This is a genomic window from Elusimicrobiota bacterium (genome assembly GCA_041660925.1).
Classification (GTDB): Bacteria; Elusimicrobiota; Elusimicrobia; order UBA1565; family UBA1565; genus JBAZUV01.
In genome coordinates this window covers 115,344-171,508 of the sequence record JBAZVI010000004.1, presented here as the reverse complement: position 1 = coordinate 171,508, position 56,165 = coordinate 115,344, and the positions used below count along the sequence as shown (strand labels likewise).

Here is a 56,165-nt window from a genome sequence, read left to right as displayed (position 1 = left end):
CCGGTGACGAAGCTGAGCCTCTACGCGAGCAAGCCCGCCCCCTTCGGGCACGCTTACGAGATTTTGTGCGAGGCGCCATTAGGACTTCTTAGTCCTTAGCTCCCCTTCCTGCGGGAAGGGGGTAGGGGGAGCCTCCGTACAGAATCGCGAGGTCCTTTCCGCGGGGAGGCAGGATCTCCGCGCCGGTCAGTTCCCTTTTCTGCGTACGATGGGACGCGCGCTCCCCTCAACGGCCGCGCGGACCTGGGACAAGCTCCAGCCCTGGAAGCGTCCCTTCCCCTCGAGGCGCTGCGCCGCGAACCACTCACGCCACTCCGGCGAAAGCGTCTCGGGCACCACGAACACCGGAGCGCCCTGCGCGCCCAGTTCGTTCAGACGCGTCCGGAGCAGTTCCTTGCGGGCCGTGTAGTAGCGCAGATTCAAGGGATTGCGGTGCGCGAAATAGGGGACATACACCTGGTCGTTGTTGTCGACGACGATCCAGGCGCCTTCCGGCGTCGTCCGTCCGAGCCAGAGGGCCCGTTGGAGGGACGCGTTGCGGAGCGGGTCGCCGTTCGGGAGGGCATCCGTGAAGAGATTGTTGAGACCCAGCGCCGCCACGATCGCCGCCAATCCGATGTTCTTCCAGGACGGCCTCCAGGGGAGGGCTTCGAAGGCCGCAAGGATGAGCAGCCAGACGGGAAGCAGGTCGGTGATGCGGTAGACGAAGGTCCCCGGCTCCCAGGACAAGTACAGGACCGCGTAGCCCGCCAGCCACAGCAGGCAGGCGCGCGTCGGCCGCGGACGGCTCCTCCAGGACGCCGCGGCACCCGCCGCCGCGAGGGCCGCGAGGAGCGTCCCGGCGATCGGTCCTCCCCCGAGGATCGTCCGGGAGAGGTTCAGCCAGAGCTTGAGCCCCGGCAGGGAGTAGCCCCCATGCCAGCTGAAGCTCCGATCGAGGGTCAGGACCGAACTGCCCAGCAGCCAGACCCTCAGCTCCTCGAAGGAGCGGGGCCGCATCCACACGATCCCGCAGAAGGCATAGGCCGCGGCGGTCGTCGCGCCGAGTACCGCGACGTAGCGCAGGCACCTCCTCCGGTCCCGTACCAGATAGAGTCCGGCCGGCAGGAACATGAGATGCCCGACGTGGCCGAGGATCGCGAAGGCGTGGAACAACCCGACGCGTTCCGGCGAGGGCTCCTCCCGAACGGCTTCGGCCGCGGCCAGGAACAGGAAGACGGCGCCCAGAGGATAGACCTGCGCCTCGAGCGACCATGCCCAGTAGATCTGCGAGACCATGAGGCCCGCCGCTCCCAGCGCCGCCGAGACGGGATTGAACCCGCAGCGCAGCAGCAGAAGCGAGAACGCCGCGACCCCGGCCGCGCCCAACCCCGAATTCATGACCTGAAGGGCCTGGAGCGCGGGACCGGCGTAGCCGAGCAAGCGCCAGAGCGTGAACCACAGGTAGCTCAAGAAGCCGTAGAGCAGATGGTTGCCGTGGAAAAGGTGGCGCATGTCCCCCAGCTCCACGGCGATGGAGCAGGCGACTCCGTCGAAGTTGTACCTCGCCGACGGGATGGACAGATACAGGAGAGCGGCGGCGAAGAAAACGGCGATCGGAAGCCTTTGGGCCCGGTTCAAGGCCTCTTTCTGCGTTCCCATGGGCAAGAGGGTAGCACAAAATCCGCGTTCTCTCTTTCGTCCCGCAAGGATACAATAGGCAGGTGAGGAGCGCTCCCCTCCGGAACCGCGTCCTGGGACTCGCCCTGCTCGGCGTCGCCCTCTGGACGGCGACCTCGACCGCCGAGACCCTCCCGTCGAAGACCCTTCCGGGCGTCTCGATCGACGACCGCGGGCGTTCCTCGGAGCGCTCCCGGCTGGAGGCCGCGCTGGGGCGGCTGCAGCGCTCGGCGACCGTCCGGCGCATGGAGGCACGGCGTCGGAAGCAGGGGGCGATCGTCGTGGCTTTCGCGAAGCTCGACACCTCCACGAAGTCCTTCTCCGGCAGCCACGGCCACACCGACGTCGACCACGAGCCGGCCCGCGTGGAGATCAACGAGGCGCTCATCGGCTCCCATCGCGCTTTCTTCGAGACCCTCGCCCACGAACTGTACGGGCACGGGGTCCTCCTGCGGGAAGCCGCCCGGCTCGGGTTGGACCTGGGACATACGATCGACAACGAGGCGTTCTCGCTCGCGGTCGGCGCCGCCGCGGCGCTCGAAATCGGAGAGCCGATCGAGGACGAGGCGCGCCTCGACGCGCTCGCGGTGAGTCCGTCCGCTTACGCCGCCGAGGTGCTGTTCACGGATTCCCCGGCCCGCATCGAGTTCACCCTGGAGGAGGCCCGCGACCCGCGTGCCGCGATCGCCGCCCGACAGAAGGAGCTGGCGCGCCGCCGCCTGTCCGTGAGCGGGCGACGCCGGGAAGCGCTGGTCTGGCGCTGGAAGATCGAACATTTCGAGAAAGTCCACCGCGCGGCCCCGGAGACCTTCGGGGACCTGCGGGCGTCGCTCGACGAGTTGACCCGCGAGACCCTGCCCGGCCGCAGCGCTCTGCTCGACGCGGCCGAGCCGCACCTGAAGGAGGTCGCCGCCTTCTTGAACGGGAAGGACGGCCGTGCGTTCATCGCGGGGATGGTCGCGACGGCCGCAAGCCCTTACATGAAGACGCTCGACGCCGACCTCGCCGCCCTCGGACGCCGGATCGCCGAGCTGCGCGCGAGACGGCCGAAGACCACCCCTGCTCCGGTCGTCCCGGCCGCATCGATCGCTCCGACGGTCAAGCAGACGGACTGGAACGGTCTGTCCGTTCTGGAGGCCCGCGATCGAAGGGAGAACCCCGGGCATTGGACCGGCGCGCCGGAGGTCCAAGCGCCTGCGCCGGCGTGGAGATGAGTGCCTCTCGGTCCCTTCGGTTGATTTTCAGCGTCTTAAGCCCTAATATCCCGGTTGGTTCTCAACGGAGCCTCGGCGCTCCAGGAAACGCCATGACCACGAAGACCCTGCTGGCCGGCCTCGCCTCCTGCGTCCTCGTCGCGGGCTGCTCCCATGCCCCGAAAGCCGGCTCAGGGTTCTGGTCCGAGGTCCCGCAGTACGTCGATTTCGCGGCCTTCACCTCCGCCGACTTCGCCGCCCCGCCGGAAGACGGTTCGGCGGCCGACATCGCCGACCTGGCCGCGGTGCGTGAGGCGCAGGCCAAGCGCACCCCCTCCGACTGCGCGCGGGCGGCTCACGAGGTCCCGCCCGACTACGAGCACCTCATCGGCGCCGCGGGCCCCTTCGCCCTTCCGCTGAAGCCGGAGGTACGCTCGTTCTTCTGGCGCGTGCGCTCGGACGCCGCGCGCTCTTCGAGCGTGCTCAAGAAGCGCTTCCATCACAAGCGCCCCTACAAGCGCGCCGGCGACCTGGAGCCCTGCGTCAAGCGGGAGCCCGAGGATTCGTATCCGAGCGGGCATGCGATGATCGCGCGCGTGTTCGCCCATATCCTGGCGGACCTCGTTCCCGCTCGGCGCGAGCGCTACTTCGAGCGCGCCGATGCCGCGGCCCTCGACCGCGTCGTGGGGGGCGTCCACTACCCGTCCGACATCGCCGGGGGGAAGACCCTCGCCGATGAGTTCTACCGGCGGCTGACGGCCAGTCCCGCCTACCAGACCGACCTGGCGAAGGTCCGGCGCAGCGTCGCGACCGGCGACGTCCGGGAGCCCGCACAGCGCCTGATCTTCGACACCGACTCGGCGTTCTTCGCCGACGACGGGGTGGCGCTGGCGATGCTGCTCAAAGACCCCCGCTACGCCGTCGACGGCGTGACCCTCGTCGCGGGCAACTACGCGCCGCTGCAGGGCGCGGTGTACATGACCCACGTGGCCGGACTCCTCGGCCGTCCGGACCTTCCCTTCTATCTGGGCGCCGACCATCCTCTGCGCAACACCGTCGAGATGGCCAGGGAGATGAAGGAGAAGTGGAAGCTCGGCTTCATGGGCGCCTTCGGCCGGCCCGCGCCCGTCCCCGGGAAGCTGAACCCCCCTTCGGGGGGGAAGTTCTCCGGCATCGAGCCCAGGCGCGCGAAGGCCGTGGACTACATCGTCCGCACGCTCGCGAGCTCCCCCGAGCCGGTGACCTTTTTCGCCATCGGGCCGATGACGAACCTGGCGCTGGCGCTGCAGCGCGAGCCCGGACTGGCGAAGAAGATCGAGCGCCTCGTGTTCATGGGCGGGAACGTGCGCGTCCCCGGGAACACGACCCCCGACGCGGAGTTCAACATCTGGTTCGACCCGGAGGCCGCGAAGCTCGTGCTCGCCGCTCCCATCCGCGAGAAGGTGATGATCGGCCTCGACCTGACCAACCAGGCCCTCATCGACCGCGCCCGCTTCGACGAGCTCGTCTCCGCGGGGACGCCGCTCTCCGAGCTGCTCAAGGACGACCTGGGCAACCACTACCCGAAGTTCCTGACGAACCCGAAGGCGACGCGCTACATCTGGGACGCGCTCGCTTCGGCCTACCTGGTGGACCCCGCCGTCGTCACGCGCTCCGAGCCGCTGTACCTGGACGTGGTCACCGAGTTCGGGCCGCGCTACGGCGCGATGACGGTCAAGGACAAGGCCGCGGTCGGCGAGGGCGAGGCCCCGGTGACCGTCCTCACCGGGCTCGACTTCGAGCGGTTCCTGGCGCTGCTCAAGACGACGCTGCGCTGAGCTTCCTGGGGAGGAAAAGGAGGGGCCCGCTTTCGCGGGCCCCTCGCTTTTGGGTTTCGCCCCCCTCCTGCCTCCCCCGTGGGGGGAGGCAATGAGGGACTGTCACTGGCGTTATCCTAATGTAGCCACCATCACGGCTTTGATGGTGTGCATGCGGTTCTCGGCCTGGTCGAAGGCGATGCAGGCCTTCGACTCGAAGACGGGCTCGGTCACCTCGATGCCGTCGCTCAGGCCGAACTGCTCGGAGACCTGCTTGCCGACCTTCGTGTCCGCGTTGTGGAACGCCGGCAGGCAGTGCATGAACTTCACGTCCTTGTTCCCCGAGAGCTTCAGGACCTTCGGGTTGACCTGGTAGGCCTTGAGGAGCTTGATGCGCTGCTCCCAGACCTCCTTCGGCTCGCCCATGGAGACCCAGACGTCGGTGTGGATGAAGTCCGCGCCCTTCACCGCCTTCTCGACCTTGTCGGTCACGGTGATGCGGGCTCCCGAGAGCTTTGCGAGCTCCCGGCACTTCTCGACGAGCTCCGGCTCGGGCTGGAGGCTCTTCGGCGCGCCGATGCGCACGTCCATGCCCAGGATCGAGCCGATCACGAGCAGGGAGCGGCCCATGTTGAAGCGCGCGTCGCCCAGGTAGGCGTAGGCGATCTTCTCCAAGGGCTTGGGGGAATGCTCGGTCATCGTCAGGACGTCGGCGAGCATCTGGGTCGGGTGCCACTGGTTCGTCAGGCCGTTCCAGACCGGGACGCCGGCGTGCGCCGCCAGCTCCTCCACGATCTCCTGCCCGAAGCCGCGGTACTCGATGCCGTCGTACATGCGTCCCAGGACCCGGGCGGTGTCCTTCACCGTCTCCTTGTGCCCCATCTGGCTGCCGGAGGGCTCCAGGTAGGTCACGTGGGCGCCCTGGTCGTGGGCGGCCACCTCGAAGGCGCAGCGCGTGCGCGTCGAGGTCTTCTCGAAGATGAGCGCGATGTTCTTGCCTTTGAGCTTCTGCCCCTCGGTCCCCGCGTACTTCGCGGCCTTGAGGTCCTTCGAGAGCGCGAGCAGGTGGAGGAGCTCCTCCTTCGTGAAGTCCAGCTCCTTGAGGAAATGCCTGTTCCTGAGATTGAATGCCATATGTTTTCTCCTGATGGAATCACGCCGAGGAGCCCATACTACCACAGAGAGGATTCCGCCCGCTACAGTCCCATCATGCGGGAAGGGGGGGATGATGTATCGCGTGCTGAAGACAGCCGCCGCGAACCGTCCCGGTGGGCGGGTGGGTGGAGACGCTACTGGGAGGTGTGCGCCTGTAAAGCGCACACCTCCCAGTTCCATACCCCACACATGAATGCGTCGAACCTGCCGCCGCAAGACCTACGCTTGGATTCGTTCGATAGATTGGGGGTTAGGTGTAAGTGAGATTGCTTAACGCCTCGATGAGCCGCCGCGCACTATAAGTTCCGCCTGCGTGCGCGGGCGGCTCCATCGGATGTTCGGCGGGGACAGTTCACTACCGAATACCCCATGTAAAAGTAAGAGGCTTCTTTCCCAACTTGACCCAGAGCTTTTTGCCGTTACGCAATTGAAAATCGTAGTTCCAAGGAGTCGCGTTTTTGGGCCGTGGATTGATGGTGGCCGGGAGGTGCCGCTGAATTCGTTCCTCTGCGACCCAGGTGGCTTCTCGCGATTGAAACCGTGTCCAGCCCAAGCCCGCATCACAAAACTGCCAACACTCGCCGTCATCAGTCTCCAGGATCAACGTGCTCTCGCCGTCTCCAACCTGGACTTCCCACGCTCCCACAAGCACTTCGATTTTTTTGAGTTTCCGCTTCTTCATCAGGTCCGGCCCGGGATTGCCGGCCTGCAATTCCGCGAGTGCTTGGCCGAGTGCTTCTTGTGTTACGCCGAAAATGCGCATTTGAGCGTGCAGGATTTCGCTCGCCTCGGCATCACGCTGAGCAAACAGTGCCGAGTCGGAATCCAGCTCTCGAATCAACGTGGCCACATTCTCGTCCGAGAACATGAGATGGGATCTCTCAAACCAGAAATGATGTGCGAGAAACTTGCGCCGCTCATTTGCAGCCATCAAGAGCATATGGAAATCATCCTCAATAAGGCCCTTCAACTTGGCGATTACATCTCCCAGAGTGAGGGCATATGCTTCATTAAAGCGTTCCTCGATCCGAGGGCGGGTTACTTCAGCGCGATTCTTAAATGGTGCCTGCACGTAAATATGGCAAAGAGTTCGATGAAGACATTCGCTGTTGTAGTATGCGAGACCAAACCGGCAGTAAAGCTCCCGGATTGCCTCCTCACTTGCAGTTCTTTCGTTCATTGATTCGAAGCTCGCCGCCGCCTAACGCAGGAGGTGAGCGGCGTCCGCTCTACCCAATGGTTAGGCGATGCTTCAATTTTGAATCCTAGACGCGTGCTTACCTTCCACGAGCATTTGTCCCGTCAATGAAAAGGCCAGGTCTGAACTTTCTTTGAGACGAGGCGGGACATCACTGCAAACGCACAGAACTCCGGTCCGGCAACCGAAGTCCTCTACTCGCCGAATCGCTTGAACAAAATCCGTGTCGCTACTTACGACGAGTGCAAAATCATAATTGCGAGTGGCAGCGTGATAGACCATATCGGCGACAAGGAGCGCGTCAACACCTTTTTCCTTGATGTTTCCATCTTTAGTGGGGATGCCATCACCCAGGACGACCCGAACGTCCCTTCTAATGTGCTCCCCGTGAATCAAGACAGCTTTCTCTAGATTTTCCTTTACGGTATAAAGATAAGTGCGAACGAGCGTTCTCCTGCTTATGTGTTCGCTAAAAATGGCACGGATACTTCTTTCAAGGCGGAGTTTCTCCGATGCGAGACGATAAAACAGGTTCGTCCCGTCGACAAATATCATTGCTTTCTCGAACTGAACCGGGGGAATTACCCCGCTACCGAATGCCATTAGTGTCTCTCCCTAAATCAACGCCTGGCTGAGCCGCGGGCGCTACCTGCGGCTCCCCTCGCCTGCGCCCGGCGGCTCAAGCCGATGTTCGGCACTGACGAAAATCCTCTCGGTACAAAGGTGCAAGCGTTCATGTCTTGGCACGCTCATGCAACACTTTCCGCAGAATCGGACGCAACGAACTGCGAAGCGTTGATACGTGCAAACTGTCTATTGCTTCTCGCCAGTCCATCCGCGAGTGCCCAGTTATCAAGCTGTTTTCACCAAGGGGACCGCCTGCGAAGAAAGCGAATCCAAGCCACATCCACTGGCTTTGAGTCCACGAGGAGCGAATAATCGTCAGCCTTCGGCTTCCACTTTGTTCCGGATCAACGATGTGCACCTCAATCGGGTAAACCTCGCGTAGGTGGGCAGGAAGAATGAAGCATGTCATGCTAGCGATCATGCCCAAGGGGAAGCCAATAAATCGTGAGCCCCAAGTCATGTCACTTTCGAGTTCATAAATCGAAATGTTGAGTCGGTCTGGCTCGTATTTGTCCGACTGAACGACGTCTTGAATCCCATACTCATGGAGGACATCAAGTAAAGCTGTTGATACGGTCTTGCTGCTGTTCTCTGAGAGCCACTCCTGGCGAAGGTCCCAGCTGTTGTAAGACACCTTGACTTCGCTTAGCTGAGGAGGTTTCTGTGTTTGAGGAGCGCTTTCAATATGGGTGATGACGCGAGTGTAACTACAACCAGTCAGCGAAAGGCTAAGGAGCAGTAGGGAGAAGTGTCCGGCCATCAGCACATTCATTGCGATAGGAGGCCTTCTCATGGGTGGCCTTTGTGCGTGAGTAAGAATGGAGTCGCATCGTTTATCATGCGGGATGCAATCTGCTCCATAAGGAGAAGCCGTTGCTCCTGATATTGGTCTCCACCGTCAACAAGCACGAAGATCACCCGCGGGCCGAAAAGCGCAAAAGGTAGCCAGGAATAAGTCCGCGTTGAATAGGAATAGGAAAGGCGTTTTTCGTCGCCGTTCGGCGCGACGAGTTGGAAATCATAGACATCGTCGTCGCGCCAAGTGCCCGGCACTACCGCAAAAGAAAACGTTGAGACCACCCTACTGCCTATATTGGATTCCTTGTGAGTGCATGCGACATGGAGTTGAAACGCGGTCTGTCTTGTTGGCGCGACAGAGTTTTCTGTCGGCAAAATATCGACAATGCCATAGCGCCGAAGAGTTCTCTCGAGTGGCAGTTTCAGCTCCCGCATACAATAACCTGGCTCACTCGTATACGAGACAGCTATATCCTCAAGCTGTTGAGAGGACGCTACAGCCGATGTCCCTTTCATTGAGAAAGAGCTGAATCCAGCAACGCAGGCGCAGAGGGAGCACGCCGCCGCGAGCATTACGCAAAGTGACACGAATCTTAATAGCTTGATCATGGGAAACATGCGCCTAACGCCTCGGTGAGCCGCCGCGCACTATGGATTCCGCCCGCGTGCGCGGGCGGCTCCATCGAATGTTAGGCGACGCTAAGTTCTGATACTCAATCACTTTCTCCCGCCTTTCGGAGAATCCGCTGAATCTCTGGAAATTTCTTTGAAAGCACCAGTGCGGTCTCGCCGCGTTGGTTGCGAAGTCTAAAGTCCGCCTTCTTTGACAGGAGATACGAAACCATTGCCTTATCACCACGCTGAGCGGCTGCCAAAAGCGCTGTGTTGCCGGTTCCATCCGCAGCGTTAACATTCGCCTTGTGTTTTATCAATAGGTTCAGCATCTCCCTATCGCTGCTTTGAGCAGCACACATAACGATTGGATAATTGCCAAGATTTGGATCTGCTCCCCGTGGTAAGAGCTTCTTAACGGTTGCACGATCACGATCGCATGCCGCCCGAAGCAAAGCTGTCATCCCATCCGGAGCAGGACGGTTAACGTCGGCACCTTTCGAGAGCAGAAGGTCAACCATCTTGGAAGAACTCTCTTGGTCACCTTCCGAGACATCATGACAGGCCTTCATTAACGGCGTGAATCCTCTCCCATCATTCGGGTCCTGAGCGTTAATGTCAGCGCCACCATTGAGCGCCTTTAGGACGCCCTTTTCATCGAAATGCTTTATCGCCTCAAATAGCGCGCGGTCTGGAGACATCTGTTTCGGATCATTCGGACCCTGACCAAATGCGCTCGAAAAACCGCAGACACAAATAAAGAGAATGAGCCCTCTTGCCCTCACGTATTCACTCCGAGGTCTTTCACCATTATGAACTCGTTCGCCTAACTATGGAGTAGACTGACCTGTATATCAGGTGCCAAAATCAATCATAGCACTCAAAATGCCAAATTAACATTACGCTATTTCCGGTCGGCATCGCTGATATTTTGGACTGAAAAGGCCGACCGGGATGGGCGGCCTTTTCAGAGTGGTCCCAAGGGGGCCCCCTCCCCTGCCCCTCCCCGCGGGGGAGGGTAGTAGGGAAACGGAACTCCAAATAGGTAAAATGGACACATGACACTCATAGAATGCGTCCCGAATTTCAGCGAAGGTCGCGACAAGAAGGTCATCGAGGCGATCGCCGACGCGGTCCGCGCGGTCCCGGGGGTCGCGCTCCTGGACGTGGATCCGGGTGCCGCGACCAACCGCACCGTCTACACCTTCGCCGGTCAGCCCGAGGACGTGCTCGAGGCGGCCTTCCAGGCGATCAAGAAGGGCGTCGAGCTCATCGACATGCGCCGGCACAAGGGCGAGCACGCCCGCCAGGGAGCCTGCGACGTCTGCCCCTTCGTCCCCATCTCCGAGGCGAGCATGGCCGAGTGCGTGGAGCTCGCCCGCCGCCTCGCCGAACGCGTCGGCCGCGAGCTCCAGTTCCCCGTCTACCTCTACGCCGAGGCCGCGACGCGGCCCGAGCGCCGCCGCCTGCCGGACCTGCGCGCCGGCGAGTACGAGGCCCTCGAGGAGAAGCTCAAGAAACCCGAGTGGAAGCCGGACTTCGGCCCCGCCCGCTTCGACCCCAAGGCCGGGGCGACCGCGATCGGCGCCCGGGGCTTCCTCATCGCGTACAACGTGAACCTCAACACGACCAGCGTCCCGCTCGCCAAGGACATCGCCTTCGCCATCCGGGAGTCGGGCCGGCTCAAGAAGGACGCGAAGGGGAGCAAGGTCCTCAACGCCGACGGCACCGAGCAGCGCGTCCCCGGACTCTTCAAGGCCGTGCAGGCGACGGGCTGGCTCATCCCGGAGTACGGCCGCGCGCAGGTCACCATCAACATCCTCGACATCGACGCCTCGCCGGTGCACAAGGTCTACGACGCCTGCTGCGACCTGGCCGCGAAGGCCGGCCTGCGGGTCACGGGCAGCGAGGTCGTGGGGATGCTGCCCCGCCGCGTCCTGCTCGAGGCCGGCCGCTACTTCCTCAAGAAGCAGAACCAGAGCGTCGGGGTCAGCGACGACGAGCTCGTGCGCACGGGCGCGCTCTCGCTGGGCCTCTCCGACGTGGCGCCCTTCGACCCGAAAGCGAAGGTCATCGAGGAGCGCTTCAAGGAGGACGGACCCATGGCCGCCATGTCCCTCAAGGAGTTCCTGAAGGAGCTCGCCTCCCGCTCCCCGGCCCCCGGCGGCGGCTCCGTCGCCGCGCTCGCGGGCGCCCTGGGCGCCGCGCTCTGCTCCATGGTCTCGGCTCTCACCTACGACAAGAAGGGCTTCGAGGGCGTCCGGGACCGGATGGAGGACATGGCGGTGAAGGCGCAGGGCCACATGAAGGACCTGCTCAAGGCCGTCGACGACGACGCGGCCTCCTTCAACGCGGTCATGGCCGCCTTCGGCCTCCCCAAGGGCGACGACGCCCAGAAGGCCGCCCGCAAGAAGGCCATCGAGGAGGCCACGAAGGCCGCGACGGTCGAACCCCTGGCCGTGCTCGAGAAGCAGCTCCCGGTGCTCGACTGCGCGCTCTTCGCGGCCGAGAACGGGAACCCCAACTCGGTCTCCGACGCCGGCGTCGCGGCGCTCATGGCGCGCGCCGCGGCCCAGAGCGCGTACTACAACGTGCTCATCAACCTCGCGGGACTCGAGGACAAGGCCTGGCGCTCGTCGATGCACAAGAAGGCCGAGGACGCCCTCGCCGGGGTGAAGACGAAGGCCGACCAGGTCGACGCCCTCATGCTGGAGAAGTTGAGAGCTCCTCTTAAGTAACGTCTCACCCCTTCTTCATATAGGGCCATACCTTCCTTAACTCCCTTCCCTGCGGGAGTCCGCACGATTCGTTTTCTCCGGTCCCTCCGTCGCATAACGCTCCCTTCTTCCTTCAAATTACGTCCCAGGGCTTCGCGAAGTTCCGTGGGGATGGAACTTTTTGTCGGCTCACTCGTAATCCGGGGGACGGGCACCGGAGGGGCGCGATGAGACTGTATTGGAACGACGTCGTCGTCAGCCGCCACGCGAGCGCTGAACAGATCGAAGCGGCGATCGCGCGTCTGCGCGCGGAACGCGAGGGAACGCTGGAACTGCGCCGCAGGACGACGTCCTCGATCCCGATTGTCCGCTTTGCGCCATGCTGGCCAGCCAGCGACAAGTGAAGGACGGTGGGGAGGCTCCGCGCCGGTCCTGAGGCGGCCGAACGTGGACCGTTACCCTTGACGGAATGTAACGTATAAGTTACACTATGCTCGACGCCCCGATGGAGTTGCGGCGCTACCGGACGGTCGGCGGCCGCGTCCCGTTCTCCGACTGGCTCATGGGATTGGAGGCCTCGACGTTCGGTCGCGTCCTGATATCCGGCAGGCGCGCGAATTCGCCGCGGATTATCGGAGACGAAGATGAAAGCGCAACCGCCGTATGTTTCCCATGAAGACCAGCAGGTCCGTGAGTTCCGCAAGCACCCCAAGCGGGCGATCGCCTATCTAAACTCCTGCGTCCAGGTCGCGTTCGAGGAAAACGACCCGGAGCTGGTGCTGATCGCCCTGGCGACCGTGGCCAAGGCGTACGGTATGACCCACGTCGCGAAGTCCGCCTCCCTCAAGCGCGAGAGCCTCCATCGCATGCTTTCAAAGCGCGGCAATCCCGAATGGAACAGTCTGTTCCGCGTCTTCAAGGCGCTCCGCCTCCGCCCCAGGCTCGAGAGCACACAGCTCCGCCCTCATCTCCCATCATGAGTCCCAGAGGGGGAATCGAGGGGAAAGGACACTCCTAGCACCCTTCGACCCATGGCGGCATGGGCCTTATGCCGCGCCCGCGGGGCCCGAAGCTCCCGCATTCCTCCTCTCCATCTTCGTTAGACTCCGCGCATGCTGCGCAGCGCGCTCCTCCTTCTCCTCGTCTTCGCGCCGTCGGCGCGCGCGCAGACCCGCGCCGTACCGGTGCGCGCGAGCTTCGCGGCCGCCGGCGTTCCGAACGCGGCGGGCCTCTACTCCTGGGCGGCGGCCCTGCACGCTCAGGGCGGGCTGCTCGCTCCGGCTTTTCCGACGGCGACGCAGGGGCTCCTCGTCCCGCTCTTCGAACAGTCTCCGCGAAAGGTCCTCGCGGACCCTCCTCTGCGGGAGCTGGCCGTCTCCCTGAGCTCTCTCGGGCTCGACCCCTCGGCGTTCCAGGCGCTTTCCGCTGAGGGGCGGCTGGGCGTGACCGCCGGACTCGTGGCGCAGGAGCGGGCCCGGGCCCTCGCGCTGGCCGCGCAGGCCGCCGCGCCGGGCCTCCCGGAGCGGGCGCTCGCGGACCTGCGCGGCCGCCTGGGGCGCTACGTCGGACCCGGGAGGATCTACCTCGACGATGGAGAGTGGACGGCCGTCCACGCGGCCTTCGACGCGGCGGGCTCGCGCCTGCGCGCGCTGCGCGAGGTCCGCGTCGGCGACGCCGCCCGCGCGACGGCCTCCGCGCTGGGCCTCCCGGAGGAGGACGCGGCCGTGCCGGCGGTCTCCGCGGAGGATGAGAAGGCCCTCGCCGCGCTCGATCCCGCCGCCGCGGCCCGACTCCTCACCGATGCGGATCTGCTCCTTCTGCTGGAGAAGGATCCTTCCCGCGGGGCCGGCCTCCTGCTCCGCGCCAACCTTCTCGACGACCTGCGCGAGCTCCTGGAACTCCATCGCGACCCCGGGGAGCTGCGGGCCGCGCTGCTCCTGCGCATGGCGCCCGGCTCCGTCGCCCGCGAGCTCGGGGAGCTCTCGGAGGTCCCCGGTCTGCTGGCCTGGACGGCGCTCCGCCTCCCGGCCCGCCTGGACCTTGTCCGCCGCGCGGTCCTCGAGTGGGGAACGCTGCTGCCCGCGCAGAAGGCGTGGCTCGAGGCGAAGGGGCGCGGGGAGGGGGGCTGGTCCGCGCTCGCCCTCAAGGACCGCGCCGACGCCGTCTCCGGCTGGGCGTGGAGGGAGCGCGACGAGCTGGAGAAGCTCGTCCCCGCGATCGAGGAGGGGGAGGTCGCCGCCATGGCCGCCCGGTTCTCCGCCGTCCAGCCGTTCCTGTCGGGCGACGCGCAGAGCCGCCTCTACCGCCGCGTGGAGCAGGCGAGGACGCTTCTCTCGCTGCGCCGAGCCCTCGAGGCCCGGCTGCGCGAGGGGGAGGACGCCGCGCTGGAGGGCGCCCTGCGCGAGCTCGAGGGCACGGGGCCGCTGGGCGAGCGGCTCGAGCGGCTCGCCCGCCTGCTCAAGGGACGCGAGGAGCTGCTGGGGAAGGAGCTCTCGGGCGCGGTCGAACAGCACCGCGACGCGCGCACGGGGGAGTCTTTCTCGCCTGAGGAGCTGTCGCGGCTGTCGGAGCGGCTGCGCGAGGCGCTCCTGGCCGAGCTTGGAGGGACGCTCGCCGGAGAGGGCATCCTCGAGTTCTATCGGCACGCGGAGTTCCCCGCGCTGAGCGTGCGGTCCACCCCGGGGATGAAGGCCTTCTACCGCCCTCCGGGGGAGATGGCCTTGAGCGTGGAGGCGGTCCTGGAATGGCTGCGCGTCGAGGGCGTGGAGAAGCGGGCGCTCCTCTCCGAGCCCGCCCTCCAGCGGCGCCTCGCGCGGCGCCTGGCGCCCTCCTTCGTGCACGAGGCGACCCATCACGGGCAGTACGCCTGGAGGCGCGAACGCGGAGCCCTGATGGTGTTCACGCAGGACGACGAGATCGAGGCCTATACCGCCGAGGCCCTCTACACGGTCGAGAAGGCCCTGCGCGAGCCGGGCTACCCCGGCGAGCTCGATCAGGACGAGCGCGAGGCCGCGGACCGCCTGAGGGAGGACCCCCGGAACTTCCGGCGCATCATCCGGAGGATCTACACGGACCTGCCGTCCTGGCGCTTCTTCGCGGCCGAGACCCTGCGCCTCGTCTCGCGCATCGAGGCGGAGCTGCGGCGCCGGGACGCGCTGCCCGCGGCCGAACGCGATTTCCTGGAGCGCTCCCGCGGCGATTACGGTCTGCGCTGGCAGCTGGAGCATCGGGCCGACGTCTCCGGGGACCTGCCGTCCCTGAAGACGGTCTCCCTCGAGCGCCTGCGCGAGACCCTCGTGGACGGCTACCTCGACGCCGAGGCCCGCATCGAGGAGACCGTCGCCCGGGCCGAGAAGGCCCTGAAGTCCCTCCTGGCGTCCCGTCCGGCCCTATAAAGGAAACACGCCGCCGACCCCTGGAACGGGGCGGCGGCGTGTTTTACTGGCGCCTCAGCGGCTTAAATGACCTTGCAGTTGCGGATGACCGACTTCGACTCGCGGCCGTCCTGCAGGGTCGCCTTCGCGACGATGCGGAACGAGCCGGCCTCGGCCGGGTACCAGTCGAACCAGAAGTGGCCGCACGCTTCGCGGCAGCTCTGCCAGTCGCCGTTGTTGATGGAGATCTGGACGTTCTGGGACTCGTCGACGTCGACGCGGATGGCGTAGTGGCCCTTGTAGACCTTCTCGCCTTCCTGGGGGTACTGGACTTCGACCTGCGTCTTCGTCTTCGCGGCGACGGCCTTCTTGGGCTTCTCGACCGCGGACTTCGCGGCGGAGGTGAAGGTCGAGGCGATCGAGGACGCGAAGTCCGCGGTCACCTTCTTCGTGCGGTTCGGCAGTTTCATGGGCATGTCTCTCTCGTGTACGGACTTGGTGATCGTGCGACCGGCAGGGCCCGACGTCCGGTCAAAATCTGGGCTATACGACCCACGATCCTTCCTTTACTATTAGAGCATTTTAAGCGTTTGGTGGGTAGGGGGGCGGCCGGCGGAATCAGGCGAACTTCCTGCGCAGAAGGGCGGCGCGCAGCTCGTCGCGCTCGACGGGCTCCAGGACCCGTCCGGCCACCATCTGCATGTGGCCCGGGCGCACGAGGACGGCGAGCTCGTTGACCGTCTCGAGGTCGGCGGGGACCTTCCAGCCCAGGGAGAGCGCCAGACGGACGAAGGAGAGGTGGTGGACGGTCTCCTCGAAGCTCATGACCCGGGAGTTCTGGAGCGCCCCCAGCGAGCGGTAGACGAGGTCCTCGAGGCGGGGGCGCTCGCGTTCGGCGAGGCCTTTGCGGGCCTCGAGCTCGCTGTGGACGAGCGTCCCGACGACCTTCGTGACCGAGGCGGCGGTGGCCTCCTCGGAGGGGCCCAGCGTGGTCGAGTTGGAGACCTGGTAGAAGTCGCCCATGACCTTGGTGCCTTCCCCATAGAGGCCCCGGACGACCACGCCGAGCCGCGAGAGGCCGTCGAGGACGCGGTCGATGCGGCCGGCCAGGGCGAGGCCGGGGAGGTGGACGAGGCAGGAGGCCCGCATCCCGGTCCCCGTATTGGTCGGGCAGGCGGCCAGGTAGCCCCACTCGGGGTGCACCGCGAAGTCGAGGGCGCGGGAGAGCTCGTCGTCGAGGGCGCTCACGCGGGCGGCGAGCGGCCCGAGGCAGAGGCCGGAATCGACGCCCTGCAGGCGCAGGTGGTCCTCTTCGTTGATCATGGTGCTGAGCGTCTCGCGCTCGCCGACGAGCACCGCGCGGCCCGCGGGGACCGCGGCGAGGTTCCGGCTGATGAGATGTCGCTCGATGAGGAAGAGGCGGTCCACCGCGTCGACGTCCTCGAGGCGGATGAGGGCGGCCTTGGCGAGGGACTTCGCCTTGCGCGCGGCCGCCAGGACCTCGGCCAGGACCTCGCCGAGGACGGCGGGGGCGGCGCGGCCGGGGAAGGGCCTCCCGTTGAGGTTGCGGGCCAGGCGCACGCGCGAGGAGAGGACGACGTCGTGGTGCGTGCCCGTGGGGTCGGCCCAGCCCATCTTGAAGCGCAGCATGTTGTTGAGCTGCATCAGCGCTCCAGGCCCTTCAGGAGGTCGCGCAAGCGGGCGGCCTCCTCGAAGTCCTCGGCCGCGACGGCGGCCTTGAGCTTCTCGCGCAGCTTCGCGGCGTCCTCGCGTCCCTTTTTCGGCGCGGGAGCGCCCGGGCGCTTGCCGTGATGGCGCACGGAGCCCTGGATGTTGCGGAGCACCTCCGAGAGCTGAGGGGCGAAGCTCTCGTAGCAGCCGGGGCAGCCGAGCATCCCCGTCTTGCGGAACTCTTCGTAGCGCAGGCCGCAGGAGCGGCAGGCGGGTTCTTTCGCGCGCGCCGGGCGGCCCGAGGGCAGGCCGCCGAGCTTGGCGAGCAGCTCGAAGATGGGGGCGGCCCCGGAGCCGGGGAGCTCCGCGAGCTCGGCGCACTCGGCGCAGAGGTGGAGCTGGGTCAGCTGGTTGTTGACGATCTGCTGGACGTGGACGCCGGCGGGGTTCTTCTGGCAGCGGGAGCAGAGCATGGAGTCTTCAGGCGACGGGCGTCCCCTCTTTTTCCGTCAGCGCGCGGAAGGCCTCGGTGAGGCGGCGCGTCACCGGGCCGACCTTCCCGTCGCCGATGAGGCGTCCGTCGAGCATGCGGACGCCGACGATCTCGGCGCCGGTGCCGGTGAGGAAGACCTCCTCGGAGCGGTAGAGCTCGTCCGGGAGGAAGAGCTCCTCGCGGACCTCGAGCCCGAGGCCGCGCCCGAGCTCGAGCACGGCGTCGCGGGTCACGCCCACGAGGATGCAGGCGGCGGGCGGCGGGGTGAGAAGGCGCCCGGCGCGGACGCAGAAGACGTTGTCGGCGCTGCATTCCGCGACGAAGCCCTCGCGGTCGAGGAGCAGGGCCTCCTCGCAGCCGCCGTGGACGGCCTCGGCGCGGGCGAGGACGTTGTTCAGGTAGTTCAGGGACTTGATCGAGGGGCTCAGCTGGTCGTGGCCGAAGCGGCGCAGCGAGGCCGTGAGGACCTTGAGGCCCTTCGCGTAGGCCTCCGCGGGGTAGAGGCCGATCTTCCCGGCGATGCAGACCACGGTCGGCTTCGGGCACTTGCGCATGTCGAGTCCCAGGTCGCCGACGCCGCGGGTGACGAGCAGGCGGACGTAGGCGTCCGGGTGGCCGTTGACCCGGAGGGACTCGAGGACGACCTCCTTCATCCGCTCCGGCGGGAGCGGGATCTCGAGCTGGATGGCGCGGGCGGAGGCGTAGAGGCGGCGCAGGTGCTCCTCGAGGCGGAAGACGCGCCCGCCGTAGGCGCGGATGCCCTCGAAGACCCCGTCGCCGTACAGGAGCCCGTGGTCGAAGACGGAGACCTTGGCCTTCTCCCTGTCCACGAACTCCCCGTCGACGTAGATCTTCATGGCGCCTCGAGCCTTCCGTCTCTCAGCTCCACGACCCGCGTGGCGTAGCGGGAGACGTCCTCCCGGTTGTGGGTGGCGAGGACCACGGCGACTCCCAGGGTGTCGGCGAGCTCGCGGACCTTGGCGAAGACCGTCTCGCCGTTGCGGCGGTCGAGGTTCCCGGTCGGCTCGTCGGCGAGCAGGACCGCCGCGCCGCGCAGCAGGGCGCGCGCGATGGCCGCGCGCTGGCGCTCTCCGCCCGAGAGGGTGGCCGGGAGGCGTTCGGCGAGCGGGAGGATGTCGAGCAGCGCGAGGAGCCGCCGCGCGCGGACCTCGGCGGCGGCGGCCGCGTCGCCCGCGATGCGCGCGGGCATGGTCACGTTCTCGAGGACGGTGAACTCGGGCAGCAGGGAGTCGAACTGGAAGACGAAGCCGGCCCCGGAGAGCCGCAGGCGCGCGCGCGCCTCCGCGTCCGCGCCGACCGTCGGGCGGCCGCGCAGGAGCACCTCGCCCGCGCTCGGCGCGTCCATGAGCCCGAGGAGGTTCAGGAGCGTGGACTTCCCCGAGCCGCTGGGCCCCAGGAGCGCGACCATCTCCCCGGGTCGCACCGCGAGGTCGACGCCGCGCAGGACCTCGAGGGGGAAGTTCGCCTGCGGATAGGACTTGCGCAGTCCCCGCGCCTCGATGGCGGGTATCAGGGATTCTTGGGGGAGAGGAATCTTATCCATTAGAAGCGGCCTTTCCGCGTCCGCAAGTCCCCTTGGGAGATCCGGCGCACGGGGAGGCGGAGAGAGGCGAGGTCGGGCGCCGGATTTCCCAAGCTAGCCATAGTGGATGGCCTCCACGGGGTCCACGCGGGAGGCGCGCCAGGCCGGGTAGAGGGTCGCGAGCAGGGCGAGGGCGAGCGCGCAGCCCGAGACGACGACGACGTCGAGCGGCTGCACGTCGACCGGGACGCGCGAGAGGTAGTAGATGTCGGCGGGGAGCTCGACGATGGGGTAGCGCCAGATGACCCAGCAGAGCGCCATCCCCAGCAGCAGGCCCGTGCCGACGCCCACCGCGCCGATGAGGGCGCCGACCCGCAGGAAGATCCCGCGGGCCTGGCGCGGCGTCGCGCCCATCGCCATGAGCAGCCCCACGTCGCGCAGCTTCTCGGTGCCGAGGAGGATGAGGTTGGAGGCGATGTTGAGCGAGGCGACGAGGATGATGAGGGCGAGGATGAGGAACATGACGTACTTCTCGAGCTTGAGGGCGGCGAAGAGGGTGCGGTTGAGCTGGGAGTAGGAGCGCACGGAGTAGGAGAGGCCCAGCGCGCGCTGGAGCTCGGCGGCGGCCCGGTCCGCGCGGGTGATGTCCTTCAGGCGGGCCCCGACCCCGGAGACCCCTCCCGGGGTCTTCAGGAAGGCGGCGGCGTCCGCGATCGAGGCGTAGGCGGTCGCGCTGTCGTATTCGTAGTAGCCGGTGCGCAGGACGCCTTGGACCCGGAAGCGCTTGAGCGCGGGGATGAGCCCCATGGGGGTGTCGAGGCCCTGCGGGGAGACGAGCACGACCTCGTCGCCGATCCAGGCGCCCAGGCCGCGGGCGAGCTCCTCGCCGAGCACGACCCCGGGAGTCTTCCCGCCCGAGAGCCCTTCCCAGGAGCCGGCGGTGAGCGACTTGAGGAGGTCGTTGACCCCCGGCTCGCGGGCGGGGTCCACGCCCTTGAGCACGACCCCGGTCGAGCCGCCCGCGTAGGTGACGATGGCCTGCCCGACCACGAAGGGGGCGGTCGCGGCGACGTCGGCGCGCGCGGCGAGGGCCTTCTCGGCCTCGGCCAGGCGGCCGCCGTCCATGCGGCCGAGCACGAGGAGGTGGGCCTGGGCCCCGACGATCTTCTTGCGGATGTCGCTCTGGAAGCCGTTCATCACCGAGAGCGTCGTCAGGAGCGCGGCGACGCCCACGGCGACCCCGGCGACCCCGATGAGGGTGGTGACGAGCGCGAAGAGCCCCTTGCGGCGGGACTGGAGGTAGCGCAGGGCGACGAAGAGCTCGAAGCTCACGCCGTCTTCGCCGCCTCCGTCTGCTCCGGGGCGTCGTCGGCCTCGGGGGCCTCGTCCTTGAGCGCCGGGAAGAGCACGACCTCGCGGATGGAGGGGGTGCCGGTCAGGACCATGGTCAGGCGGTCGACGCCGAAGCCGATGCCGCCGGTCGGGGGCATGCCGACCTCCATCGCCTGCACGAAGTCCTCGTCGAGCATCTCGGCCTCGTCGTGGCCTCCGGCCTTCTGGCGGGCCTGCTCCTCGAAGCGCTCGCGCTGGTCGAGCGGGTCGTTGAGCTCGGTGTAGGCGTTGGCGACCTCCTCGGTGCCGATGAAGCACTCGAAGCGCTCGACGAGCGATTCATCGCCGGGCACGCACTTCGCCAGCGGGGTGATCGCCGTCGGATAGTTCATCACGAAGGTCGGCTGCATCAGGTCGGGGAGGATCTTCTCGTCGAAGATCCGCTCGAAGACCTTGGCGCTGGGCGTCTCGGGCCCGGCCGCGATGCCGAGCCGCTCCCCGAGCTTCAGCAGCGCGGGGCGGCGGAAGGACTTGCGCTCGAGGACCTCGTGGATGTCCGAGCCGCAGCGCTCCTTCCAGGCCGTCGGCAGGTCGAGGCGGCGGAAGGGGGGCTTCAGCGAGATCTGGGAGCCCCGGTACTCGACGCTCTCGATGCCGATGGCCTTCGCCGCGGCCGCGACGACGCGCTCGAAGAGCGCGGCCATGTCGTTGTAGTCGGCGTAGGACTGGTAGGCCTCGAGCATCGTGAACTCGGGGTTGTGCCGGGTGTCGATGCCTTCGTTGCGGAAGATGCGGCCGATCTCGTAGACCCGGTCGAACCCGCCGATGATGAGGCGCTTGAGGTAGAGCTCGGTGGCGATGCGGAGCACGAGCTTGCGGTCGAGCGCGCGGTGGAAGGTCTCGAAGGGGGTCGCGGTGGCTCCGCCGGCCTGCGGCAGGAGCACCGGCGTCTCGACCTCGAGGAAGCCCGTGGCGTCGAGCTCGCGCCGGATGGCCGAGATGAGCAGCGAGCGCTGGGTGAACTTGCGCCGCGCGTCGGGGTTCGCGATGAGGTCGAGGTGGCGGCGGCGGTAGCGCGCGTCGGTGTCCTTGAGTCCGTGCCATTTCTCGGGCAGGGGGCGCAGGGCCTTGGCGAGCATGGTCAGCGCGTCGACCTCGACGGTGACCTCGCCGGTCTTCGTGTGGAACACGGGGCCCTCGACGCCGACGAAGTCCCCGACGTGCATGTCCTTGGAGAAGAGGGAATAGGCCTCGGGCCCGAGCACGTCCTTCTTCAGGTAGACCTGGAGCTTCTCTCCGCCGTCGAGGATGTGGGCGAAGGAGGCCTTGCCCATCGCGCGGATCTGGACGAGGCGTCCCGCGATGCGGACCTTCTCGGCGCTCTTGTTCTGCTCCGTGAGCGGCGCGCAGAGGGCGCGGACCTCCGCGACGGAGTGGGTGCGCTTCCAGCGCGGCGGGTAGACGTCGACGCCGCGCGCGCGCAGCTCGCGGACCTTGTCCTGCTTGCCCTTGAGGATCTCGTCTTCCATGGATGTTCCTTTGCGGAGGGGGCCCGGGGTGCGGGCGTGTCTCTCAGTTCCGTTTGCCCGAGAGGATGCCGCCGATGAGCTCGCGCAGCATCTTCGGGTCGAACGGCTTCTGGACGTAGGCGGCGACGTTGGGGGCCATCTCGAAGAGGTCGCGCATCTTCTGGCCCTTGGCCGTGAGCACGAGGATCGGGATCGCGCGGGTCTTCTCCTCGCGCTGGAGGCGGCTGTTGAGCGTGTAGCCGTCCATGACCGGCATCATGATGTCGAGGATGATGAGGTCCGGGCGCGGCGCGGCCTGCGTCGGCGGCTCGACGCCGAGGCGCTCGAGCGCGACCAGTCCGTTGCCCGCCTCGAGGATGACGTGCCCGTCCTTCTCCAGGACGAAGCGCAGCAGGGTGACGATCTCGGGCTCGTCGTCGACGACGAGGATCGTGGCCATGCTCACGGCTTCTCGAGGATCTTCACGACGGTCTCGCGCAGGGCCTTGGGGTCGAAGGGCTTCTCGACGTAGGCGGCGACGTTCGTCAGCGTCGAGAAGGCGTCGCGCATGCGGCTCTTCGCGGTGAGGATGACGATGGGGACGCCGCGCACGCGCTCGTCGCCCATGAGGCGGTTGCTGAGGGTGTAGCCGTCCACCCCGGGCATCATGACGTCGAGGATGATGACGTCCGGGAGCTCGACGGAGGCGTCGACGGGGTCGAGGCCGAGGCGCGCCAGGGCGATGCGTCCGTCGGCGGCCTGGACCACCGCGTGGCCCTCGCGTTCGAAAGTGTAGGCGACCAGCGAGAGGATCTCGGGTTCGTCGTCGACGACGAGGATCGTGGCCATGGTCAGCTCCCCCGTCCCTTCGTGAGGATGGCGGCGACGGTGTCGCGGAGGTTCTTGGGGTCGAAGGGCTTCTCGACGTAGGCCGCGACGCTCGGGACCGCTCCGAAGAGGTCCTTCATCTGTCCTTTGGCGGTGAGCACGATGATGGGGACGCCCTTCGCGCGGGGGTCCTCCGACATCTTCTTGCTGACGGTATAGCCGTCGACGCTCGGCATCATGACGTCGAGGATGACGAGGTCCGGATGCGGCGCGGCGGCGTTCTTCGGCTCCACGCCGAGGCGCTCGAGGGCCTCGAGGCCGTTATAGGCCTCCCAGACGGAGTGGCCGTCCTTCTCGAGGATGAACTTCATGAGCGTGACGACGTCGCGTTCGTCGTCGACGACGAGGATGTTCGCCATGGACAGGCCCAGTATAGCCATTCGCATTATAAGGAGTCAATGTGAACGGGGCTTGAACCTTTGATAGAATGGGGGCGCGCAACGACAAGTCAAGGAGAACGCGAAATGGCCATCGAACAGACCCTCGTCCTCGTCAAGCCGGACGGCGCGAAGCGCCGCCTCACGGGACTCGTCATCGACCGCCTCGACGCCGCCGGCCTGCAGCTCGCCGGCGCGAAGATGGTCTCGGTGAGCGAAGCCCTCGCCCGCGAGCACTACCAGGAGCACGTCGGCAAGAACTTCTTCGAGAACCTCGTCCGCTACATCCGCGGCGAGTTCCACGCCATCCCCGACCAGCGCGTCCTCGCGCTCGTCTATGAGGGAGAGAACGCCGTCGCCGCCGTGCGCAAGGTCGCCGGCGCGACCAACCCCGAGAGCGCGGACCCCGCGACGGTGCGCGGCTCCTTCGGCCGCGTCACGACCCAGGGGCAGTTCGAGAACGTGCTCCACGCCTCCGGCAGCGTGCCGGAAGCCGAGCGCGAGATCAAGCTCTGGTTCCAGCCCCACGAGGTGATCAAGCCGCGCTACCCCGCGAAGACCTCCGCGTCGGACCCCAAAGCCCTGGTCTGGGCATGAGGGCCGCGGCCGCCGTCCTCGTCCTGCTGCTGGGCCTCTCCGGCGCGGGCCGCCTCCAGGCGGCCCCGCCGGCGGGGCCGGCGGAGCCCGCCGCGCGCCCTGCCGTCCAGGCCCCGGCGCCCGCCAAGCGCGTCGTCCGGCCCCTGCCCGGCGAGGACGTGACGCTCGCGACCCGCGACGGCTGGACGCTCGCCGGCACCTATCTCCCCGCCCAGCCGGGGAAGCTCACGGTCCTCCTCCTCCACGACGGCGCGGGCCGCCGGCAGGACTGGCGCCCGCTCGCGGTGCGCATGCAGAAGCGCGGCATCGGCTACCTCGCCTGGGACCTGCGCGGGCACGGCGGGAGCCAGAACCCTCCGCAGGGACAGCCGGCGCAGTGGAACAAGTTCGTCGTGAGCAAGAGCTACAACGAGTGGGACGCCATGCGCGAGGACGTCGGCGCGGCCGCCGCCTTCCTCAAGGAGAAGGGGGTCGCGCCGGAGAGCGTGCTCCTCGGCGGCGCGGACGTCGGCGCGAACATCGCGCTCAAGTACGCCGCGGTGCACCCCGAGGTGCCGCGGATCTTCCTCGTCTCCCCGAGCCTCAACTACCGCGAGGTGCTCACCGTCAACGCGATGCGCGCCTACAAGGAGCGGCCGATCCTCATCGTCGCCTCCGACGAGGACAAGCGCTTCACCACCGAGGCCAACCTCCTCTTCACCTTCGCGAAGGCCTCCGTGGGAGACGCGCGCGCGGGGATCCTGCGCGTGAAGAGCAAGCACGGCACGAAGATGCTCCCCTTCCATCGCGCTCTCGCCGACCGCATCCTCGACTGGGTCGAGGACCCCGTCCCGCCCGCGGCCGAGGTCGTCCCCTCGACGGGGACCGCCGCCGGCGAGCCGTCCGCCGGGCCCTCCGGCGACGGCCTGCCCGACGACGCCGAGCTCGAGCGCCGCGTGCGCGCCCCCGAGCCGACGCCCGCTCCCGCGAAGGACGTCGAAGTCTCCGAGTAGCCCGATGCCCTCGCGCTACGCGTTCTACGGCCGGCTTCCGACGGAGCAGTCGAACCCCGCCTCGCGCGGGCTCGACCTGAAGTCCACCCGGCAGATCGTCGCCCTCCTCAACCGCCAGGACCTGCTCGTCCCGCGCGCGGTGGCGAGGGTCCGCGGCGCGCTGGTCAAGGCCGCCGACGCCGCCGCCGAGGCGCTGCGCCGCGGCCGCGGCCTCGTCATGGTCGGCGCGGGCACGAGCGGGCGCATGGGCGTGCTCGAGGCCGCCGAGTGCCCGCCGACCTTCGGCACTCCGCGCGGGCTCATCCGCGCCGTCATGGCGGGGGGGCGCTCCTCGGTGTTCCGCGCCCGCGAAGGCGCCGAGGACGACCCGAAGGACGGCGCCCGGCAGCTGCGGCGCGTCGCCCGGCGGGGGGACCTCGTCATCGGCATCGCCGCCAGCGGCATCACCCCCTTCGTGCGCGGGGCGCTCGGGGCGGCCCGGGGGCTCGGCTGCCGCACGGTGCTCGTCACCTCCAATTTCCGGACCCCCGTCCCCGAGGCCGAGATCGTCGTCGCCCCCGACGTGGGACCCGAGTCCCTGAGCGGCTCGACGCGCATGAAGTCGGGGACGGCCGCGAAGCTCGTCCTCAACACGATCACGACGGCGGCCATGGTCCGCATCGGGAAGGCCTACGACAACTGGATGGTGGACCTGCGCCCGACCTCCTACAAGCTGCGCCTGCGCGGCATCCGCATCGTCGGCCACCTCGTCGGCGTCGGCCCGGCGCGCGCCGCCGCGCTCTTCGACGCCTCGGGCGGCCATGTGAAGACCGCGGTGGTGATGGGGCGCCTTCGCCTCGACCGCTCCGCCGCGCGCCGGCGCATCCGGGCCGCCGGCGGCCGCCTGCGCGACGCCCTTGAGGCGGGCCTTAGCCCCTCGGGGACCCCGCAGGACCCCGCGGGGCGGTCCGAGAGGAGCACGTCCGCGGCCCGCGCCTCAAGGACGGCGCGAGTGGAGAAGGGCCTGCGCGCCGCCCTCGAAGCGGGCCGGAAAGAGGGAGGGAGATGAACGGACGCCTCGTCGTCGAGACCGTCGGCAGCGTCGTCCTGAAGGGGAACCCGCTCGGCGACCCGCGCCGGCGCGAGGTCCAGGTCTACCTTCCGCCGAGCTACCTCAAGGACGAGAAGCGGCGCTTCCCCGTCCTCTACTATCTGCCCGGCTTCGGCAGCACGAGCCGCTCGGCCGTGGACCCTCATCCCTGGAAAGAGAACCTCTTCGACCGCTTCGACCGTCTCGTGGCGGAGAAGAAGTCCCCCGAGGCCGTGCTCGTCGTCCCCGACTGCTTCACGATCCTCGGCGGCGCGCAGTACATGGACTCTCCGGCGACCGGCGACTACGAGAAGCACCTGGTCTCGGAGCTCGTCCCCTACGTCGACGCCCGCTACCGCACCGCGGGCCGCGCGGTGCTGGGGAAGTCGAGCGGCGGCTACGGCGCCCTGCGCCTGGCGCTGCTCCACCCGGAGACCTTCCCCCACGCCGGCGCGCACAGCCCCGACCTCCTCTTCGAGGTCTGTTACGGCCGCGACATCCACAAGTGCGTGAGCGCGCTCGCGCGCTGGGACCACGATTTCGGGCGCTACTACCGCGACTTCCGCGCCGCGCGCGCCAAGGACGCCTTCCCGCATGAGCTCCTGAACATCGCCGCGATGGCCGCCTGCTACTCGCCCGACCCGAAGAGCCCGTGGGGTTTCGCCCTGCCCTTCGACCCGTACACCGGGGAGCTCGAGCCCTCCGTCTGGGCCCGCTGGAAGGCGAACGACCTCCTCGAGCTCGCGGGGCGGCGCCCCGAGGGGCTGCGCGCGCTCAAGACCCTCTACTTCGACTGCGGGAGCCGCGACGAGTTCTTCCTGCACCTGGGCGCGCGCGCCTTCGCGCGGCGCCTGAAGGCGCTCGGCGTCCGCCACCGCTTCGAGGAGCACGCCGGCGGGCACTTCGACACCGCGCCGCGCCTCGACGTCTCCCTCCCTCTCCTCGTTCGAGCGGCCGAAGGCCGCTCGAAGGCGAAGAAGTGACGCTCGCGCTCGGGCTCATGTCGGGCACCTCGGCCGACGGCGTGAGCCTGGCGCTCATCGAGCTGAAGGGCCGCCGGCTCGAGGTCCTGGGGCACGACACCTACCCTTACGCGTCCGGGCTCTCGCGGCGCATCCTCGCCGCCGCGCGGACCGACGCCGACGGCCTCTCCCGGCTAAACTTCGAGCTCGGCCGCGTCTTCGCGAAGGCCGCGGAGCGCTTCCTGCGCGCGCGGCGCGTGCACCCCCGCCGGCTCGCCGCGGTCGGCTCGCACGGGCAGACCGTCATCCATCTCCCCGGCGAGCGCAGCCCCTCGACGCTGCAGCTCGGAGAGCCCTCCTTCCTCTCCGAGACGCTGGGCGTCCCCGTCGTCTCGGACTTCCGTCCGCGGGACATGGCGGCGGGCGGGGAGGGCGCGCCGCTGGTGCCCTTCTTCGACGAGTTCGTCTTCGGGGGCGGACGGCCCCGGGCTCTGCAGAACATCGGCGGCATCGGCAACGTCGCCCTCGTCGGCCGCGGCGTGCGGACCTTCGGCTTCGACACCGGGCCCGGGAACTGCCTCATCGACCTCGCCGTGCGCCGGATGACGGGCGGGCGCCGCGCCTTCGACCGCGACGGGCTCATCGCGCGCCGCGGCCGCGTCGACGAGGCGCTGGCCGCGCGCCTCCTCGCCGCGCCCTTCTTCCGCCGCCGTCCGCCCAAGAGCCTCGAGCGCACGGAGTTCGGCGAGGCGTACCTGCGCCGGCACCTGCCGGCCGGGCGCCTGCGCCACGAGGACGCGGTGGCGACGCTCACCTACTTCACCGCCCTCACCATCGCCGACGCCTTGCGCCGCTTCCTGCCCCGGCCGCCGCGGCTTTCGGAGCTCATCGTCAGCGGGGGGGGCGCGCTCAACCCCGTCCTCATGGAAGGCCTGCGGCGCCTGCTCTATCCGCTGCCGGTCCTCACGAGCGCCGACTACGGCATCCCGGTGCTGGCCAAGGAGCCGGCGATGATGGCCCTGCTCGCGGCGCTCGCCGTCGAAGGGAAGCCCAACCACTGTCCGCGGGCCACCGGCGCGCGGGGTCCGCGCATCCTCGGGAAGATCAGTCCCGCCGCATGAGATTGCGGCGACTGGAGCCGTTCCAGGCGCGCCTGCGGGCGATGTGCTTCGCGCAGTTCCCCCGCCGCTGCGGCAACTGCCGGCGCGAGTACAAGGACCTCTCGGCCTACCTCGCCGGCACGACGCCGTTGGCGGCCGACGCGGAGTCCGGCGGCTCGGACACCCTGGGCATCTTCTCCTACGCGGACTGCCCCTGCGGGAGCACGCTCTCCCTGCGCTGGGAAGGCTTCACGCCGGAGGAGCGGATACTCTTCAGGTCCGAGCTCGCGCTCGAGGCGCGGGAGGCCGGGCGCGGCGCGGGAGAGATCCTCGTCGAGCTGGGGCGTCAGCTGCTGCGCGCGGGGGTGCGGTGAGCGTCCGCTGGTCGGTCGAGGAGGGCCCCGAAGGCGCGCGCTTCGTCGTGACGGGCCTGCGCCTGTGGCCCATCGCCGTCTTCATGTCGTTCTGGCTCTGCGGCTGGACCGCCGGCGAGGTCTCGGTCCTGCACCAGCTCTTCCGCGGGGAGACCCCCGGCTTCGCCTCCGTGTTCCTGCTCTTCTGGCTCGCCGGCTGGACGGTCGGCGGCGTCTTCGCGTGGGCGATCTGCCTCTACTCGCTCTTCGGCCGCGAAGTGATCCTGGTGGGCGCGGGCCGCTTCCGCCTGCGCTGGCAGGCCCTCGCCTTCTACTGGACGCGCGAGTTCTCGCCCGACGAGATCCGGGGGATGCGCGTCGTCGTCGCGGGCCCGAAAGAGGCGCAGGAGGGGCGTCCGACGCGCTTCATCTCGCTGGCCGCCGTCGCGTTCCGTCACGCGAAAGGACGCATGGCCTTCGGTCTCGGGCTCCCGCCCGACGACGCCCGGACGCTCTTCGAGGCCGTCCGCTCCCGCGCCGGCCTGCCGGCCACCGCGTTCGAGGACCCTTCGCCGGACCCGTTCGACGCGCCCGGGACCTAGGAGTCCGTCCGAGTAATAGCGTATTCCCCGGAGGCCCAAGCCTGAGCCGTGCGCAAGGCGCGACGAGCGAGCATAGCCCCGCTATGTGAGCGAGGAGCAACGCGGCGCACGGCCGGGATGGGGCCTCCCGCTCTTCCTCAGAAGTCATGGGAGGAGCGGGTCGCGCGCTATCGGGCTGCGACGGCGTCGCTCGTCGCTTACATAGCCGCAGCTATGCGCGCTCCTCGCTCCTTGTCTCGCTCCAATAGCGCGCGACCGGAGAACATGCTATTACTCGGACGGACTCCTAGAACAGGCCGGTGATGTTCCCGGCCTCGTCGATGTCGATGCGCTCCGAGGCCGGATGCTCGGGGAGCCCGGGCATGCGCATGATCTCGCCGGTGATGGGGATGAGGAATCCGGCGCCCGCGGCGATCTCGATCTCGCGGACGGTGACGACGAAGTCCTTCGGGCGTCCGATGAGGTCGGGGTTGTCCGAGAGGGACTTCTGCGTCTTCGCGATGCAGACGGGGAGGCCCTGCAGGCCGAGGGAGGCGATCTTCTCGAGGTCCTTCTTCGCCTTCGGCATGTAGTCGATGTGCTTGGCGCCGTACATCTTGGCCGCGATGGTCTCGATCTTCCTCTCGACCGGCCAGTCCCACTCGTAGATGGGCTCGAAGCGGGTCCGGCAGGCGTCGGCGGCCTTGCGGACGATCCGGGCGAGCTCGACGGCGCCCTCGCCGCCCTGTCCCCAGACGTCGGCCACGGCCATCGGCACGCCGAGCTTGCGGCACTCTTCCTGCACGACGGCGATCTCCTCTGCGGAGTCATGGGTGAACTTGTTGAGGGCCACGACCGGGGAGAGCTTGAACTGCAGCATGCTCTCGACGTGCTTCTCGAGGTTCTCGAGCCCCTTGCGGACGCTCTCCGGGTCGGGCTTGTCGAGCTCCTTGAGCGAGGTCCCTCCGTGGTACTTCAGCGCGCGGACCGTGGCCACCAGCACCGCGGCGCTCGGGGAGAGCCCCGCGTAGCGGCACTTGATGTCGAGGAACTTCTCGGCGCCCAGCTCGAAGCCGAAGCCGGCCTCGGTCACCACGTAGTCCGAGAAGCTCAGCCCCATCCGGGTGGCGACCACGGAGTTGGCGCCGTGCGCGATGTTGGCGAAGGGTCCGCCGTGGATGATCGCGGGGGTCCCTTCCGTGGTCTGGACCAGGTTCGGCATGAGCGCGTCCTTGAGCAGCGCGGCCATCGCTCCGTTGGCCTTGAGGTCGCGGGCGTAGACCGGCTTGCGGTCGAAGGTGTAGCCGACGAAGATGTTGCCGAGCTTCTCCTTGAGGTGGCGCAGGTCGTCGGAGAGGCAGAAGATCGCCATGATCTCCGAGGCGGCCACGATGTCGAAGCCCGTCTCGCGAGGCACCCCGGACATCGTCCCGCCGAGGCCGACGATGATCTTGCGCAGGGAGCGGTCGTTCATGTCCATGACCCGGCGCCAGGCGACGGTGCGCGGGTCGAGGCCGTGGGTGTTCTTCTTGTTCTGGATGTCGTTGTCGATGAGCGCCGAGAGCAGGTTGTGCGCCTTCTCGATGGCCGAGAAGTCGCCCGTGAAGTGGAGGTTGATGTCCTCCATCGGCAGGACCTGGGAGCGGTTGCCTCCGGTGGCGCCGCCCTTGATGCCGAAGACGGGGCCGAGCGAGGGCTCGCGCAGCACGACGGTCGTCTTCGCGCCGATGCGGTTGAGCCCCTGGGAAAGGCCGATGGAGACGGTCGTCTTGCCCTCTCCGGCGGGGGTCGGCGAGATGGCGGAGACCAGGATGAGCCGGCTCTTCGCGGCCTTCTCTTTCGAGATGAGGCGCAGGGGCAGCTTGGCCTTGTGCTTGCCGTAGAGGACGAGGTCGTCCTCCGGTATGCCGAGCTGCGCGGAGATCTCATGGATGTGCTTCATCGCTCACCTCTTGGGGCCGACGGCCGAATGATATCATAGCGTACGCGCGCCATGGGAAGCCCCTCATGATCTGCCGTCCCGGCTGCGGCGCCTGCTGCGTCGCGCCGTCCATCTCGAGCCCGCTCCCGGGTCATCCGGGCGGAAAGCCCGCGGGCGCGCGCTGTGCGAACCTGCGCGAGGACCTGTCGTGTTCGGTGTGGGGGACGGCGGACTACCCGCCCGTCTGCCGGGACTTCACTCCGCGTCCGAACGCCTGCGGAGCGGACCGGGCCGAGGCGCTCGCGCTGCTCGCCGCGCTCGAGGATCAGACGAAGCCTAGTCTCTGAGGAAGTGGCAGCTGTAGCCGCCGGGGTGCTTCTTCAGGTAGTCCTGGTGCCCTTCTTCGGCGGACCAGAACTTCGAGGCCGGGACGATCTGCGTCACGACGGGCGCCTTCCACTTCCCGGAGGCCGCCACCCTGTCCTTGACCGCCTCCGCCGTCGCGCGCTGTTCCTCGCTCATGTAGAAGACCGCTGAGCGGTACTGCGAGCCCCGGTCGTTGCCCTGCCGGTCGGCGGTCGTCGGGTCGTGCATGCGGAAGTAGAAGCCGAGCAGCTGCTCGTAGGTGAGCTTCTTCGGGTCGAAGGTCACGGCGATGGCTTCGGCGTGCCCGGTCTTCCCCGTCTTCACGTCCTCGTAGCGGGGATGCTCGGTCTTCCCGCCGGTGTAGCCCACCTCGGTCCTGAGCACGCCGGTGATCTCGCGCAGGATGCCCTGCATGCCCCAGAAGCAGCCGCCGGCCAGAAGGGCGGCTTCGGCCCCGTCGGGGACCGGGTAGGCGGAGGTGGACTTGGCCGACGACCGCGCGGCCTTCTTCGCGAAGAGCGGCAGGTACTTCCCGTAACCCTCGGCTTCGAGCTTCGAGACCGGGACGAAGCGCAGGGACGCGGAGTTGATGCAGAAGCGCCGCCCGCCGGCCTCCTTGGGGCCGTCCGTGAAGACGTGCCCGAGATGGGAGCCGCCGGACTTCGAGCGCACCTCGACGCGCCGCATGAGACGGCTCCGGTCCTCCTTCTCCACGACGCGCGCGGGCTCGAGCGGCCGGGTGAAGCTCGGCCAGCCGCAGCCGGAGTCGAACTTGTCGAGCGAGGAGAAGAGCGGCTCGCCGGTCGCGACGTCCACGTAGAGACCGGCCTCCTTGTGGTCGTGGTAGGGGTTCTCGAAGGCCGGCTCGGTGGCCGCCTTCTGCGTCACCTCGTACTGGAGGGGCGTGAGGCGGCGGCGCAGCTCCTCGTCGGACGGCTTGGCGTATTCGGGCATCGGGGTCTCCTTCCTGGGTGCGGCCGCGCCGAGCGCGGGGAGGGCGAGCAGGACGAGCGCGGCGAGCGCCCGCATCAGAACGGGAAGGCCCGGCGGATGCGGGCGTCGATGATGAACATGGCCGTGTCCTCTCCCGTTTCGTAGACCGAGGAGGCGGAGGCGCTCTCGAGGGTCTCGCGCAGGGCGACCTCGAGGCCCGCGACGTCGGCGGCGCTCGCGCGGATCGTCACCCCGGCGTCGAGGACGGCCTTGCAGCGCTCTCCGGGCGGGTCCGCGTTGAAGGCCTTGAGCTTCTTGAGGTCCGCCTCATAGCCGGCGTAGCCGCGCGGGAACACGCAGTAGCGGGTGGCCAGGGAGGAGAGGATCTTCCCGCTCGCCGTCCGGCGCACGAGTTTGGCCGCGAGCAGCCGCCCGAGGGCCGTCCCGAGCTCCCCGGCCCCGACGCCCAGCGCCTCGGAGAGCTCCTCGCGGCGCAGGGGCTTGTGGTTGTTGACGACGCAGTTGAAGGCCCAATAGGCCGCGCGCGAGGAGAGGAGGGTCCGGAACTGCTCGATGGAGACATGGTAGGCCTGTCCGCTGAGCAGACGCTTGATGACCTTCTTCTCGGGCCGCTCGGGCGCGTGGGGGCGCAGGAGGGGGCCGACGAGGGTCTCGAAGAGCTCGTCCTTGCCGATGAGGTCCTTGAGGTAGGAGAGCAGCAGCTTGCGCTGCGACTCGGCGTTGGGGGGGATGCGCAGGAGCGTGAGGAGCCTGGGCACCCACTCCGGGCGGGGCAGGCCGCCGCCGCGCTCGATCTTCGCGTAGTAGGCGTAGGTGAACGGGAAGGTCCGCCGACCCCCGTTGCGGTGGTAGAAGGCGTAGGCGGTGCGCCAGCCGGCGCCGGCGCGCAGCTCGGAAAGGGTTCTGGAGAAGTGTCCCATGGTAACCGGCAGGTTATCATGCCGGAGGCGCGCCGCGCAACCCCGCTATGGTATCATGCTTCGTCCGCGCTCCCGGAGCGGTCCGTCCGCTCCGCCTCCCGTCGACACGGGGGCCCGGACGCAGAGGAAGACCATGAGCGCGACCCGACAGCTGCCGCCCATCCTGCGCCTGCTGGCGCCCCTGGACGGACGCATCGTCCCCCTCGAGAAGGTCCCCGACCCCGTCTTCGCCCAGCGCATCGTGGGCGACGGCGTCTCCATCGACCCGACGAGCTCGACCCTCCTCGCCCCCTGCGGCGGCGAGGTCGTCCATGCGCACGCCTCCGGCCACGCGCTCACCCTGCGGGCCGACGGGGGCGTCGAGGTCATGCTCCACATCGGCGTGGACACCGTCCAGCTCAAGGGCGAGGGCTTCCGGCTCAAGGTCCGCGCCGGGGACCGGGTCTCCGCGGGGCAGGCGCTCATCGAGTTCGACGCGGACGCGGTCGCGCGCCGGGCGAAGAGCCTGCTGACCCAGCTCCTCGTCACCGACGTCGAGCGCATCGCCTCCCTCACGCACCCGTCCGGGAGCGTGAAGGCGGGGACGGACCTCGCGCTCGAGGTCACGCTGCGGGAGCCCGCCGCCGCCGAGGCGCCGGCGGCCGGCGGGAGCGCGAGCTCGGACGCGCTCGTCGTCCCCAACCCCACCGGCCTGCACGCGCGTCCGGCCTCGGTGCTCGCGCACGCGGCCAAGCGCTTCCACAGCGCGGTGCAGCTGCGCCGCGGCGAGGCGTCGGCGAACGCGAAGAGCCTCGTCGCCATCATGAGCCTCAACGTGAAGCAGGGCGACAAGGTCGTCGTCGTCGCCGAAGGCCCCGACGCGCACGAGGCGGTCGAAGAGCTCGCGCGCCTGATCCTCGCGGGTCTCGAGGAGAAGGAGGCCCCGGCGCCGGCGTCGCAGCCGGTCCATCCCCGCTCCGAGGATCCCCGCGCCCTCTCCGGCGTGACCGCCTCCCCCGGCCTCTCCATCGGCGCCTCCTTCCAGTTCCGCCGCGTCGAAGTCCATGTCGCCGAGGCCGGCGAGGGGGCGCCCGTCGAGCGCGCCCGGCTCGCGCACGCCCTGGAAAGGGCGAAGGCGGAGCTCGAGACCCTGCAGACGCGCCTGAGCGCCGAGCGCGACGCCAACAAGGCCGCCATCTTCGGCGCGCACCGCGAGCTCCTCGACGACCCCGAGCTCCTCGAGATCGCCGAGACGGCCCTCGCGAAGGGCGCGAGCGCCGGCGCCGCCTGGCAGTGCTCCTGCCGCGACTTCGCCGGACGCCTCAGCCGGCTCAACAACGACGTGCTCGCCGGACGCGCCGTCGACGTCAAGGACGTCGGCCTGCGCGTGCTGCGCATCCTCACCGGGGCCCCGGTCGAGCAGCGCGAGTTCCCGGCGGGCTGCATCCTGCTCGCCGAGGACCTCACGCCCTCCGACACGGCCGGGCTCGACCCGGCCCGCGTCCTCGGCGTCTGCACCGTGGGCGGCGGCGGCACCTCGCACGTCGCCATCCTCTGCCGCTCGCTCGGCATCCCCGCGCTCGCCGCCGTCGAGCTCAAGCTCCTCGCGGTGCCCGACGGCGCTCCGCTCATCCTCGACGCGGACAAGGGCACGCTGCTCACCGCCCCGACCCCGGCGGAGACCGAGGCCGCCCGGGTCCGGCAGGCGGGAGCCCGCCGGCGCCGGGAGGCCGAACTGTCCGCGTCCCGCGACGAGGCGCGCACGAAGGACGGCCGCCGCATCCGGGTCGAGGCCAACATCGGCAAGGCGGCCGAGGCCGCGGACGCCGCGCGCATCGGCGCCGAGGGCGTCGGGCTCTGCCGCTCGGAGTTCCTCTTCCTCGAGCGCGAGACGGCCCCGAGCGAGGACGAGCAGACGGCGGCCTACGCCGCGATGGCGAAGGCCTTCCCCGCGGCGTCGGTGGTCGTGCGGGTCCTCGACGTGGGCGGAGACAAGGTCCTTCCCTATCTCGCCATGGCGCAGGAGGAGAACCCCTTCCTCGGAGAGCGCGGCATCCGCCTCCTGCTGGAGCGGCCCGAGATCCTGCGCACGCAGCTGCGCGCGCTCCTGCGCGCCGCGCGCGAGGGCGGGCGGCTCAAGGTCCTCTTCCCGATGGTCGCCGACCTCGACGAGTTCCGCTCGGCCAAGGCCCTTCTCCTCGAGGAGGCGCGGCGCCTGGGCGTCGAGCCGCCGCCGGTCGGGGTCATGATCGAGGTCCCCTCCGCGGCGCTGCTCGGCGCGCACCTGGCGCGCGAGGCCGACTTCTTCTCGGTGGGCACCAACGACCTCACGCAGTACACGCTCGCGATGGACCGGGGAAACCCCAAGCTCGCCGCGCGGGTGGACGCGCTCCATCCTTCCGTCCTGCTCATGATCCGGCAGGCCGTCGAAGGCGCCCGGACGCACAAGCGTCCGGTGGGCGTCTGCGGCGGCGCGGCCGGAGACCTGCAGGCGGTGCCCCTGCTCGTCGGCCTCGACGTCGACGAGCTGAGCGTCAGCGCTCCGGCGGTCCCCGCGGTCAAGGCCGCGGTGCGGCGCGCCGACCATGCGGCCTGCCGCGAGCTCGCGCGCAGGGCCTGCGCGGCGGCTTCGGCCGCCGAGGTCCGGGCCCTCGTGGCCGAGCACGAGGCCCAGTCGCCCGTCGCGGCGGGCGGGGAGGCGGCATGAACATCCTCAAGGACGCGTTCGGCCTGCTGCAGAAGATCGGCAAGTCGCTCATGCTGCCGGTCGCCGTGCTCCCGGTCGCCGGCATCCTGCTCGGCGTCGGCAGCGCCGGCTTCACCTGGATGCCCGACCTCCTCTCCTCCATCATGCGCGACGCCGGCGGGGCGATCTTCGGGAACCTGCCCCTCTTCTTCGCCATCGGCGTGGCCCTCGGCCTGGCCGACAACGACGGGGTGGCCTCCCTCTCCGCGGTCGTGGGCTACGCGGTCCTGCTCGCGACGATGGGGCTGCTCGCCGCCCGGCACGGCGTCGAGGTCAAGCCCATCATGGGCATCAAGTCCATCGACACCGGCGTCTTCGGGGGCATCCTCATGGGCGGCGTGGCGGCGGCCATGTTCAAGCGCTACTACCGCATCGAGCTGCCGCCGTACCTGGGCTTCTTCGCCGGCAAGCGCTTCGTCCCCATCGTGACCGCCTTCGCCGCCGTCGTCATCGGCGTCGCCATGAGCTATCTCTGGCCGCCGGTCGGCCGGGGCATCCGCGTCTTCTCGCAGTACGCGGCCTACGGCAATCCGACGCTCGCCGCGGCCGTCTACGGCTTCGTCGAGCGCCTGCTCATCCCCTTCGGCCTGCACCACATCTGGAACGTGCCCTTCTTCTTCGAGATCGGCTCCTTCACGAAGGCGGGCGGAGAGGTCGTCCACGGCGACATCACGCGCTTCTTCGCCGGAGACCCCACGGCCGGCATCCTGGGCGGCGCCTACCTCTTCAAGATGTGGGGCCTGCCCGCGGCCGCGATGGCCATGTGGCACAGCGCCCGGCCCGAGCACCGCAAGCGCATCGGCGGCATCATGGTCTCCGCGGCGCTCACCTCGTTCTTGACCGGGATCACCGAGCCCATCGAGTTCTCCTTCATGTTCGTGGCGCCGGTGCTCTACGCGCTGCACGCCGTGCTCGCGGGCTTCTCGCAGATCCTCTTCTCGCTGCTGGGAGCGAAGCTGGGCTTCACCTTCTCGCAGGGCTTCATCGACTACGTCCTCTATTACGCCAAGGACACCAAGCCCTGGCTCGTGCTCCTCATCGGCCCCATCTACGCCTGCGTCTACTACGGGGTGTTCCGCTGGGCCATCGACATGTTCGACCTGCGCACCCCCGGCCGCGAGGCGGCCGAGGAAGAGGCCGCTCCCGCTCCCGCGGCCGCGGCGGGAGGGCACGCGCTGCAGCTCGTCCTCGCCTTCGGCGGGCGCTCGAACATCAAGAACCTGGACGCCTGCATCACCCGCCTGCGCGTCAGCGTCGAGGACGTGAGCCGGGTCCGCTCCGAGCGCCTCAAGTCGCTCGGCGCCGCCGGCGTCGTCATGGCCGGCAGCGGCGTGCAGGCCATCTTCGGCACGCGCTCGGAGAACATCAAGACCGAGATCGAGATCTACCTGCGCAGCGCCGGCCCGGAGGCCGACGCCGCGGAAGGCTCGGCGGAGGCGGCTCCCGCCGCGGCCGCCCAGCCCGGGCGGGCGCGCGACCCCGAGGCGGCCCGCGCGGCCGGGCTCATCCTCGCGGCCCTGGGCGGGGCGGGGAACGTCCGGAAGGTGGAGGACTGCGCCTTCACCCGGCTGCGCGTCGAGCTCGCCGATTCCTCGCGCATCGACGAGGCCGCGCTGGCCGCCGCCGGGGCCTACGGCGTGATGCGTCCCGCCGAGGGCGTGGCGCATCTCCTGGTGGGTTCCTCCGCGGACCAGTACGCCGCGGAATTGCGCGCCCTGCTCGCGGTCTGATCGGGATCCCTTCAGGAAGAGACTGCCGCAGGCCGAAGCCCACCTGATAGATCCGTTGCCTCGATTTCCAAATTAAACGGAATCGAGGCGACGGATTTATCAGGTCAGGGCGTTGGCGGCCGCGACCTCGCGGAACCAGCGCGCGCTGCGCTTCTCGCTGCGCTCGAGCGTGAGCGGATTCACCCGCAGGAAGCCGTAGCGCTTGCGGTACCCGTTGAGCCACGAGAAGTTGTCCATCAGCGACCACAGGTAGTAGCCGCGCACGTCCGCGCCCGCGGCGAGGGCGCGATGCACTTCCTCCAGATGCGCGCGGACGAAGTCGACGCGCTCCCCGTCTTCGAAGGCGCTCTCCGCGTCCTCCTCGCGCCGCCCGAGCCCGTTCTCCGTCACGTACAGCGGGGTCTCCGGGGCTTCGCGGCTCAGCCGCGTCAGCAGTTCGAAGAGGCCCGGGGGGTCGACGGCCCAGCCCCAGTCCGTGAAGCGGCCGCGCGGGTCCTTCACGAAGCGGAAGAAGCCTTCCAGGGAGAAGAGGCAGTCCTCCTCCGGCCGGCCCGAGACGTTGAGGTGGAAGCGCGAGGAGGGGGCGTCGGCGCTCGCGTGGTGGGAGGAGTAGTAGTTGACGCCCAGGAAGCCCGGGCGCGTCCGGCGCAGGAGCGCGGCCGTCTCCTCGAGCCCCGCGGGCAGGAGTCCCCGGCGCGCGTAGAGCTCCGCGACGTCGGCGGGGAAGCTCCCGCGCAGGACCGCGTCGGAGTACCAGCGGTTGAGCATCCCGTCGGCCAGGCGCGCGGCGGCCAGGTCCGCGGAGGAATCCGTGGCGGGACGGATCGGCGAGAGGTTCAGCACGACGCCGACGCGTCCGTCCCGCAGTTCCTGGCGCCCGGCCTCCGCGGCGAGGGCGTGGCCGCGCAGGAGTCCCTGCGCCGCGCGCAGCGCGGCGGCGAGGTCGCGGCGGCCGGGCGGGTGCAGGCCCGTGACGTAGCCGTTGAGCACGCACCAGGACGGCTCGTTGAGCGTGGCCCAGAGGCGGACGCGGTCGCCGTAGCGCCGGAAGCAGGCGTGGGCGTAGTCGGCGAAGCGGAGGGGGACGTCGGGGGACTCCCAGCCGCCGCGCTCCCCGAGCTCCAGGGGCAGGTCCCAATGGTAGAGCGTGACGTTGGGCTCGATCCCCGCCTTCAGGAGGGCGTCGAAGAGGCGGTCGTAGAAGGCCGCGCCGGGCTCGTTGAGGCGGCTCCCTCCACCCGGGAAGAGGCGCGGCCAGGCGATGGAGAGGCGGTAGCCGTTATGGCCGAGCTCGGCGATATGACGGACGTCCTCGGCCCAGCGAGCGTAGTGTCCGCAGGCGGGTTCGGGCGTCGCGCCCCCGAAGACGCGCTCGGGATGCTCCCGGCAGAAGGCGTCCCAGACGGAGGGGCCGCGGCCCTCCTCGGCCGTCGCGCCCTCGATCTGAAGGGCGGAGGTCGCCGCGCCCCAGACGAACCCTTTCGGGAAGCGCAGGGGCGCGGACACCCTAGAAGCGGACGTCGGAGCGGATCTGGGTCGTGCGCACCGGGAGCCCCGTCGTGTCGAAGGTCTCCTTGAAGACGGCGGTCAGACGCATCTTCTCGTTGACCATGTAGTTGAGCTCGGCGCTCATGAGGGTGTTCGGGTTGCGGGTCATCCCGAGGTCCCGGAACTTGTCGACGCCGCGCCGCTCGTAGAGGGCCGCGAGCGAGAACTTCCCGAGCAGCAGCGAGGGGTCGGTGCGCAGTTCGGCCTTCACGCGCGGGTAGATTCCCAGCGGGTCGTTGTTGAGACTCTCGTAGGAGCCGCCGATCCGGACCTTGTTGAGGATGTTCGCGTAGAGCTCGGCCAGCGGGCCCGCGCGGCGGGGCTGAGAGGTCCCGGGGATGCGCGCCGCCTTGTAAGTGCCCGAGGTCGAGCGGTCCACCTCGTAGTAGCCGTCGAAGTAGTTCGGCATGAAGTTGTTGTCCACCGAGCGCATCTCGCCGCGGTAGTCGAGGAAGAAGAGCTTGCCGCCGACGCCGGCCGCGAAGCCCTTCCCGTTGTCCTTGCTGCCGGCGGCGGTGTAGACCTTGCCCAGGCGCATGATCGCGGCGTCGCCGTAGGCCTTGGCCGAGAAGACCTCGTTCTGGAAGAGCGGGAGGTCCGCGTCCGCCCCGTAGACCGCGACCTGGTCGTCGCGGGTGCCCTTGTTCGCGTCGGGGTTGCGGTCGGTGACGCCGGTGAGGCCGAAGGCGAGGTCCTTGAAGAGCGGGAGCTCCGTGCCGTGCAGCGGGCGCACGTAGACGCGTCCGCCCATGAGAGTGGCGCGCTGGACGTCGGAGACCATGGACTCGGCGCCGGCCCAGCCGAGGTCGACGTCGAACTGGGCGCCGGTCTTGCGGACGTCCGGGTAGAGGAGGCGGTTGGAGTAGCCGCCCATGATGAGGCCGTGTCCCAGCGTGACGTTGGAGAGGCCTCCGACGCGCGCGTAGAGGGGGTCGCCCTTCTGGCCCCAGCGCGCGTACCAGATCTTCGAGACGAGGTCGCTGGCCTTGTTCCAGTCCTGCCGGCGCGCGTTCCCGTTGGAGTCGAAGTAGGCGTAGAGGTCGAGGCCGATCCCGAGCTTCCAGACGCCGACCTCGGGCTGCAGGGCGATCGTGTTGTAGAGCTTGGTCTTGCCGGTGTCCGGGTCGGTGATGCTCGCGGCGCCGATGTCTCCTCCGAGCTTGAAGGTCCAGGGAAGGTCCTTGGAATCGGAGGGGATCGAAGGGAGCGGCTCCCCGATGGGGGCGGCGGCGAGGCCCTCGGCGCGGGCGGCTCCGGCGAAGAGGACGGCGCCGAGCAGGATTCCGTAAAGGGAAGGGCGGCGGGCGATGTTCATGTGATCCTCCGGATGGAGGATGGAAACATAAAAGGAGGGGGCAATCCAGACGTCAGCGGTGGCCGATGATGCGGAAGGTCTTCAGGAAGCGGTGGAACTCGAGGCGCCAGTCGTTGTACTGCTCCTCGTCGACGGTGAGCTTCACGACGAAGTAGTCGTCGCCGGCGGGGAGGAAGGCGTAGAAGTGGTGGAGCATCACGGGCTCCGAGGGCAGGCCCTCCTGGGGCATGCGCCGGCGCTCGCGGATCTCGAAGACCTTCGCCGCGCGCTCGGAGATGCGCCAGGCCTGCATGGGCATGGACTCGCGCGTGCAGGGCGCCTCGCAGGCGCGCTCGCGCTTGAGCGCGTCCATGATGGGGATATAGCCGGGGGTGTCCTTCTGCACGAAGTGCACCTGGTAGGCCGGGCGCAATCGGGCGCCCGCGGGGCCTATGAGGCGCACGGAGATCCCGCGCACCGAGCGCTCCTCGAGCGCCGACCAGCCGGAGGCGGGCAGGTCGCAGGCGAAGCTCCCGCTGGGGGGCATGTAGGAGAGGAAGCCTTCCTCGACCGCGAAGGCGCGGGCGGCGGAGCAGAGCAGGAGGACGGCGAGCATGATTCTCATTACTTCAGCTCCTCACGCGCGAGCCGCTCGGTGTCCAGCCAGGCCTCGCGCGCGGCCGGGTCGTTGATGACGAGCTCGCGGATCCCGGGCTCCGTCTTCGCCGGGGCGGGGATCTTCGCGCGCGCCTGCTCGGCGCGCGCGGACTCGATGAGGCCCGAGGCCTCCAGGAGTTCGACGGCGGCTCGCTCGTCGGGGGCGCCGGAGAGGAAGAAGAGGTCCGCCGAGTCCTCGGGGCGGGCGATCCACTCGGCGAAAGCGAGGGCGCTCTCGCGGTCGAGGGCGGGCGTGCGCCCCTGCACGCGCGTCAGGGTCTGCCAGAAGCGCCAGCGGGCCGAAGCGGAGCGGAGCCGGACATGGGGCCCCTCGGGCCAGCCGCGCAGGAGCGCGTCGGCGTCCATCAGGGAGGCGAGGAGCTCTCCGGCGAGCTGCTCCTTCGAGAAGACGAGGCGCCAGGAGCCGTCGCGGTAGGCGCGCAGCCGGCCTTCCTCGTCCTCGACCTCGCGCTCCGCCCCGTTCTCGCGTCCGAAGGCCTCGAGGGGGGGGCGGCGCAGGCCGCGCTCCGCGTACCAGCCGACGGCGTCCGGGAGGAGGACGCTGCGCTTGTTGAAGAGCTTCTTCCAGCGCAGAAGGACGGGGCCGTCGCTGAGCGCGATGCGGCCGTGCCCGGGGCGGAGCAGGTCCTTGTCGCGCTCGAAGAGGATGGAGCGCTCCCGGGCGCCCGCCTGCACGGAGTCCAGCGCGATCGAGGGGATGAGGTCCTTGACGATGCCGAGCGCGATGCGGCGTTCCGGCTCCTTGGCGTTCTCGGCGAGGAGCTCGAGGAGGCCCTTCACCTCGCGCGAGTACGGCGCGCCGGCGAGGAAGCGCTTGAACTCCTCGGGGGAGAACGAGGACGCTTCGCGATAGACGGGGACGGCCTCGGCGGCCGCGGCGGCGACGGGGTGAGGGGCCGGGACGGGCGTCGCGGGGGGAGCCGCGGCGACGACGGGCTGAGGTGCGGGGACCGGGACCGGCGTCGGGATGGGCGCGGGGGGAGCCGCGGCGGCGACGGGCTGAGGCGCGGGGACCGGGACCGGCGTCGGGATGGGCGCGGGGGGAGCTGCGGCGACGACGGGGGCAGGCGCGGGAATCGGGAGCGTCGCCTGGACGGGCGCGGGCGCGGCGGCGACGGCGGCAGGGGTCGGGAGGGGGGCCGTGACCGGCGCCTTCGCCCAGGGAGCGGGCAGCGGCTTCTCTTCCGATGCCCAGGGAGCGGGGAGCGGCTTCTCTTCGACGGGTGCGGGCTTCGCGGCCGCGCTCGGAGCCGCCGGGGCGGGGACCTTCGCGACGGCCGGAGGCGCGAACGCGGCGGGGAAAGGGAGGGAGCTCATCGTCGCCGAGGGAGCGGGCTCCTCGGGAAGGAGGAGGGGCGGCCCCGACCTCTTCGTGACCCGGAGCGGAGCGGCCGCGGGGGCCTTCGCCGCGGCGGTGGAGTCCTCGGCCTCGTACGTCCTCGGCGCGCGCGGGACCGGCGCGGGGCCCACCGGCATCTCGATGTTCATCGCCTCGAGTTCCTGCACGGAGAAGTAGGGCTTGAGGTCCTTGCGCGTCGGATTGGGGAGGATCCCCCAGTACATCTTCGCGATGACGCGCAGGGCCTCGCGGTCCTCCTGCGGAAGGTCGTTCTGGAAGCCGTTGCGCGTGAAGATCATGTCGATCTGGAGCAGGGCCTGCAGGCGGCGCCGGCTGCGAAGGTCCTCGAGCACGAAGGAGAGGTCCTCTCGGCCGATCGGGACCGTGGAAGAGGCGGCGAACACGCGGTCCTTCTCGAAGCGGTAGCCGCTCTGCGTCAGGAGCAGGGCGTCCCGCGTCTCGAGGGGGTGCGTGGAAAGGTCGTAGGGCGGGTCTTCGGCCGGCTCGAAGGACCGCAGGGCCGCGATCGGAGTGGTCTGCGCCCGAAGGGGCGCGGCGAGAAGGAGGAGCGCGAAAGGGAGGGCGTGGAACATCGGCTCTATTATAGTGAATTAAAAATATTTCACCTTCATTACACTTTCCGGGATTGCTATCCTCAGACTCTCATGCGCGTCAACCGCGTCATCTTCCCGGGCTTCCAGGTCGGGGAACAGGACCCCGCCGAGGCCGAACGCCTCGTCGAGGCCGGGGTCGGCGGCTTCTGCCTCTACGGCGGGAAGGCCTCCGAGGTCGCCGCGCTCACGCGCCGCCTGCAGGCGCGCTCGGGCGGGGGCCTGCTCTTCTGCGCCGACTACGAGGACGGAGCGGCCTCCCACGTCCGGGGGGCGACCGCTCTGCCCCCGAACATGGCGCTCGGCGCCTCGGGCGACGCGGCGCTCTCGCGGCTCAAGGGCCGGGTCACGGCGCTCGAGGCCCGCGCGCTCGGCGTGGCCTGGGTGCTCGCTCCGGACGTGGACCTCTGCGTGGAGCCCGCCAACCCCATCGTCAACGTCCGCTCCTTCGGCGAGGACCCCGTCGAGGTCTCCCGGCTCGCCTCCGCCTATCTCGAGGGCCTGCGCGAGGGCGGCGCGCTCGGCTGCCTCAAGCACTTCCCCGGGCACGGACGCACCGTCGGCGACTCGCATCTCGAGCTCCCGCTCGTGCCCGCCGGACCGGCGGCCCTGCGGCGCGACCTCGCCCCGTACGCGCGGCTCGGCCCGCGCGCGGACGCCGTGATGCTCGCCCATCTGCGGGTCCGCGGGCTCGACGCGGGCCTGCCCGCCTCGCTCTCTCCTCGCGCCAACGGGGTCCTCCGCCGGCTCGGCTTCCGCGGGCTCGTCGTCACCGACGCCCTCGACATGCGGGCGATCTCGCGGCGCTTCGACGAGACCGAGGCGGCCCGGCTCGCGCTGCTCGCCGGCGCCCACGTCCTCCTCGTCCCGAAGGACCCGCGCGCGCTCGCCCGCTCCCTGCCGCGGCTCGTCGAGTCCGACCCGAGGCTGCGGGCCGCCGCGGACCGCGCGCTCGCGCGCCTGGAGTCCTTCGCCGCCCGCGTCCCGGCGCGCCGGCCCGCCGACTGGCGCCGCGTCGTCGGCTGCCCGGCGCACCGCCGCGCCGCCGAGCGCATCGCCCGCGCCGCGATGGTCCGTCTCGGCCCGAGGGCCCCGGCCCCGCGCGCGCTGCGCTACCTCGAGGCCGAGGAGGGTCCCGCCCGGGGCCGCTTCTTCCTCGACGAGCTCCGCCGCCTCGGCGTACGCGCGCGTCCCTTCCGCGGCCCCGGCCCCGAGCCGCTCGCCGCGGCGGTCTTCCTGCGGCCGCGCGCCTACAGCGGGCGCATCCGCCTCGAGGGACGCGCGCTCGCGCGCCTGCGCGGTGCGCTCGCGCGGGAGCGGGGCGCGGTCCTGCTGAGCTTCGGCAGCCCCTTCGTCTTCGACGAGCTCCCGCGCTGGAGCGTCGGCCTCTGCGCCTTCACCGGCATCGAGGCCGCGCAGCGCGCCGCCGCGCGCGTCCTCGCCGGCCGCGCTCCCGCCCCCGGGAGGATGCCGGTCCGCTTGAACCGTCTCGGGAGACGACCATGAACGAGAGTTATCTGCCGACGGGGACCGTCCTGACCTGGCCCGACTACGCGCTCGTCGCGCTCTGCGTCGGGGTGATGTGCTTCATCGGCTGGCGCACCGGCCGCGGCAGCCGCACCACCTCCGACTTCTTCCTCGGCGGGCGGCGCATCCCCTGGTGGGCGGCGATGCTCTCCTTCGTGGCCACCGAGATCAGCGCGATGACGATCATCGGCATCCCCGCGACCTCCTTCCGCGAGAACTGGAACTACGCGCAGTTCTTCTTCGGCTCGACCGCGGCGCGGCTGACGATCGCCTTCCTCTTCATCCCGGCCTTCTACCGCTACGAGTGCACGACGATCTACGAATACCTGCGCCACCGCTTCGGCGCGGGCACCCAGTACGCCGCCTCCGCGTTCTTCTTCGTCTCACGCCTCTTCGGCTCGGGGGTGCGGTTGATGGCCGCGTCGATGGCGGTCTCCGTCCTCCTCGGCTGGCACCTCGTCCCTTCGCTCGCCTGCTTCACCCTCGTCGGCATCGCCTACATCGGCTTCGGCGGCATGCTCTCGGTGGTCTGGACCGGGGTCTTCCAGGCGCTCGTCTTCGTCGTCTCGGGGGTCGCCACGCTGGTCTTCATCTGCCACTCCGTGCAGGGCGGCCTGCCGACGGTCCTCTCCGTCGCGGAGGCCGGCGGGCGCCTGAACTTCTTCCACTGGGGGCCCTCTCCGAGCGAGGCGGGCTTCCTCGTGAAGTTCTTCTCGGACCCCAACATCCTCTGGATCGCGATCCTCAACGGCTTCTTCGGCTCCATGGCGGCCTTCGGCACCGACCAGGAGATGACGCAGCGCCTGCTCGCCGTCGAGACCCGGCGCGACAGCCAGCGCACGATGATCTACACCATCCTCGCCTCCTTCGGCGTGCTCTCGCTCTACCTCGCCGTGGGCACGGCGCTCTACGCGTTCTACCAGGTCCACCCCGAGCAGGCCCTGCCCAAGGAGCTCGACAAGGTCTACCCGCACTTCGCGGTGCAGGCGATGCCCGCGTTCCTGCGGGGCGGCCTCCTCGCGGCGGTCGTCATGGCCTCCATCGACTCCCCGCTGGCCAGCCTGAGCACGTCCTTCGTCACCGACATCTACCGGCCGCTGCTCCGCAGGGACGCCGACGACCGCCACTACCTCTTCGTCTCGCGGGTCTGCGTGGGCGTCTTCGGGCTGCTCCTCGCCCTCATCGCCTACGCCTTCAGCTCCTACGACAAGATGCTCTGGCTGGCCTTCAAGATCGGGGGGGTGACCTACGGCTCGCTGCTCGGGGTGTTCCTCTTCGGCCTGCTCACGCGCAAGCGCTCGAACCGGGCCAACATCGTCGCGATGCTGACCATGTCGGGCATCAACCTGACCCTGCTCATCCTCTCCGAGAAGAAGATCCTGCCGCTCGGCTGGAGCTGGCTCATCATCATCGGGACGCTCGGGACGATGGGGCTCGCCCGGCTGCTCTCCCCCGTGCTCGACGGGGGCGGAGACCTGCCGCCTGAAGTGAAGGGCGCTTCCGACGCCTAGGTCGCTCCCCGAATCCCGTTCAATAAGTCTGTCGCCCCCCTCTCGAGGGGGGGAAAGGAAAGACCTTATCGCTGGCGTTATAATTCCTCTATCCAGTGCCGCGCGGCTTTCCCGTTCTCATACCAGACGGTGCCCATGAAGGGGCGCTCGCGCAGGACGAGCGGCAGGAACCAGCCCTTAGGTCCCAGAGCGGCATGGGACTAATATCTACCTCTATAGGTCTTCACGACCCATGCTTCCCGCTCCCCGCGGGGCTACAATCCGGGGGAGATGGAGAACGACCTGCGCGCGGAGATCCCTTCCGTCCGGCCTCGTCCGGCCCGGCGCTCTCTCTTCCCCTTCACGGCCCTGCTCCTGCAGGGCTTCTTCGTCTGCGGCGCGCGCGCCCAGACGGTCTCGCAGGCGCCGGTGACGGCGTCCCCTGCCGCGACGCCCGCGGGGGTCGCGGTCTCCGTCCAGCCGGCCGTCGGCCTGAACGCCCCGCTCTCTCCCGTCCTGCCGCTCGCGCTCGGAACGCTGCCGTCGCTCGCGCCGACCGTGCGGACGGCGCCGACTCCCGCCGCGCAGGCCGCGCTCGTCCTGCCGAACGCGCAGGTTCCGACCGCGCAGCCCGCGGGTGCCGCGGTACGGACGGTTCCGGCCGCCGTCGCGTTCGTCCAGGTTCCCGGAGTCCCGTCCTCTCCCTCGTCCGTCCCCCCCGCGTCCGCGGAGCGCTCCGGCGCTGAGGAGGGCGTCCTCCCGACCCTGCGTTCGTTCGGCCGGCGCCTCTCCGGCACGGAGAGCGTCGGGAAGGGCGGCGAGCTGCGCCGGTTCTTCGACGGCCGCCGTTCCGCCTCCGGGGAAGCGGACGCCGCCGTTGCGGTGGCCCCGTATTCCCCGCGCCGCTCTCTCCTCTCGCGCTTCGCCGACGCCCTCGGCTTCTCCGGCGACGGCCAGGACAGTCGCCCCGCCGACGAGTACGCGAAGCTCAAGGAGCTCAAGGCGGTCCTCGGCGACGGCACCGCGCCGAAGGGCCGGACGATCGAGCCCTTCGGCTTCCGCAAGCCCGACGGCGCCGTGGCGAAGGCGCGCGGCGCGGGGCTCGAAGGGTTCTTCTACAGCAAGCTCGAGAACGAGCGCTCCTTCGGCGCGGGCTTCTCGGCCGGCCAGGTCGAGAACTATTTCAACTACCTCGACGCCCTGCTCTCCCCGGCGGCCTGGACCGCGCCGCTGCGCCGCGAGCTCGCCGACCTGCGCGGCGCCGGGCTCACCCCCGCCGAGACCAACCGACGCTTGAACGAGGTCCTCACCCGCGCGCTCAAGGAGCTGCGCGCCGACCTGCACCTCCTCGACCGCGCCGCCTGGGGCCGCTCGGCGGGCATCTACATGATCCTCGCCCGGGCTTACAACCGCCTGAAGCCCGGGAAGAACTTCTTCGAGTCCATCGACGACGCGGAGTTCGCCCGCATCCGCGCCGAGACGCACGGCGACGTCGTCTGGCTGCTCGACATCTTCGAGATCGGGAAGATCCGGCGCTGGGGCACGGGCGGCGGCTCGCCTTACGCGCTCACGGGCTACCGGGTCAAGCCCGAGCTCGGCGGCGACGCGGCCCTGCGCGACTTCGTGCGGCGCGCGCACGCCGCGGGCCTCAAGGTGATGACGGACTTCATCCCCAACCACACCTCCATCGACAGCGAGCTCGTCGCCCAGCGCCCCGAGGCGACGCTGCACATCGTCCCTCCCCAGGACCTGAGCGACCAGGAGATCCAGGCCGCCATCCCGAGCAAGCCCTACGGCGACCGCTCCCCGCTCTTCTACCTCGTCGAGACCGACAACTATCCCGAGAACGGCAGGCGCGTCCACAAGAAGATCCTCGTCCACCATCCCCGCACCGACTACGCCGACGGCATGTGGGTGGACATGGTGCAGATCGACTACTCGCGGCCCGAGGCGCGGGCGTGGGAGATCGAGCAGGCGCACCGGCTCTTCGAGGACTTCGGCATCGACGCCGTCCGGCGCGACATGGCGTACTATCAGGCCAACGCGCGCTTCTTCCCCCAGTGGACGGAATACCTCGAGGCGGAGCGCAACTGGCCGCTCGCCCCGTGGGCGAAGGCCGAGATGGACCGGCTCTTCACCGAGTTCGGAGCGCGCGCGAAGGCGATCGGGGCGACCGAGTTCTGGCAGGACTTCACCGACGACGTGAAGAGCCGCACGCCCGCCGCCTTCGCCATCGACGAGGTCTATTCCTTCGCGACCGACATCAGCCGCTCCGGCTCCGACGGCATCTACAACAAGGCCGATCAGGACCTCTCGCTCGGCCAGAACGGGCTTTACGACGCCATGGTCAGCCGCGACGCCGAGCGCATCCGCGCCGCGCTGCGCAACGCCGTCTTCCGCGCCTGGCAGAAGGGCGGCGCCGCGATGGTGAACTTCCTCGGCACCCACGACGGCGGGGAGGGGAACCCCTTCGACAAGTTCGGCCGGGTCGTGCGCGCGGCCGCGGCCACCGCGCTCATGTTCCGCCCCGTGCTCATCTACAACGGCGTCGAGCAGGGCGTCGGCCAGGCGCGCAACCTCCTCGCCGACCTCTCGAAGTCGGTGGACCGCGAGAAGTCCATCCCCTTCGACATCCCCGTCTCCCTCAACTGGAAGGAGTACGACGCGCAGAACGGCGGCTTCGTGCGCGCGATGCTCGAGCAGTCGGCCCGGTACCGCGAGCTCTTCGAGAAGGGAGCCGCCGAGGTGCTCGAGCCGGCCGGCGGCACGCCCATCGTCGCCTGGACCGTCGGCCGCTACGACGAGGCGGACGGCCGGCAGAAGGCCGTGCTCGTCGCGGCCAACTTCTCCGAGGGACAGGCCTGGGGCCGCTTCCGCCTGCGCAAGCCGGTGCTGAAGGCCTTCGGCGCCTTCGAGCCGCGCGGCGACCGGACCTACGTCCTGCGCGACAGGGTGGACCTCTCCGCCGACGGGACGCCGAAGACCTATGTGCGCACGGGCGCGGAGCTCCTGCGCGAGGGCCTCTCCGTAGGACTCGAGGGCGGGCGCGCCCACGTCCTCGAGATCGAGGAGGTCTCCGACGACGCGACCCTGCCCGCCGCCCGGCAGAAGGCCGGGGCCTTCGCCGTCCTGTCCCAGAGGGCCGGCGCCGAGGACCCCGCGCCGGCGCCGAAGCGCTTCGGGAAGGCCTTCTGGCTGCTCCTCGCGACGCTCCTCCCGTTCGGGTGGGTCGCGCTGGGGTTCTTTTACGCGGGTCGGGCCCTCGCGCTGCAGCTCGGTTGGCGTGCGGGTTCCTGAAAAAGGGTAGAATCCTCCCGCGATGCCCTCCCCGGACCATCCTCGCGCCCGCGTCCTCCTTCCGCTCCTCCTCATCCTCCTGATCCCTCTCTGCTCCTGCCGCAGCCGAAGCGAGGACGCCGCCGCCGCGCGCACCATCGTGCTCTGGGAGCAGGAGGACGCCTTCGTCGCCCCGTTCCTCGACGGACTCTTCGCGGAGTTCCGCAAGCTCCCCGGCAACGAGGACGTCCGCGTCGTGCGCACCCACTTCCATACGGAGGACCAGCGCCAGCAGTTCCAGACCGCCTCCATCGCGGGCACGCCGCCCGACCTCCTGCTGAGCCCTTCCGACCCGGCCGGCATCTACTGCATCGCGGGCTTCATCCATCCGACCGACGCCCTCTTCGACATGCGCCGCTTCAACAAACCGGTCGTCGAGGCCATCACCCTCGACGGGAAGACCTGGGGGGTGCCGATGTCCAACGGCAACCACCTCATGCTCTTCTACAATCGGAGCTTCGTCCCCGAGGCGCCGAAGAGCATGAGCGAGCTCTACGACCTCTGCGGCAGGATCCAGCAGAAGGGCGCCGGGAGCGCGGATGCGCGCACGGTGCAGCACTGCCTCGCCTTCTTCCTCAACGAGCCCTTCTGGCTCGCGCCCTGGCTCGGCGCCTTCGGGGGCTGGCCCATCGACGGCCGCACCCCCACCCTCGACACGCCGGCCATGCGCCGGACCCTCGCCTTCATCCTCGACCTCAAGGACAAGCGGAAGATCGTCCCGCAGGAGTGCGACTACAACTGCATGGACGCGCTCTTCAAGGAGCGCAAGGCCGCCATGATCATCAACGGCGACTGGGCGCTCTCCACCTATGAGACGCAGCTCGGCAAGGACTTCGGCGCCGCCCGCATCCCGAGAGTGGACGAGACCGGGCGCTGGCCGAGCCCGATGGTGAGCGGCAAGTATTTCATGCTGAGCTCCAAGCTCGAAGGCGAGAAGCTCGAGCTCGTGCGGCGCTTCGTCGAGTTCATGGTCAGCGAGAAGAGCCAGATCGCCCAGGTGAAGGCCCTCAAGCGCCTGCCCGCCTTGAGCCGGGCCGCGCACGCGAAAGTCATCATGGACAATCCCGTGCTGCGCGCCTCGATGGACCAGCTCCTCGTCGGCAAGCCGATGCCCATGGCCACCGAGATGCGCGCGGTCTGGGACGCGATGCGCCCGGTCTACGGCCGCACCGTCTCGGGCCAGATCGCGCCCGACGCCGCGGCGGCGCTGATGCAGAAGGAGGCGGCGGCCAAGATCGCCGAGATGAACGAATGAGCGCCATCCTCGCCGCCTCGGTGCTCCAGGTCCTCCATTTCACCCTCGTCATCTTCGCGGCGGTGGCCGTGCTCGAGGCCTATCTCTGGGTCCACTTCCATCGCTGGGACCGCGCCTGGTTCCTCCCCGCCGTGCTCGTCGCCGTGCCGGCGCTCGTCGTCCTGGGGTCCCTGCCTTTGACCGCCGGCGCTCCCGGCGCGGTCGTCCGCGTCGGGCTCTGGGCCTTCGCCCTCGAGGCGGCCCTGGCCGCGCTCTTCAAGTTCGTCGTGCGCGGGCGCTGGGCGCTGCCCTACATGCTGCTCGCCCCCGGCGTGCTCGGCCTCGCCATCCTCATCATCTATCCGCTCGGCTTCGAGGTCTGGCTCGCCTTCCACGACCTCAAGCTCACGACCATCCTGCACTGGAGCCGCACCGGCGAGCTGCCCTTCGTCGGGCTCAAGCACTTCGGGAAGGTCTTCACCTCCTCGCCGCTCTCGGAGGTCACCTTCTGGCGCCTGCTGCTGCGCACCTTCGGCTGGACCTTCGTGAACGTGTTCTTTCACGTCGTCGGCGGCTTCGCGCTGGCCCTGCTCCTCAACCGCAAGCTGCGCCTCAAGGGCCTCTACCGCACCTTGCTCGTCGTCCCCTGGGCGATGCCGCAGGTCGTGGCCGTGCTCGCCATGCGCGGCGAGTTCCACTCCCAGTACGGCTTCATCAACGTGCTCATCGGCCGTCTCCTCGCGGTCTTCCCGTGGCTCTCCTCTCTCGGCGTCGCGCCGGTGCAGTGGCTGACCCTGCACCCCTTCCTGACCTGCGCCATCATCAACGTCTGGCTCGGCATCCCCTTCATGATGGTCGTCATCCTGGGCGGACTGCAGAGCATCTCCCAGCACTACTACGACGCGGCCGCCATCGACGGCGCCTCGGCCTTCCAGCAGTTCCGCATGATCACCCTGCCGCTCATCAAGCCGGTGCTCGCGCCGGCGGTGACGCTGGGCACGGTCTGGACCTTCAACAACATCAACGTCATCTACCTCGTGACCGGGCAGGCGGGGGGGACGGAGGACGCCGACATCCTCGTCTCGGCCCTGTACAAGGCGGCCTTCACCTACTACCGCTACAGCTACAGCGCCGCCTTCGCCATCGTCATCTTCCTCATCCTCTTCGCCTTCTCGATGGCCTGGCTGAAGGCGACCAAGGGCACGGAGTCGGTCTATGAGCGTGATTGATTTCATGGGAGCACCCTGATATGGGGCTCAAGAAGCACGCCGCGGGCCGCCCGACGGGCGGGCCGCTGACCGCCGTCCTCATCCACGCCGGGCTGCTGCTCGCCTCCTTCCTCTGCGTCTATCCGCTGCTGCGCATCTTCTCGGTCTCCCTGCGCCCGGGAGACCGCATCGTCTCGACCGAGCTCGCCCTCATCCCCACGGGCGCGAGCTTCGCCTCCTACGCGAAGGTGCTCCACGAGACGAACTTCCTCCTCTGGCTGTGGAACTCGCTGATCATCACCTGCACGACCGCGCTGCTCGGCGTCTCGCTGGCCGCGCTCGCCGGCTACGCGTTCTCGCGCTTCAGCTTCCCCGGCCGGCGCACGGGCCTGACGATGCTGCTCGGCAACGAGATGATCCCGGCCTCGATGCTCCTCTTGCCGCTCTTCCTCATGATCATGCGCCTGGGGCTCGTGAACACCTATCTCGGGATGATCATCGCCTACTCGGTGACCTCGCTGCCCTTCAGCATCTGGATCCTCAAGGGCTACTACGACACCATCCCGCGCTCGCTCGAGGAGGCCGCGCTCGTCGACGGCACGACGCGCTTCGGCGCCTTCCTGCGCGTCATCCTGCCCCTCTCGACGCCCGCGCTGGCCATCGCCTTCCTCTTCAACTTCACCCAGGCTTGGAACGAGTACCTGGTCGCGCGGGTCGTGCTCACCGACGCGAACCGCTACACCTGGACGCTGGGCCTCTTCGAGCTGCAGGGTCAGTACCTGACGCAGTGGGGCATGTTCGCCGCCGCCTCCATCCTCGTCACCATCCCCGTGCTCGGCGTCTTCCTCTATTCCTCGAAATGGCTGATCTCGGGCCTGACTTTGGGCGGCGTGAAAGGATGAGGCACCCCTAATGGCAACCGTCACTCTTCGAAACATCTCCAAGCGCTACAAGGACGTCGAGGTGCTCCACGACGTCAGCCTCGACGTCGCCGAGCGCGAGTTCATGGTCCTCGTCGGGCCCTCCGGCTGCGGCAAGAGCACCCTGCTGCGCATGGTCGCGGGCCTCGAGGAGATCACCGAGGGCGAGATCGCCATCGGCGAGCAGGTCGTCAACGAGCTGCCGCCGCGCGACCGCGAGATCGCGATGGTCTTCCAGGACTACGCGCTCTACCCGCACATGACCGTCGAGGAGAACATGAACTTCGGGCTGCGCCTGCGGCGCATGCCGAAGCCCGAGGTCGAGGCGCGCGTGAAGGAGGCGGCCGCCATCCTGCAGATCGGGCCGCTGCTCGCGCGCACGCCGCGCCAGCTCTCCGGCGGACAGCGCCAGCGCGTGGCCATCGGGCGCGCCATCGTGCGCAAGCCCAAGGTCTTCCTCTTCGACGAGCCGCTGAGCAACCTCGACGCGAAGCTGCGCGAGGAGATGCGCATCGAGATCGCGAAGCTCCACCAGCGCCTGAACTCGACGATCCTCTACGTCACGCACGACCAGGTCGAGGCCATGACGCTCGCCACCCGCATCGCCATCCTCAACGGCGGGCGCATCCAGCAGGTGGGCACGCCCGAGGAGGTCTTCTGCCGTCCCGCGAACCTCTTCGTCGCGGGCTTCATCGGCAGCCCCACGATGAACTTCGTCGACGGCCAGCTCCTCGAGGGCCCCGAGGGCCCGCGCTTCCGCAACGCGGTCATGGACGTGCCGGCGCCCCGGCTCCTGGACGCCGGGAAGGCCCTCTCCGAGCCCCGGGCCGTGGTGCTCGGCCTGCGTCCCGACGACCTGCAGGTCTCCTTCTCGGGCGGCGCGGACGCGACCGCCGCCGGCGTCGAGGTCGTCGAACTGCTCGGCCACCGCCGCAACCTCTACCTCAAGGTCGGCGAGAGCCGCCTCCTCGCCACCGTCGACGCCTCCTTCGACCCCGAGCCCGGCCAGCAGGTCCACCTGCGCTTCACCCCCGCCCGCGCGCACCTCTTCGACAAGGCGAGCAAGGAGCGCATCCCCACCGAGTCCCGCGAAGACGGCCGCTGAGCCGCAGACGCAGACGGCGCAGAGCCGCAGCGGACGGCGCCGGGCCGCACATTCAGAGTGCCTACGATAATTCCCGCAGGCCTGGGAGGCCCGAGTCTGAGACGAGGTCGAGGCGCGACGAGCGCGCATAGCTTGAGCTATGTAAGCGAGGAGCAACGAAGAGCTCGGCCGGAATCGGGCCTCCCGAAGGGCGGGCGGCTTTCGACCGTCGGCGGCGTTGCTCGTCGCTCAGATAGCGCACGCTATCCTCGCTCCTCGCGCCTTGCCGGCAATCGAAATCCATCCCGCTCAGGCCTGCGGGAATTATCGTAGGCACTCTCTCTGACGCAGAGGTGTGGCTTGTTCGCGCCGAGGAACACTACGCTGGCGTATGCCTGCTTTTCTGCCTATTCCTGCGCCCGCGGGAATGTCGGTCTTCCGCTATCCACCAATTCCCTTAAGTTGACCTCAGGCACTGAATGCCGAGCGAGGAATATGATGATGAAATCAAAATCTCTGTATCTTATTTGTATTGCCTTTTACTTCTTTCTGATTAACATTGCGACGATACGGGCACAACAACTGTCTGTAAGTGCCACGCAGAAGTCAGACTTGCTCCCAACTGCATGGTCGCCCGTTTGGAAAATTGGAGATTCGTGGGTCATGCAAGGATATCTATCCTCGACGGGAGATGATTGGGGCGGTCCTGCAACATGGAAATACACCGTCGCAAAAACCACAAGCATTAACGGGAAACAGTATGTAGTGATTGAGAAAACGCGCGAAGATGATTTCGCAGAAAGTAAGTTGGAGATGTACTACGAACAACCCAGTTTGCGTCTATCAAAATCCATTTATTACGACTATTACGAAGGGAAGTTTAAAGAGACGTCAGTTAAAGAATTCTACAACGCGCTCTATGACAAGGATTATCCTCTAGATGATCACGATTCCCCAAGTCCAGTTTTCCCGCTTAGGCTTGAAAAGGATGGCGGCGAATTAACGCAGGCATTCCGGTTCCCGCGGCATAGTTATGTGGAAGAGTACTCGCAAAGCGTGAAGCCGTTTAGTGGGAAGGAGTGCCGAGCTTTCATTAGTGCGAGTCTCCCCCAGCATTCTGGTAAAGAAGTACGCCTAGAGAGTCGGAAAAAAATGGTCCCCAGGCAGCGCGAATAGAACGCATTGAAAATGTCACGGCGTATTTTAAGGGGAAATCTACGTTGTTATCTGCTTTGCATGGCCCATGTTACTACGTCGAATTGCAGCACAAAGATTCAAATTCGAGAATTATCCGCCAAATATGGACACCGGAGTTTCCGTGGCCGCTCTATTACGATTTTGATCGAAACCATTATTCTCGATTTTTTTGCAAGAAGTTAATCGTAGTAAATAGACAATCCCATGATTGTCACTATCCCGATGAGACGTCGTTTCCCAATCGCTTCGATTCTGCTTTGTGTATTGGTACTGACCCCTATTACCGCAATGCCTTTTACTGAGTCTGCGGAGTCAATGCACCCATGGCCTTGGACTGGTTGGTGGTGGCCCATGGATGACAGCGGAAACCCAAACTTATTTGACACCGGTGGCCCGATGCAGAAATATGATTGGTTTGCGGGGCTGTCTCATACAGAGGGTGCTTGGAATTGGGAGATTAACCATCATAACGTGACGACTGCGGGGCGAGGACATTGCGATGGATGGTCTAAGGCTTCAATTTTAGAGCCCGAGCCTAGTTCCGGGAGTGATTTGGGGGGGATTGCATTTCGAATAGGTGATTAACCCCGGTGCCTGTCACTGAACTAATGGAACTAAACCGGGTGGGCGGACCATCCGACATACGGCCGAGCAGGAACGGCCGATGAAGCAGGCGATGGCTCCGGGCCCGAAGCCGCAGGCGTAGGCTTCAATCGCGAATTCCTTTCTAGCCGCCGCGACCTCCCTGCTGCGGCATGGCCCGCGCAGAACGTCCTCCCCGAGCCCTCTCCTACGCTCGATACGAGCGGCTAATGCAGCCAGATCCAGTACCTCCTTCCCTTTAGTAGGGGTCTGATGGGGAATCTCGGGCAAGTCCTCGGTGAGTAAGGGGGGAGGGCAGTCCAGGCCCTCTGATACGAAGTCCGCGTAGAACTTCCGTGCCATTCGAGGGTCATTGCCGAACATCGAGAGGGGGAAGGCGGAGTCTACGAAGGGTTCCGCTCTCATCCCCAGGTAGTGTGCGTGACTCGACCAGAGCCACTGCTCGGGACGGGAGCAGAGCTCCGCCCTCACGGGGTTGAGATGGATATAGCGGAGAAGCTCTTTGAGGTAGATGTCGTCGCAGCATAGGGGGGCCTTGTAGCGGCTCTCGAACACATGCCCTGTACGCTTGCAGCGGATGTTAAAGAAGCGCGCGTAGCGCCCGAGGATCCGCTTCATAATGATGCGTAGCGGTTGCTTGGCGACGCGGATGAGAAGGTGCAGGTGGTTCGGCATGAGGCAATATCCGAAGAGCTCGAAGGGGGATCGGTTCTTCTCGGCTGCGAGCAGGAGTAGGAACATCTGGTAGTCCGAGTCTTCCAGGAAGATGTTCTGCCGCGCATTGCCGCGGGAGAAGACGTGATAGACCGCCCCGGGAAAATGGATGCGTCGAGGTCTGCCCATGCCCAGACTACGCGCGGCAGGGTGATTTAGTTCCATTAGTTC

The 56,165-nt window shown here is 68.4% G+C and carries 50 protein-coding genes (1 of these 50 only partly in view); 25 read left to right on the top strand and 25 right to left on the bottom strand.

Features of this window, described 5'->3' with window-relative positions:
- Window positions 1-99, top strand: partial view of an RNA 2',3'-cyclic phosphodiesterase gene (thpR, locus tag WC969_07205; protein MFA6029623.1) — the final stretch only. It extends 444 nt beyond the left edge of the window; 99 of the gene's 543 nt are visible here — the last part of the coding sequence; the start codon falls outside the window, past its left edge; it ends in the stop codon at window positions 97-99.
- A gap of 87 nt (window positions 100-186) precedes the next feature.
- Here the strand turns inward: thpR and WC969_07200 are convergent, their stop codons facing one another.
- Entirely contained in the window at window positions 187-1,641 is a 1,455-nt protein-coding gene (locus tag WC969_07200; GenBank protein ID MFA6029622.1) for a hypothetical protein, read from the bottom strand.
- A 62-nt stretch (window positions 1,642-1,703) separates the two neighbouring features.
- Between WC969_07200 and WC969_07195 the strand changes: the two genes are divergently transcribed.
- Both WC969_07195 and WC969_07190 read left to right on the top strand, forming a co-directional pair.
- Window positions 1,704-2,873: a hypothetical protein gene (locus WC969_07195; protein MFA6029621.1), complete on the top strand. Its 1,170-nt coding sequence runs from the start codon at window positions 1,704-1,706 to the stop codon at window positions 2,871-2,873.
- A 92-nt stretch (window positions 2,874-2,965) separates the two neighbouring features.
- The gene (locus tag WC969_07190; GenBank protein MFA6029620.1) at window positions 2,966-4,669 is read left to right on the top strand and encodes a nucleoside hydrolase; all 1,704 of its coding nucleotides are present in this window, start codon (window positions 2,966-2,968) and stop codon (window positions 4,667-4,669) included.
- Window positions 4,670-4,780: 111 nt separating this feature from the next.
- Here WC969_07190 and WC969_07185 read toward each other — a convergent pair whose 3' ends face one another.
- From WC969_07185 to WC969_07160, 6 genes are all read right to left on the bottom strand, one after another.
- Window positions 4,781-5,782, bottom strand: a complete 1,002-nt coding sequence (locus WC969_07185; GenBank protein ID MFA6029619.1) for an ornithine carbamoyltransferase — start codon at window positions 5,780-5,782, stop codon at window positions 4,781-4,783.
- Window positions 5,783-6,158: 376 nt separating this feature from the next.
- A complete protein-coding gene (locus WC969_07180; protein ID MFA6029618.1) occupies window positions 6,159-6,983 on the bottom strand; it encodes a hypothetical protein in 825 nt (274 codons plus the stop codon).
- Window positions 6,984-7,055: 72 nt separating this feature from the next.
- Window positions 7,056-7,604 (bottom strand): NYN domain-containing protein, encoded by a 549-nt coding sequence (locus WC969_07175; protein ID MFA6029617.1) that lies wholly within the window; start codon window positions 7,602-7,604, stop codon window positions 7,056-7,058.
- A gap of 130 nt (window positions 7,605-7,734) precedes the next feature.
- Window positions 7,735-8,388 carry a hypothetical protein gene (locus tag WC969_07170; GenBank protein MFA6029616.1) on the bottom strand — a complete coding sequence of 218 codons (654 nt, stop codon included), beginning with the start codon at window positions 8,386-8,388 and terminating at the stop codon, window positions 7,735-7,737.
- Window positions 8,389-8,417: 29 nt separating this feature from the next.
- Window positions 8,418-8,861, bottom strand: coding sequence for a hypothetical protein (locus WC969_07165; protein MFA6029615.1), 444 nt, complete (start codon window positions 8,859-8,861; stop codon window positions 8,418-8,420).
- A gap of 278 nt (window positions 8,862-9,139) precedes the next feature.
- Entirely contained in the window at window positions 9,140-9,823 is a 684-nt protein-coding gene (locus tag WC969_07160; protein ID MFA6029614.1) for an ankyrin repeat domain-containing protein, read from the bottom strand.
- Window positions 9,824-10,096: 273 nt separating this feature from the next.
- On the opposite strand from WC969_07160, the gene ftcD reads away from it, so the two are divergent.
- The 4 genes from ftcD (at window position 10,097) to WC969_07140 (ending at window position 15,150) form a co-directional block, all read left to right on the top strand.
- A complete protein-coding gene (ftcD, locus tag WC969_07155; GenBank protein ID MFA6029613.1) occupies window positions 10,097-11,776 on the top strand; it encodes a glutamate formimidoyltransferase in 1,680 nt (559 codons plus the stop codon).
- 206 nt (window positions 11,777-11,982) lie between these two features.
- On the top strand, window positions 11,983-12,159 hold the full coding sequence (locus WC969_07150) for a hypothetical protein (GenBank protein MFA6029612.1): 177 nt from the start codon (window positions 11,983-11,985) through the stop codon (window positions 12,157-12,159).
- 240 nt (window positions 12,160-12,399) lie between these two features.
- Window positions 12,400-12,735 (top strand): addiction module antidote protein, encoded by a 336-nt coding sequence (locus WC969_07145; protein MFA6029611.1) that lies wholly within the window; start codon window positions 12,400-12,402, stop codon window positions 12,733-12,735.
- A 132-nt stretch (window positions 12,736-12,867) separates the two neighbouring features.
- Window positions 12,868-15,150, top strand: a complete 2,283-nt coding sequence (locus WC969_07140) for a hypothetical protein (protein ID MFA6029610.1) — start codon at window positions 12,868-12,870, stop codon at window positions 15,148-15,150.
- A 62-nt stretch (window positions 15,151-15,212) separates the two neighbouring features.
- Here the strand turns inward: WC969_07140 and WC969_07135 are convergent, their stop codons facing one another.
- The 10 genes from WC969_07135 to WC969_07090 all read right to left on the bottom strand — a co-directional run bounded on the left by WC969_07135 (window position 15,213) and on the right by WC969_07090 (window position 22,923).
- The gene (locus WC969_07135) at window positions 15,213-15,605 is read right to left on the bottom strand and encodes a hypothetical protein (GenBank protein MFA6029609.1); all 393 of its coding nucleotides are present in this window, start codon (window positions 15,603-15,605) and stop codon (window positions 15,213-15,215) included.
- Between the two features lie 142 nt (window positions 15,606-15,747).
- The gene (locus WC969_07130; GenBank protein ID MFA6029608.1) at window positions 15,748-16,794 is read right to left on the bottom strand and encodes a protein arginine kinase; all 1,047 of its coding nucleotides are present in this window, start codon (window positions 16,792-16,794) and stop codon (window positions 15,748-15,750) included.
- Window positions 16,794-17,273 (bottom strand): UvrB/UvrC motif-containing protein, encoded by a 480-nt coding sequence (locus WC969_07125; GenBank protein MFA6029607.1) that lies wholly within the window; start codon window positions 17,271-17,273, stop codon window positions 16,794-16,796. The genes WC969_07130 and WC969_07125 overlap by 1 nt, the downstream gene beginning before the upstream one ends.
- A 7-nt stretch (window positions 17,274-17,280) precedes the next feature.
- A complete protein-coding gene (ilvE, locus tag WC969_07120) occupies window positions 17,281-18,150 on the bottom strand; it encodes a branched-chain-amino-acid transaminase (protein MFA6029606.1) in 870 nt (289 codons plus the stop codon).
- Window positions 18,147-18,857: an ABC transporter ATP-binding protein gene (locus WC969_07115; protein MFA6029605.1), complete on the bottom strand. Its 711-nt coding sequence runs from the start codon at window positions 18,855-18,857 to the stop codon at window positions 18,147-18,149. The genes ilvE and WC969_07115 overlap by 4 nt, the downstream gene beginning before the upstream one ends.
- Window positions 18,858-18,950: 93 nt before the next feature.
- A complete protein-coding gene (locus WC969_07110) occupies window positions 18,951-20,168 on the bottom strand; it encodes an ABC transporter permease (GenBank protein MFA6029604.1) in 1,218 nt (405 codons plus the stop codon).
- On the bottom strand, window positions 20,165-21,697 hold the full coding sequence (gene lysS, locus WC969_07105; protein ID MFA6029603.1) for a lysine--tRNA ligase: 1,533 nt from the start codon (window positions 21,695-21,697) through the stop codon (window positions 20,165-20,167). Before lysS ends, WC969_07110 begins: the two co-directional genes overlap by 4 nt.
- Before the next feature lie 43 nt (window positions 21,698-21,740).
- Complete coding sequence (locus tag WC969_07100) at window positions 21,741-22,136, bottom strand: response regulator (GenBank protein MFA6029602.1); 396 nt, start codon at window positions 22,134-22,136, stop codon at window positions 21,741-21,743.
- Between the two features lie 2 nt (window positions 22,137-22,138).
- A complete protein-coding gene (locus WC969_07095; GenBank protein ID MFA6029601.1) occupies window positions 22,139-22,525 on the bottom strand; it encodes a response regulator in 387 nt (128 codons plus the stop codon).
- 2 nt (window positions 22,526-22,527) lie between these two features.
- The gene (locus WC969_07090; protein ID MFA6029600.1) at window positions 22,528-22,923 is read right to left on the bottom strand and encodes a response regulator; all 396 of its coding nucleotides are present in this window, start codon (window positions 22,921-22,923) and stop codon (window positions 22,528-22,530) included.
- A 111-nt stretch (window positions 22,924-23,034) separates the two neighbouring features.
- Here WC969_07090 and WC969_07085 point away from each other — a divergent pair, with 111 nt between their 5' ends.
- The 7 genes from WC969_07085 to WC969_07055 are packed head-to-tail and all read left to right on the top strand — an operon-like array spanning window position 23,035 to window position 28,616.
- Window positions 23,035-23,538 carry a nucleoside-diphosphate kinase gene (locus WC969_07085; GenBank protein ID MFA6029599.1) on the top strand — a complete coding sequence of 168 codons (504 nt, stop codon included), beginning with the start codon at window positions 23,035-23,037 and terminating at the stop codon, window positions 23,536-23,538.
- Window positions 23,535-24,530, top strand: a complete 996-nt coding sequence (locus WC969_07080; protein ID MFA6029598.1) for an alpha/beta fold hydrolase — start codon at window positions 23,535-23,537, stop codon at window positions 24,528-24,530. Before WC969_07085 ends, WC969_07080 begins: the two co-directional genes overlap by 4 nt.
- Before the next feature lie 4 nt (window positions 24,531-24,534).
- Entirely contained in the window at window positions 24,535-25,578 is a 1,044-nt protein-coding gene (locus WC969_07075) for an N-acetylmuramic acid 6-phosphate etherase (GenBank protein ID MFA6029597.1), read from the top strand.
- The gene (locus tag WC969_07070) at window positions 25,575-26,582 is read left to right on the top strand and encodes an alpha/beta hydrolase-fold protein (GenBank protein ID MFA6029596.1); all 1,008 of its coding nucleotides are present in this window, start codon (window positions 25,575-25,577) and stop codon (window positions 26,580-26,582) included. Before WC969_07075 ends, WC969_07070 begins: the two co-directional genes overlap by 4 nt.
- Complete coding sequence (locus WC969_07065) at window positions 26,579-27,682, top strand: anhydro-N-acetylmuramic acid kinase (GenBank protein MFA6029595.1); 1,104 nt, start codon at window positions 26,579-26,581, stop codon at window positions 27,680-27,682. Before WC969_07070 ends, WC969_07065 begins: the two co-directional genes overlap by 4 nt.
- Window positions 27,679-28,035 (top strand): hypothetical protein, encoded by a 357-nt coding sequence (locus WC969_07060; GenBank protein MFA6029594.1) that lies wholly within the window; start codon window positions 27,679-27,681, stop codon window positions 28,033-28,035. Before WC969_07065 ends, WC969_07060 begins: the two co-directional genes overlap by 4 nt.
- Window positions 28,032-28,616, top strand: a complete 585-nt coding sequence (locus WC969_07055) for a hypothetical protein (protein MFA6029593.1) — start codon at window positions 28,032-28,034, stop codon at window positions 28,614-28,616. Before WC969_07060 ends, WC969_07055 begins: the two co-directional genes overlap by 4 nt.
- A 286-nt stretch (window positions 28,617-28,902) precedes the next feature.
- Here WC969_07055 and WC969_07050 read toward each other — a convergent pair whose 3' ends face one another.
- Window positions 28,903-30,537 carry a formate--tetrahydrofolate ligase gene (locus tag WC969_07050; GenBank protein ID MFA6029592.1) on the bottom strand — a complete coding sequence of 545 codons (1,635 nt, stop codon included), beginning with the start codon at window positions 30,535-30,537 and terminating at the stop codon, window positions 28,903-28,905.
- A gap of 65 nt (window positions 30,538-30,602) precedes the next feature.
- Here WC969_07050 and WC969_07045 point away from each other — a divergent pair, with 65 nt between their 5' ends.
- Entirely contained in the window at window positions 30,603-30,863 is a 261-nt protein-coding gene (locus tag WC969_07045) for a YkgJ family cysteine cluster protein (protein ID MFA6029591.1), read from the top strand.
- On the opposite strand, the gene WC969_07040 is transcribed toward WC969_07045, so the two are convergent.
- Complete coding sequence (locus WC969_07040; protein MFA6029590.1) at window positions 30,853-31,911, bottom strand: bifunctional methionine sulfoxide reductase B/A protein; 1,059 nt, start codon at window positions 31,909-31,911, stop codon at window positions 30,853-30,855. The genes WC969_07045 and WC969_07040 overlap by 11 nt on opposite strands.
- The gene (locus tag WC969_07035) at window positions 31,911-32,756 is read right to left on the bottom strand and encodes a hypothetical protein (GenBank protein ID MFA6029589.1); all 846 of its coding nucleotides are present in this window, start codon (window positions 32,754-32,756) and stop codon (window positions 31,911-31,913) included. The genes WC969_07040 and WC969_07035 overlap by 1 nt, the downstream gene beginning before the upstream one ends.
- A 133-nt stretch (window positions 32,757-32,889) precedes the next feature.
- Between WC969_07035 and ptsP the strand changes: the two genes are divergently transcribed.
- Window positions 32,890-35,442, top strand: coding sequence for a phosphoenolpyruvate--protein phosphotransferase (ptsP, locus tag WC969_07030; GenBank protein MFA6029588.1), 2,553 nt, complete (start codon window positions 32,890-32,892; stop codon window positions 35,440-35,442).
- On the top strand, window positions 35,439-37,211 hold the full coding sequence (gene ptsG, locus WC969_07025; GenBank protein ID MFA6029587.1) for a PTS glucose transporter subunit IIBC: 1,773 nt from the start codon (window positions 35,439-35,441) through the stop codon (window positions 37,209-37,211). Before ptsP ends, ptsG begins: the two co-directional genes overlap by 4 nt.
- 99 nt (window positions 37,212-37,310) lie before the next feature.
- On the opposite strand, the gene WC969_07020 is transcribed toward ptsG, so the two are convergent.
- From WC969_07020 to WC969_07005, 4 genes are read right to left on the bottom strand one after another with little or no spacing between them, the layout of a single operon-like run.
- Window positions 37,311-38,717, bottom strand: a complete 1,407-nt coding sequence (locus tag WC969_07020; GenBank protein ID MFA6029586.1) for a family 1 glycosylhydrolase — start codon at window positions 38,715-38,717, stop codon at window positions 37,311-37,313.
- 1 nt (window position 38,718) lies between these two features.
- A complete protein-coding gene (locus tag WC969_07015) occupies window positions 38,719-40,074 on the bottom strand; it encodes a hypothetical protein (GenBank protein MFA6029585.1) in 1,356 nt (451 codons plus the stop codon).
- Between the two features lie 52 nt (window positions 40,075-40,126).
- Entirely contained in the window at window positions 40,127-40,678 is a 552-nt protein-coding gene (locus WC969_07010) for a hypothetical protein (GenBank protein ID MFA6029584.1), read from the bottom strand.
- A complete protein-coding gene (locus WC969_07005) occupies window positions 40,678-42,663 on the bottom strand; it encodes a hypothetical protein (GenBank protein ID MFA6029583.1) in 1,986 nt (661 codons plus the stop codon). The genes WC969_07010 and WC969_07005 overlap by 1 nt, the downstream gene beginning before the upstream one ends.
- A 72-nt stretch (window positions 42,664-42,735) precedes the next feature.
- On the opposite strand from WC969_07005, the gene WC969_07000 reads away from it, so the two are divergent.
- The 8 genes from WC969_07000 to WC969_06965 all read left to right on the top strand — a co-directional run bounded on the left by WC969_07000 (window position 42,736) and on the right by WC969_06965 (window position 54,656).
- Window positions 42,736-44,187: a glycoside hydrolase family 3 N-terminal domain-containing protein gene (locus tag WC969_07000; GenBank protein MFA6029582.1), complete on the top strand. Its 1,452-nt coding sequence runs from the start codon at window positions 42,736-42,738 to the stop codon at window positions 44,185-44,187.
- Window positions 44,184-45,719 (top strand): sodium/solute symporter, encoded by a 1,536-nt coding sequence (locus WC969_06995; protein MFA6029581.1) that lies wholly within the window; start codon window positions 44,184-44,186, stop codon window positions 45,717-45,719. Before WC969_07000 ends, WC969_06995 begins: the two co-directional genes overlap by 4 nt.
- A gap of 270 nt (window positions 45,720-45,989) precedes the next feature.
- Window positions 45,990-48,995: an alpha-amylase family glycosyl hydrolase gene (locus WC969_06990; protein ID MFA6029580.1), complete on the top strand. Its 3,006-nt coding sequence runs from the start codon at window positions 45,990-45,992 to the stop codon at window positions 48,993-48,995.
- A gap of 22 nt (window positions 48,996-49,017) precedes the next feature.
- Window positions 49,018-50,289, top strand: a complete 1,272-nt coding sequence (locus WC969_06985; protein ID MFA6029579.1) for an extracellular solute-binding protein — start codon at window positions 49,018-49,020, stop codon at window positions 50,287-50,289.
- The gene (locus WC969_06980; GenBank protein MFA6029578.1) at window positions 50,286-51,497 is read left to right on the top strand and encodes a sugar ABC transporter permease; all 1,212 of its coding nucleotides are present in this window, start codon (window positions 50,286-50,288) and stop codon (window positions 51,495-51,497) included. Before WC969_06985 ends, WC969_06980 begins: the two co-directional genes overlap by 4 nt.
- A gap of 20 nt (window positions 51,498-51,517) precedes the next feature.
- Window positions 51,518-52,378: a carbohydrate ABC transporter permease gene (locus WC969_06975; GenBank protein MFA6029577.1), complete on the top strand. Its 861-nt coding sequence runs from the start codon at window positions 51,518-51,520 to the stop codon at window positions 52,376-52,378.
- 10 nt (window positions 52,379-52,388) lie between these two features.
- Window positions 52,389-53,501, top strand: coding sequence for a sn-glycerol-3-phosphate ABC transporter ATP-binding protein UgpC (gene ugpC, locus WC969_06970; GenBank protein ID MFA6029576.1), 1,113 nt, complete (start codon window positions 52,389-52,391; stop codon window positions 53,499-53,501).
- 477 nt (window positions 53,502-53,978) lie between these two features.
- Window positions 53,979-54,656: a hypothetical protein gene (locus tag WC969_06965; protein MFA6029575.1), complete on the top strand. Its 678-nt coding sequence runs from the start codon at window positions 53,979-53,981 to the stop codon at window positions 54,654-54,656.
- A 618-nt stretch (window positions 54,657-55,274) separates the two neighbouring features.
- Here the strand turns inward: WC969_06965 and WC969_06960 are convergent.
- Complete coding sequence (locus tag WC969_06960; GenBank protein MFA6029574.1) at window positions 55,275-56,123, bottom strand: transposase; 849 nt, start codon at window positions 56,121-56,123, stop codon at window positions 55,275-55,277.
- Between the last annotated feature and the right edge of the window lie 42 nt (window positions 56,124-56,165).

What these genes read in the sequence shown, in the direction of transcription:
- WC969_07130 (MFA6029608.1), bottom strand. Translation starts at nt 16,794, where the DNA reads ATGCAGCTCAACAACATGCTGCGCTTCAAGATGGGCTGGGCCGACCCC.
- ptsP (MFA6029588.1), top strand. Translation starts at nt 32,890, where the DNA reads ATGAGCGCGACCCGACAGCTGCCGCCCATCCTGCGCCTGCTGGCGCCC.
- WC969_07090 (MFA6029600.1), bottom strand. Translation starts at nt 22,923, where the DNA reads ATGGCGAACATCCTCGTCGTCGACGACGAACGCGACGTCGTCACGCTC.
- WC969_07095 (MFA6029601.1), bottom strand. Translation starts at nt 22,525, where the DNA reads ATGGCCACGATCCTCGTCGTCGACGACGAACCCGAGATCCTCTCGCTG.
- lysS (MFA6029603.1), bottom strand. Translation starts at nt 21,697, where the DNA reads ATGGAAGACGAGATCCTCAAGGGCAAGCAGGACAAGGTCCGCGAGCTG.
- WC969_07185 (MFA6029619.1), bottom strand. Translation starts at nt 5,782, where the DNA reads ATGGCATTCAATCTCAGGAACAGGCATTTCCTCAAGGAGCTGGACTTC.
- WC969_07180 (MFA6029618.1), bottom strand. Translation starts at nt 6,983, where the DNA reads ATGAACGAAAGAACTGCAAGTGAGGAGGCAATCCGGGAGCTTTACTGC.
- WC969_06985 (MFA6029579.1), top strand. Translation starts at nt 49,018, where the DNA reads ATGCCCTCCCCGGACCATCCTCGCGCCCGCGTCCTCCTTCCGCTCCTC.
- WC969_06995 (MFA6029581.1), top strand. Translation starts at nt 44,184, where the DNA reads ATGAACGAGAGTTATCTGCCGACGGGGACCGTCCTGACCTGGCCCGAC.
- WC969_07125 (MFA6029607.1), bottom strand. Translation starts at nt 17,273, where the DNA reads ATGCTCTGCTCCCGCTGCCAGAAGAACCCCGCCGGCGTCCACGTCCAG.
- WC969_07035 (MFA6029589.1), bottom strand. Translation starts at nt 32,756, where the DNA reads ATGGGACACTTCTCCAGAACCCTTTCCGAGCTGCGCGCCGGCGCCGGC.
- WC969_07140 (MFA6029610.1), top strand. Translation starts at nt 12,868, where the DNA reads ATGCTGCGCAGCGCGCTCCTCCTTCTCCTCGTCTTCGCGCCGTCGGCG.
- WC969_07175 (MFA6029617.1), bottom strand. Translation starts at nt 7,604, where the DNA reads ATGGCATTCGGTAGCGGGGTAATTCCCCCGGTTCAGTTCGAGAAAGCA.
- WC969_06990 (MFA6029580.1), top strand. Translation starts at nt 45,990, where the DNA reads ATGGAGAACGACCTGCGCGCGGAGATCCCTTCCGTCCGGCCTCGTCCG.
- WC969_07200 (MFA6029622.1), bottom strand. Translation starts at nt 1,641, where the DNA reads ATGGGAACGCAGAAAGAGGCCTTGAACCGGGCCCAAAGGCTTCCGATC.
- ptsG (MFA6029587.1), top strand. Translation starts at nt 35,439, where the DNA reads ATGAACATCCTCAAGGACGCGTTCGGCCTGCTGCAGAAGATCGGCAAG.
- WC969_07015 (MFA6029585.1), bottom strand. Translation starts at nt 40,074, where the DNA reads ATGAACATCGCCCGCCGCCCTTCCCTTTACGGAATCCTGCTCGGCGCC.
- ilvE (MFA6029606.1), bottom strand. Translation starts at nt 18,150, where the DNA reads ATGAAGATCTACGTCGACGGGGAGTTCGTGGACAGGGAGAAGGCCAAG.
- WC969_07145 (MFA6029611.1), top strand. Translation starts at nt 12,400, where the DNA reads ATGAAAGCGCAACCGCCGTATGTTTCCCATGAAGACCAGCAGGTCCGT.
- WC969_07050 (MFA6029592.1), bottom strand. Translation starts at nt 30,537, where the DNA reads ATGAAGCACATCCATGAGATCTCCGCGCAGCTCGGCATACCGGAGGAC.
- WC969_07010 (MFA6029584.1), bottom strand. Translation starts at nt 40,678, where the DNA reads ATGAGAATCATGCTCGCCGTCCTCCTGCTCTGCTCCGCCGCCCGCGCC.
- WC969_06975 (MFA6029577.1), top strand. Translation starts at nt 51,518, where the DNA reads ATGGGGCTCAAGAAGCACGCCGCGGGCCGCCCGACGGGCGGGCCGCTG.
- WC969_06960 (MFA6029574.1), bottom strand. Translation starts at nt 56,123, where the DNA reads ATGGGCAGACCTCGACGCATCCATTTTCCCGGGGCGGTCTATCACGTC.
- WC969_07005 (MFA6029583.1), bottom strand. Translation starts at nt 42,663, where the DNA reads ATGTTCCACGCCCTCCCTTTCGCGCTCCTCCTTCTCGCCGCGCCCCTT.
- ugpC (MFA6029576.1), top strand. Translation starts at nt 52,389, where the DNA reads ATGGCAACCGTCACTCTTCGAAACATCTCCAAGCGCTACAAGGACGTC.
- WC969_07190 (MFA6029620.1), top strand. Translation starts at nt 2,966, where the DNA reads ATGACCACGAAGACCCTGCTGGCCGGCCTCGCCTCCTGCGTCCTCGTC.
- WC969_07080 (MFA6029598.1), top strand. Translation starts at nt 23,535, where the DNA reads ATGAGGGCCGCGGCCGCCGTCCTCGTCCTGCTGCTGGGCCTCTCCGGC.
- WC969_07170 (MFA6029616.1), bottom strand. Translation starts at nt 8,388, where the DNA reads ATGGCCGGACACTTCTCCCTACTGCTCCTTAGCCTTTCGCTGACTGGT.
- WC969_07000 (MFA6029582.1), top strand. Translation starts at nt 42,736, where the DNA reads ATGCGCGTCAACCGCGTCATCTTCCCGGGCTTCCAGGTCGGGGAACAG.
- WC969_07060 (MFA6029594.1), top strand. Translation starts at nt 27,679, where the DNA reads ATGAGATTGCGGCGACTGGAGCCGTTCCAGGCGCGCCTGCGGGCGATG.
- WC969_07150 (MFA6029612.1), top strand. Translation starts at nt 11,983, where the DNA reads ATGAGACTGTATTGGAACGACGTCGTCGTCAGCCGCCACGCGAGCGCT.
- WC969_07040 (MFA6029590.1), bottom strand. Translation starts at nt 31,911, where the DNA reads ATGCGGGCGCTCGCCGCGCTCGTCCTGCTCGCCCTCCCCGCGCTCGGC.
- WC969_07100 (MFA6029602.1), bottom strand. Translation starts at nt 22,136, where the DNA reads ATGGCCACGATCCTCGTCGTCGACGACGAGCCCGAGATCGTCACCCTG.
- WC969_06980 (MFA6029578.1), top strand. Translation starts at nt 50,286, where the DNA reads ATGAGCGCCATCCTCGCCGCCTCGGTGCTCCAGGTCCTCCATTTCACC.
- WC969_07075 (MFA6029597.1), top strand. Translation starts at nt 24,535, where the DNA reads ATGCCCTCGCGCTACGCGTTCTACGGCCGGCTTCCGACGGAGCAGTCG.
- WC969_07045 (MFA6029591.1), top strand. Translation starts at nt 30,603, where the DNA reads ATGATCTGCCGTCCCGGCTGCGGCGCCTGCTGCGTCGCGCCGTCCATC.
- ftcD (MFA6029613.1), top strand. Translation starts at nt 10,097, where the DNA reads ATGACACTCATAGAATGCGTCCCGAATTTCAGCGAAGGTCGCGACAAG.
- WC969_07115 (MFA6029605.1), bottom strand. Translation starts at nt 18,857, where the DNA reads ATGGATAAGATTCCTCTCCCCCAAGAATCCCTGATACCCGCCATCGAG.
- WC969_07165 (MFA6029615.1), bottom strand. Translation starts at nt 8,861, where the DNA reads ATGCGGGAGCTGAAACTGCCACTCGAGAGAACTCTTCGGCGCTATGGC.
- WC969_07070 (MFA6029596.1), top strand. Translation starts at nt 25,575, where the DNA reads ATGAACGGACGCCTCGTCGTCGAGACCGTCGGCAGCGTCGTCCTGAAG.
- WC969_06965 (MFA6029575.1), top strand. Translation starts at nt 53,979, where the DNA reads ATGATGAAATCAAAATCTCTGTATCTTATTTGTATTGCCTTTTACTTC.
- WC969_07135 (MFA6029609.1), bottom strand. Translation starts at nt 15,605, where the DNA reads ATGCCCATGAAACTGCCGAACCGCACGAAGAAGGTGACCGCGGACTTC.